51 protein-coding genes, 1 tRNA gene and 2 pseudogenes are annotated in these 57,071 nt (G+C 65.8%); 36 read left to right on the top strand and 18 right to left on the bottom strand.

The window, feature by feature from the left end; genetic code table 11:
- The first annotated feature begins 21 nt into the window (after positions 1–21).
- The 3 genes from GFY24_RS18545 (at position 22) to tnpB (ending at position 1,597) form a co-directional block, all read left to right on the top strand.
- Positions 22–93 (top strand) — tRNA-Val (locus GFY24_RS18545).
- A gap of 132 nt (positions 94–225) precedes the next feature.
- Positions 226–402, top strand: coding sequence for a helix-turn-helix domain-containing protein (locus tag GFY24_RS43350; protein ID WP_309231012.1), 177 nt, complete (start codon positions 226–228; stop codon positions 400–402).
- Positions 389–1,597, top strand: coding sequence for an IS607 family element RNA-guided endonuclease TnpB (tnpB, locus tag GFY24_RS18535; protein WP_153806342.1), 1,209 nt, complete (start codon positions 389–391; stop codon positions 1,595–1,597). The genes GFY24_RS43350 and tnpB overlap by 14 nt, the downstream gene beginning before the upstream one ends.
- Before the next feature lie 719 nt (positions 1,598–2,316).
- Here the strand turns inward: tnpB and GFY24_RS18530 are convergent.
- Both GFY24_RS18530 and GFY24_RS18525 read right to left on the bottom strand, forming a co-directional pair.
- Entirely contained in the window at positions 2,317–3,279 is a 963-nt protein-coding gene (locus tag GFY24_RS18530) for a nitronate monooxygenase family protein (RefSeq protein WP_153806341.1), read from the bottom strand.
- Positions 3,280–3,343: 64 nt separating this feature from the next.
- Entirely contained in the window at positions 3,344–4,906 is a 1,563-nt protein-coding gene (locus tag GFY24_RS18525) for a class I adenylate-forming enzyme family protein (protein WP_153806340.1), read from the bottom strand.
- Between the two features lie 103 nt (positions 4,907–5,009).
- Between GFY24_RS18525 and GFY24_RS18520 the strand changes: the two genes are divergently transcribed.
- The 7 genes from GFY24_RS18520 (at position 5,010) to GFY24_RS18490 (ending at position 14,072) form a co-directional block, all read left to right on the top strand.
- Entirely contained in the window at positions 5,010–6,197 is a 1,188-nt protein-coding gene (locus GFY24_RS18520) for a thiolase family protein (protein ID WP_153806339.1), read from the top strand.
- A gap of 48 nt (positions 6,198–6,245) precedes the next feature.
- Positions 6,246–7,163, top strand: a complete 918-nt coding sequence (locus GFY24_RS43345; RefSeq protein ID WP_309231011.1) for a winged helix-turn-helix transcriptional regulator — start codon at positions 6,246–6,248, stop codon at positions 7,161–7,163.
- A 229-nt stretch (positions 7,164–7,392) separates the two neighbouring features.
- Entirely contained in the window at positions 7,393–9,054 is a 1,662-nt protein-coding gene (locus tag GFY24_RS18510) for an aldehyde dehydrogenase family protein (RefSeq protein ID WP_194852922.1), read from the top strand.
- A 4-nt stretch (positions 9,055–9,058) separates the two neighbouring features.
- Positions 9,059–10,255, top strand: a complete 1,197-nt coding sequence (locus tag GFY24_RS18505) for a thiolase family protein (RefSeq protein WP_153806337.1) — start codon at positions 9,059–9,061, stop codon at positions 10,253–10,255.
- Between the two features lie 28 nt (positions 10,256–10,283).
- Positions 10,284–12,038 carry a class I adenylate-forming enzyme family protein gene (locus tag GFY24_RS18500; RefSeq protein ID WP_153806336.1) on the top strand — a complete coding sequence of 585 codons (1,755 nt, stop codon included), beginning with the start codon at positions 10,284–10,286 and terminating at the stop codon, positions 12,036–12,038.
- On the top strand, positions 12,035–12,490 hold the full coding sequence (locus GFY24_RS18495) for a PaaI family thioesterase (protein ID WP_153806335.1): 456 nt from the start codon (positions 12,035–12,037) through the stop codon (positions 12,488–12,490). Before GFY24_RS18500 ends, GFY24_RS18495 begins: the two co-directional genes overlap by 4 nt.
- Before the next feature lie 49 nt (positions 12,491–12,539).
- The gene (locus tag GFY24_RS18490; protein WP_153806334.1) at positions 12,540–14,072 is read left to right on the top strand and encodes a carotenoid oxygenase family protein; all 1,533 of its coding nucleotides are present in this window, start codon (positions 12,540–12,542) and stop codon (positions 14,070–14,072) included.
- Between the two features lie 754 nt (positions 14,073–14,826).
- Here GFY24_RS18490 and GFY24_RS18485 read toward each other — a convergent pair.
- The 5 genes and pseudogenes from GFY24_RS18485 to GFY24_RS18465 all read right to left on the bottom strand — a co-directional run.
- Positions 14,827–15,558: pseudogene (locus tag GFY24_RS18485) on the bottom strand (hypothetical protein); the annotation flags it as partial.
- A 282-nt stretch (positions 15,559–15,840) separates the two neighbouring features.
- A complete protein-coding gene (locus GFY24_RS18480; protein WP_153806333.1) occupies positions 15,841–17,073 on the bottom strand; it encodes an RNA polymerase sigma factor in 1,233 nt (410 codons plus the stop codon).
- 1 nt (position 17,074) lies between these two features.
- On the bottom strand, positions 17,075–17,416 hold the full coding sequence (locus tag GFY24_RS18475; RefSeq protein WP_153806332.1) for a YciI family protein: 342 nt from the start codon (positions 17,414–17,416) through the stop codon (positions 17,075–17,077).
- On the bottom strand, positions 17,413–18,012 hold the full coding sequence (locus tag GFY24_RS18470) for a dihydrofolate reductase family protein (RefSeq protein ID WP_153806331.1): 600 nt from the start codon (positions 18,010–18,012) through the stop codon (positions 17,413–17,415). Before GFY24_RS18470 ends, GFY24_RS18475 begins: the two co-directional genes overlap by 4 nt.
- A gap of 81 nt (positions 18,013–18,093) precedes the next feature.
- A complete protein-coding gene (locus tag GFY24_RS18465; RefSeq protein WP_153806330.1) occupies positions 18,094–18,300 on the bottom strand; it encodes a hypothetical protein in 207 nt (68 codons plus the stop codon).
- A 29-nt stretch (positions 18,301–18,329) separates the two neighbouring features.
- On the opposite strand from GFY24_RS18465, the gene GFY24_RS18460 reads away from it, so the two are divergent.
- On the top strand, positions 18,330–19,160 hold the full coding sequence (locus GFY24_RS18460) for a TIGR03619 family F420-dependent LLM class oxidoreductase (protein ID WP_153806329.1): 831 nt from the start codon (positions 18,330–18,332) through the stop codon (positions 19,158–19,160).
- 60 nt (positions 19,161–19,220) lie between these two features.
- On the opposite strand, the gene GFY24_RS18455 is transcribed toward GFY24_RS18460, so the two are convergent.
- Complete coding sequence (locus tag GFY24_RS18455) at positions 19,221–19,697, bottom strand: helix-turn-helix domain-containing protein (RefSeq protein ID WP_153806328.1); 477 nt, start codon at positions 19,695–19,697, stop codon at positions 19,221–19,223.
- A 60-nt stretch (positions 19,698–19,757) separates the two neighbouring features.
- Here GFY24_RS18455 and GFY24_RS18450 point away from each other — a divergent pair, with 60 nt between their 5' ends.
- From GFY24_RS18450 to GFY24_RS18435, 4 genes and pseudogenes are all read left to right on the top strand, one after another.
- Complete coding sequence (locus GFY24_RS18450; protein WP_153806327.1) at positions 19,758–20,285, top strand: SRPBCC domain-containing protein; 528 nt, start codon at positions 19,758–19,760, stop codon at positions 20,283–20,285.
- Between the two features lie 116 nt (positions 20,286–20,401).
- Positions 20,402–21,367 (top strand): LLM class F420-dependent oxidoreductase, encoded by a 966-nt coding sequence (locus GFY24_RS18445; protein ID WP_153806326.1) that lies wholly within the window; start codon positions 20,402–20,404, stop codon positions 21,365–21,367.
- A gap of 178 nt (positions 21,368–21,545) precedes the next feature.
- Entirely contained in the window at positions 21,546–22,880 is a 1,335-nt protein-coding gene (locus GFY24_RS18440; RefSeq protein WP_309231010.1) for a serine hydrolase domain-containing protein, read from the top strand.
- Positions 22,877–24,482, top strand: a pseudogene (locus GFY24_RS18435) (FAD-dependent monooxygenase). Before GFY24_RS18440 ends, GFY24_RS18435 begins: the two are co-directional and overlap by 4 nt.
- A gap of 57 nt (positions 24,483–24,539) precedes the next feature.
- Here the strand turns inward: GFY24_RS18435 and GFY24_RS18430 are convergent.
- The gene (locus GFY24_RS18430; RefSeq protein WP_153806324.1) at positions 24,540–25,274 is read right to left on the bottom strand and encodes a hypothetical protein; all 735 of its coding nucleotides are present in this window, start codon (positions 25,272–25,274) and stop codon (positions 24,540–24,542) included.
- A gap of 18 nt (positions 25,275–25,292) precedes the next feature.
- On the bottom strand, positions 25,293–26,024 hold the full coding sequence (locus GFY24_RS18425; protein ID WP_153806323.1) for a hypothetical protein: 732 nt from the start codon (positions 26,022–26,024) through the stop codon (positions 25,293–25,295).
- A 315-nt stretch (positions 26,025–26,339) separates the two neighbouring features.
- Between GFY24_RS18425 and GFY24_RS18420 the strand changes: the two genes are divergently transcribed.
- Positions 26,340–26,957: a TetR/AcrR family transcriptional regulator gene (locus GFY24_RS18420; protein WP_153806322.1), complete on the top strand. Its 618-nt coding sequence runs from the start codon at positions 26,340–26,342 to the stop codon at positions 26,955–26,957.
- 21 nt (positions 26,958–26,978) lie between these two features.
- On the opposite strand, the gene GFY24_RS18415 is transcribed toward GFY24_RS18420, so the two are convergent.
- Positions 26,979–27,779: a GTP-binding protein gene (locus GFY24_RS18415; RefSeq protein WP_309231009.1), complete on the bottom strand. Its 801-nt coding sequence runs from the start codon at positions 27,777–27,779 to the stop codon at positions 26,979–26,981.
- Between the two features lie 77 nt (positions 27,780–27,856).
- On the opposite strand from GFY24_RS18415, the gene GFY24_RS18410 reads away from it, so the two are divergent.
- Together GFY24_RS18410 and GFY24_RS18405 are read left to right on the top strand one after the other, a co-directional pair.
- On the top strand, positions 27,857–28,303 hold the full coding sequence (locus tag GFY24_RS18410; RefSeq protein WP_309231008.1) for an OB-fold domain-containing protein: 447 nt from the start codon (positions 27,857–27,859) through the stop codon (positions 28,301–28,303).
- Entirely contained in the window at positions 28,296–29,495 is a 1,200-nt protein-coding gene (locus GFY24_RS18405) for a lipid-transfer protein (protein ID WP_153806319.1), read from the top strand. Before GFY24_RS18410 ends, GFY24_RS18405 begins: the two co-directional genes overlap by 8 nt.
- Positions 29,496–30,345: 850 nt before the next feature.
- On the opposite strand, the gene GFY24_RS18400 is transcribed toward GFY24_RS18405, so the two are convergent.
- Genes GFY24_RS18400 through GFY24_RS18390 form a run of 3 tightly spaced genes read right to left on the bottom strand, consistent with a single transcriptional unit; the run spans position 30,346 to position 34,844 of the window.
- Complete coding sequence (locus tag GFY24_RS18400; protein ID WP_153806318.1) at positions 30,346–31,893, bottom strand: DUF707 domain-containing protein; 1,548 nt, start codon at positions 31,891–31,893, stop codon at positions 30,346–30,348.
- Between the two features lie 11 nt (positions 31,894–31,904).
- The gene (locus GFY24_RS18395) at positions 31,905–32,984 is read right to left on the bottom strand and encodes a glycosyltransferase (protein ID WP_153806317.1); all 1,080 of its coding nucleotides are present in this window, start codon (positions 32,982–32,984) and stop codon (positions 31,905–31,907) included.
- Positions 32,985–33,029: 45 nt separating this feature from the next.
- Positions 33,030–34,844 (bottom strand): hypothetical protein, encoded by a 1,815-nt coding sequence (locus tag GFY24_RS18390; RefSeq protein ID WP_153806316.1) that lies wholly within the window; start codon positions 34,842–34,844, stop codon positions 33,030–33,032.
- 281 nt (positions 34,845–35,125) lie between these two features.
- On the opposite strand from GFY24_RS18390, the gene GFY24_RS18385 reads away from it, so the two are divergent.
- The 14 genes from GFY24_RS18385 to GFY24_RS18320 all read left to right on the top strand — a co-directional run bounded on the left by GFY24_RS18385 (position 35,126) and on the right by GFY24_RS18320 (position 46,479).
- Positions 35,126–36,973 carry a hypothetical protein gene (locus GFY24_RS18385; RefSeq protein ID WP_153806315.1) on the top strand — a complete coding sequence of 616 codons (1,848 nt, stop codon included), beginning with the start codon at positions 35,126–35,128 and terminating at the stop codon, positions 36,971–36,973.
- A complete protein-coding gene (locus tag GFY24_RS18380; RefSeq protein WP_153806314.1) occupies positions 36,973–37,794 on the top strand; it encodes an ESX secretion-associated protein EspG in 822 nt (273 codons plus the stop codon). Before GFY24_RS18385 ends, GFY24_RS18380 begins: the two co-directional genes overlap by 1 nt.
- The gene (locus tag GFY24_RS18375; RefSeq protein WP_194852921.1) at positions 37,784–38,551 is read left to right on the top strand and encodes a YbaB/EbfC family nucleoid-associated protein; all 768 of its coding nucleotides are present in this window, start codon (positions 37,784–37,786) and stop codon (positions 38,549–38,551) included. The genes GFY24_RS18380 and GFY24_RS18375 overlap by 11 nt, the downstream gene beginning before the upstream one ends.
- 41 nt (positions 38,552–38,592) lie before the next feature.
- Positions 38,593–40,227 carry a hypothetical protein gene (locus GFY24_RS18370; protein ID WP_153806312.1) on the top strand — a complete coding sequence of 545 codons (1,635 nt, stop codon included), beginning with the start codon at positions 38,593–38,595 and terminating at the stop codon, positions 40,225–40,227.
- Positions 40,224–41,000 carry an ESX secretion-associated protein EspG gene (locus GFY24_RS18365; protein ID WP_153806311.1) on the top strand — a complete coding sequence of 259 codons (777 nt, stop codon included), beginning with the start codon at positions 40,224–40,226 and terminating at the stop codon, positions 40,998–41,000. The genes GFY24_RS18370 and GFY24_RS18365 overlap by 4 nt, the downstream gene beginning before the upstream one ends.
- Positions 40,993–41,442 (top strand): hypothetical protein, encoded by a 450-nt coding sequence (locus GFY24_RS18360; RefSeq protein ID WP_228566438.1) that lies wholly within the window; start codon positions 40,993–40,995, stop codon positions 41,440–41,442. Before GFY24_RS18365 ends, GFY24_RS18360 begins: the two co-directional genes overlap by 8 nt.
- Entirely contained in the window at positions 41,439–41,723 is a 285-nt protein-coding gene (locus GFY24_RS18355) for a YbaB/EbfC family nucleoid-associated protein (protein WP_309231007.1), read from the top strand. Before GFY24_RS18360 ends, GFY24_RS18355 begins: the two co-directional genes overlap by 4 nt.
- 189 nt (positions 41,724–41,912) lie before the next feature.
- Entirely contained in the window at positions 41,913–42,227 is a 315-nt protein-coding gene (locus GFY24_RS18350; protein WP_153806310.1) for a type VII secretion target, read from the top strand.
- Positions 42,228–42,229: 2 nt separating this feature from the next.
- The gene (locus tag GFY24_RS18345) at positions 42,230–43,540 is read left to right on the top strand and encodes a hypothetical protein (protein ID WP_153806309.1); all 1,311 of its coding nucleotides are present in this window, start codon (positions 42,230–42,232) and stop codon (positions 43,538–43,540) included.
- Positions 43,541–43,552: 12 nt separating this feature from the next.
- Entirely contained in the window at positions 43,553–43,858 is a 306-nt protein-coding gene (locus GFY24_RS18340) for a PE domain-containing protein (RefSeq protein ID WP_153806308.1), read from the top strand.
- A 35-nt stretch (positions 43,859–43,893) separates the two neighbouring features.
- Positions 43,894–44,919: a PPE domain-containing protein gene (locus GFY24_RS18335; RefSeq protein WP_153806307.1), complete on the top strand. Its 1,026-nt coding sequence runs from the start codon at positions 43,894–43,896 to the stop codon at positions 44,917–44,919.
- Between the two features lie 46 nt (positions 44,920–44,965).
- Positions 44,966–45,751 carry an ESX secretion-associated protein EspG gene (locus GFY24_RS18330; protein ID WP_153806306.1) on the top strand — a complete coding sequence of 262 codons (786 nt, stop codon included), beginning with the start codon at positions 44,966–44,968 and terminating at the stop codon, positions 45,749–45,751.
- 81 nt (positions 45,752–45,832) lie between these two features.
- Positions 45,833–46,150, top strand: coding sequence for a WXG100 family type VII secretion target (locus GFY24_RS18325; protein WP_153806305.1), 318 nt, complete (start codon positions 45,833–45,835; stop codon positions 46,148–46,150).
- A gap of 32 nt (positions 46,151–46,182) precedes the next feature.
- Positions 46,183–46,479: a hypothetical protein gene (locus GFY24_RS18320; protein ID WP_153806304.1), complete on the top strand. Its 297-nt coding sequence runs from the start codon at positions 46,183–46,185 to the stop codon at positions 46,477–46,479.
- A 64-nt stretch (positions 46,480–46,543) separates the two neighbouring features.
- Here GFY24_RS18320 and eccE read toward each other — a convergent pair whose 3' ends face one another.
- Positions 46,544–48,256: a type VII secretion protein EccE gene (eccE, locus tag GFY24_RS18315; protein ID WP_194852920.1), complete on the bottom strand. Its 1,713-nt coding sequence runs from the start codon at positions 48,254–48,256 to the stop codon at positions 46,544–46,546.
- A 142-nt stretch (positions 48,257–48,398) separates the two neighbouring features.
- On the opposite strand from eccE, the gene eccB reads away from it, so the two are divergent.
- From eccB to GFY24_RS18295, 4 genes are all read left to right on the top strand, one after another.
- The gene (gene eccB, locus GFY24_RS18310; RefSeq protein WP_309231006.1) at positions 48,399–49,808 is read left to right on the top strand and encodes a type VII secretion protein EccB; all 1,410 of its coding nucleotides are present in this window, start codon (positions 48,399–48,401) and stop codon (positions 49,806–49,808) included.
- 149 nt (positions 49,809–49,957) lie between these two features.
- The gene (locus GFY24_RS18305) at positions 49,958–51,028 is read left to right on the top strand and encodes a hypothetical protein (RefSeq protein ID WP_153806301.1); all 1,071 of its coding nucleotides are present in this window, start codon (positions 49,958–49,960) and stop codon (positions 51,026–51,028) included.
- Positions 51,025–51,516 carry a hypothetical protein gene (locus GFY24_RS18300; protein ID WP_153806300.1) on the top strand — a complete coding sequence of 164 codons (492 nt, stop codon included), beginning with the start codon at positions 51,025–51,027 and terminating at the stop codon, positions 51,514–51,516. Before GFY24_RS18305 ends, GFY24_RS18300 begins: the two co-directional genes overlap by 4 nt.
- Before the next feature lie 35 nt (positions 51,517–51,551).
- Entirely contained in the window at positions 51,552–51,911 is a 360-nt protein-coding gene (locus GFY24_RS18295; RefSeq protein ID WP_153806299.1) for a YbaB/EbfC family nucleoid-associated protein, read from the top strand.
- Between the two features lie 1,264 nt (positions 51,912–53,175).
- Here the strand turns inward: GFY24_RS18295 and GFY24_RS18290 are convergent.
- The 3 genes from GFY24_RS18290 to GFY24_RS18280 all read right to left on the bottom strand — a co-directional run bounded on the left by GFY24_RS18290 (position 53,176) and on the right by GFY24_RS18280 (position 56,937).
- A complete protein-coding gene (locus tag GFY24_RS18290) occupies positions 53,176–55,791 on the bottom strand; it encodes a hypothetical protein (RefSeq protein ID WP_153806298.1) in 2,616 nt (871 codons plus the stop codon).
- A 9-nt stretch (positions 55,792–55,800) separates the two neighbouring features.
- Positions 55,801–56,115, bottom strand: coding sequence for a hypothetical protein (locus GFY24_RS18285; RefSeq protein WP_153806297.1), 315 nt, complete (start codon positions 56,113–56,115; stop codon positions 55,801–55,803).
- Positions 56,116–56,193: 78 nt separating this feature from the next.
- Entirely contained in the window at positions 56,194–56,937 is a 744-nt protein-coding gene (locus tag GFY24_RS18280; RefSeq protein ID WP_153806296.1) for a MerR family transcriptional regulator, read from the bottom strand.
- Positions 56,938–57,071: the final 134 nt, after the last annotated feature.

Raw genomic sequence — 57,071 nt, 5'->3', positions numbered from 1 at the left:
CCCGGCTCACGCCGGAGTCTCGGGCGTATAGCTCAGTGGTAGAGCACTGGTTTTACACACCAGCGGTCCGCGGTTCGAAACCGCGTGCGCCCACCCTGAACCGGCAGGTACCAACAGGTACCTGCCGGTTTTCTTTGCGTTTTCACGCTCGTCATGACTGAGCCTCGGTAAAGTTCGAACAAGCATTCGATGACTGTCCGGTTCGGTTGATCAGACGGGGGTATTGTGGGCGTCGTGATTCAGGCCTATCGGTTTGCGCTCGATCCCACCTCCGTTCAGGATCAGGCGCTTCGGTCGCATTGTGGTGCTCAGCGGTTCGCTTATAACTGGGGGTTGCAGCGGATCCGGGCGAACCTGGAACAGCGGGGAGGCCGAGCGTTCTTACGGATTGACCGAGGATGAACTCACGCCGGCAGTGGGATGGCCGGCGTATGCCCTGCGCAAGGACTGGAATCAGGTGAAGGGTGTTGTCGCGCCGTGGTGGCCGGAGAACTCCAAGGAGGCGTACGCGTCGGGGTTCGTGAATCTGGATGCGGCGTTGCGGAATTGGGTCGAGTCTCGGGCGGAGACACGAGCTGGTGCGGCGATGCGGTTTCCTCGATTCAAGGAGAAGGGCAGAGCGATGTCCTGCCGATTCACGACGGGGGCAATCGGACTCGCGATTGATCGCCGCCACGTTCGTCTTCCTCGCCTCGGACTGGTGCGCTCGCATGAATCAACCCGCAAGCTTGCCCGGCATTTGGAACAGGGCAGCGCCCGGATTCGCTCGGCTACGGTATCGATGCGGGCGGGGCAGTGGTTCGTGTCCTTCTCTGTTGAGGTCAGCCGCGCCGATTCGGCACCGGTGCAACCAGATCGAGTGGTTGGGGTCGATCTCGGAGTGTCCTCGCTTGCTGTGCTCTCCGATGGCACGGTAGTGCCCAATCCTCGTCACCTCGATGCAGTGAAACGTCGGGTTCGTCGACTGCAGCGGCAAGCGGCACGTCGTCGTGGCAGGAACAGGCGGACCCGTTCGGAACCGTCGAATCGATGGCTTCGAACGCAGGCGCGCCTTGCTCGTGCACATGCTCGGGTCGCCAACGCTCGGCGCGATGCGTTGCACAAACTCACCACCGGGCTCGTGGACCGCTACGGCTCGATTGTGATCGAGGATCTGAATGTGGCTGGGATGCTGGCCAACCGGCGGCTGGCGCGTTCCATCGCGGATGCTGGTTGGGGCGAGTTCCGGCGTCAACTCGAATACAAGTCGGAGCGGAGAGGTACTCAACTCCATATAGTCGATCGCTGGTACCCGAGTTCCAAAACCTGTTCGGCATGTGGCGTGGTGAAAACCAAACTGCGCCTTAGCGATAGAACATTCCACTGCGATCGATGCGGCTTCTCGATCGATCGCGACCTGAATGCTGCACGCAATCTTGCGGCGTTGGCGCGAATGTCCTCGGCGAGTTGCGTCGGGACGAAAAACTCGCTCGCTGGAAACCCGCGTAAGTCCTTGCATTCACGGGCAACGGGTACTGCCACGAGAAGACCCACGTCTACGGACAAGGGTCAACGCAAGCGGAGCATTTCGCTTGCTCAGGATGGCTTCTCATCCTGAACGGTTCGAAACCCTCTGTGCCGCCGCTGGGATGTGTAACTATCGGTGCCGACGATCGAGTTTCGTGGAAGCGATCAGACCCTATATTCCGACCCTGTATCCGCAAACTCGCCGCCGAGTGGTCCGAGGCAGTGCCTCACCTGATCGGAGGCGGGCAGGCCAGCTGAAGCATTGCGTAGTGAGCGCTGACGCGAGATGCTTTAGCAAGTTTTCAAGGTTATTCGATCGTCGGGGACGCAATCCAAATCGACGAATACACTGTGGCGCAGTGTAAAACCGCCCTGCAAAAAACCAATCCCAATCGGCGGCGCTGTTGTCAGGAGGGGCTTTGGATCACTGGCGCCCACCTATTCTCATCCAAGCCTGGGTTTTCGTGTTTCAGCTGCGATCTTCGATGCGATTCGTTTTGGCGTTCGTGTAGCAAGCATTGTCAGCCGAGTATTCGCCTTGTGGAGGCATCGTCGGGATGCGCGCGCTGATGCATGTCAGTGGCGATCTGGCTGATCAGTAGGGGCTTGGCCCACCGGCCCGGACGCCCTGTCTGTGGCCAGGTCGACTGGCGGGGTCGGTGGACGCCGATGTAGGCCCTTGCCGGCCGCGACGAATCGTTGAGACGGCGATCTCACCGAACGGATCGTCGTGGTTCTGCTGCCGCAGATTCGGATCAACTCAACCGCTACCGCGCGCGGTGGCTCGTTGCGGGCGGTGCGGCGGCGAGGTCAACGTGCAGGGACGAAGAGCTGGGAGACTCGTTGCAGCGCGGTGCTGTATTCCTTGTCGATTCGGTCGACGATGGTGGGCACCGATTCGATGGCGCGGATCGTCTGCAGCCCCTGGCCGGCGGCCCATACATCCTTCCATCGTTTGATCGATGAGGTGCCGGAGGTGTAGTTCTTCGTTCCGGTCAGCGGCGGCAGATTGTCGGGGTCCAGGCCCTGGGCGCGGATGCTCGGTTTGAGCCAGGACGCCGGTGTGCCGGTGATCGCGGCACTCACGATCAGGTCGTCGGGTCCGTTGTCGACAATCATCTGCTTGTAGGCCGGGTCGGCCATGCTTTCCTGTGCGGCGAGGAAGCGGGTACCCATATAGACGAGATCAGCGCCTGCCGCGATCGCGCCCGCGACGCCGAAGCCGTCACTGATACCGCCGCCGATGATGACCAGTCCGTCGAAGAATTCGCGAACCGCGGAGGTGAAGGCAAAGGGGGAGAGGTGGCCGGTGTGTCCGCCCGCGCCGGCCGAGACACACGCCATGCCGTCGACACCGGCGTCGGCGGCCTTGCGAGCGAGCGTCATGTTGACGACATCGGCGATGACTATGCCGCCGTATCCCTTGACCACGTCCATGACCGGACGCGGTGAGCCGAGGGCGGTGATGACCACCGGGGGCTGGTATTCGGCGATGAGGCGCAGGTCGTCGGTCAGCCGAGCGTTTGTGCTGTGGGTCACGAGGTTTGCCGCCCATGGGGCAGGCGCGTTCGAACCGGTGCCTGCGCTGTCGAGCTGATCGGTGATCGACCCCATCCAGGAATCGAGATCCTCGGCCGTGCGGCAGTTCTGAGTGGGGAAGGAACCGATGATTCCGGCTCGGCACGCGGCGACCACGAGATCCGGTCCTGAGACGAGGAACATCGGTGCAGCGATTATCGGCAGGCGAAGTGCGGGGAGGGAAGTGTTTTTCATGGCTACTTACTCGTGGCGGGGAGGTGGGGTCGGACGGGTGATTTCCGCAGGCGCGCAGGCGGGGTCAGGAGGATGGTTCGACGGTGAGCGGTGACAAGATCCGGGCAACCGCGACGCGGTCGACCTTGCCCAGTGGTGTCAGTGGGAAGGCGTGCAGGCGGTGAACGGATTTGGGGCGTTTGTAGTCGGGGAGCAATAGCCGACTCTCGGCCAGGACCCGGTCCTCGTCGAGGGAGGTGTTCGGTGCGGCGGTGTATGCCACGAGGATGCGCTGACCCCACACCGGGTCGGGTAGGCCCACGGCCACAACATCGGTGAGGTCGGCAATCGCCCGCAGGGCTTGCTCCACCTCGAGCGGGTAGACGTTGTATCCGCCGGTGATGATCATGTCTTTGCCTCGTCCGGTGAGATGGATATAGCCATCGGCTGTCCGGAATCCGAGGTCGCCGGAGTAAAGGCGATCTCCCGCATGACTTTTGCCGAGGTCGGTGCGGCTGTCGGCATTGTGATAGCCGGGGCTGACGGCGGCACCGCGGATCACCAGTTCGCCCGTCTGTCCGTCGGGTACAGGGACGTGATCGGCCTGGAAGTCGATGTCCACCCCGGCGCAGGTCCGTCCGACCGAGCTCAGGATGTCGGTGTCCTCCCGCATCGCTCGATGGTGATCGGCGATATCCAGCACCGTCAGCGGCGGGATCGCCTCGACCATGCCGTAGTACTGTACGAGGTTCGGTGTGATCCGGTGGTAGGCCTGACGGATGTGTTTCACCGGCATGGGCGCACCGGCATAGGCCAGCATCCGCATCCGATGCATCGGCGCGAGTTCGGTGTCGTCGAATTCCAGGAGTTTGGCGATGACCGTGGGTACGAGCGCGGTGTGGGTCCCGCCGTAGCTGGCGATAGCGGCGAGCACATCCACCGGGCGCGCGTGGTCCAGTAGCACTTGGCGGCCGCCGGAAGCCAGAAATGGCAGGACGAACAATCCGCTGGTGTGGATGACCGGTCCGGCATGTATGAAGACCGGCGGCTCGGCACCCTCCATCGTGCCGGCGAGAACATGCACGAGCATCGCGTCGAGGGACGCGAGCCGGTTGGCATGGGTGCGCTGCGCGCCCTTGGGCACTCCCGTGGTGCCCGAGGAGTAGTGCAAGGCGCACAGCGAATCGGGATGAGGCTCTGGCCGCCGGGCGGGGAGCGGGGACGCGGTAGCCATGCTGTCGAGCGAATGGCCACCGTCATGGTCCTCCCCGGTGGTGATGAGGACGGGAATCGATGCTGTGGAAGCGAATTCGAGGGCGCCGGCGACGGTGGGGTCGAAGATCAGCACGGAAGGTCGGCAATCGTCGGCGATCCGCGTCCAGTCTCGTTCTCCGACACGAGGATTGAGCGCGACTCGCACAAACCCGCCGATCGTCAGCGCGAGGTCGACCTCGACCGAGGCCACCGCGTTGGGCAGCAGCACCAGAACAGTGCTGCCCGCGTCGATTCCGGTCGCTGCGAACCCGGCGGCGAGACGGTCTACCCGGTCGGACAATTCCGTGAAGCTCACACTCCTCGAGCTGTCTTGCACCGCGATGTTCGAGCCGTACTTCTCGGCGGCGGTGGATATGACGTTCGCGATCGACATAGGAACCCGACTCCTCCAATTCACTACAGTTATTGAAGTAGACTACGTCGGTGCCGGATTGCGCAAGAGCCCCCGGCGCCGCGGAGCGTAGAGGAGAACGCGAATGACCCGTTCGATCGTTGACGCACGGACAGCCTGGGTTGTCGACGCGGTGAGAACACCTTTCGGCGCGGTACGTGGCGCACTGTCACACATTCGCGCCGACGACCTTGCCGCAGTGCCGATCGTGAATCTGATGGAGCGACACCCGGAACTGGACCCGAACCGAATCGATGAGGTGGTGTGGGGAAACGCCAACGGTGCAGGTGAGGACAACCGAAACGTCGCCCGCATGGCCGCACTACTGGCGGGTCTGCCGAACTCGATTCCCGGTGTGACCGTCAATCGATTGTGCGGATCAGGTGCTGAGGCATTGCTGTCAGCGGCCCGTCGCGTCGCCGTAGGGGAGGCTGAAGTCGTCGTCGCGGGCGGCTCGGAGAGTATGAGTCGCGCCCCCTACGTGCTGCCGCCGATCGATTCGGCATTTCCTCGCCAGCTGGAGTTGACGGCGACCACCGTCGGTTGGCGCATGATCAATCCGCGCTTCCCCGCACCCTGGGTACAGTCACTGGGCCGTTCGGCGGAACTGGTCGCCGAGGGGAATGGCATCGGGCGGTTGGAGCAGGACGAGTGGGCGCTGCGCTCGCACGAGCTCGCCGCCAAGGCCTGGTCCGAGGGCGTGCATGATGGATTCGTCATCGGTCATGCGGGCCTCGGGTGCGACGAGTCCATTCGAGAGGTCGATGCCGCGATAATGGCCGGACTGCGGCCGGCGTTCTCGACGCACGGCAGCGTCACTGCGGGCAACTCGTCGCCGATCAACGATGGTGCCGTGGCAGCCCTGGTGGCCAGTGGTGCCGTGGTCGACGAGCTCGGGGTCGAACCGCTGGGGCGGATCCTCTCCTCGGCAGTGGTCGGGGTCGATCCGGACTTGTTCGCATTGGCCCCGGTCCCGGCGATACACAAGGCATTGGACCGCGCCGGACGCGGCCTGAACGAGGTCCGTGTCCTCGAACTGAACGAGGCCTTTGCCGCTGTGGTCCTCGCTTGCTCGCGGGAGCTGCCGCAGATCACCGCCGACCGGGTGAACCCGTTCGGGGGCGCAATCGCTCTTGGTCACCCGCTGGGTGCTTCGGCGGCTCGCGTCGTCATCGATTGCCTGCGTCACCTGCGGCGTCTCGGAGGTGGGATCGGTGTCGCGGCGGCTTGCATCGGTGTCGGACAGGGCATCGCTATTGTGTTGGAGGCCTGATCGGCGCAGGGCAATCGCAACAGCAATCAGGGAAGTGTGGGGGTGGTCGTGGCTGAGATCGCAGGTCCCACCCCGGCAACCAGCCCGGTAGCGCAAACTATCGATCTCCTCGGTGACCGGGTCACCGTCGCGGTGTTGCGTGACGCCTTCGTCGATCACGTCCGGCGTTTCAGTGAATGGATCGACCGGACCGGGGCACCGCCGGCGATTCTGACCTCTCGGCTGACTGCGCTGGTCGAGGCGGGACTGATGCGGCGATGCCCGCAGTCCGGCGGCTACGACCGGCACGATTACATGCTCACCGATCTCGGCTTGGCGACATGGGAATTCCTGGTCAGCGTCTGGTGCTGGCAACGTGAATGGGCTGCCGACGGCCTGCTGCAACCGGAACTGGTGCATGTGCAATGCGGGCATCGTGGCCCACCCGAGTTGATCTGTGGGCATTGCGATCGTGTAGTCAAGGCCCGCGACGTCCGAGTGCAGGTGAACCTCGAGTCGCTGGCGCTTGCGGGCAAGGGGAACTGGCGCAGATCGACGCGCAACGCACCCGCATTGAGCCGCGCCGATCTGCAGTTCACCGATGTAATGGAGGCGATCGGTGATCGTTGGAGCGTGTTGGTCGCCGGACTGGCACTCTCGGGCGTCCGGAGATTCGGCGAGTTTCAGTCGATCTTGAAGATCTCGCCGACCACGCTGACAGAGCGGCTGACCCGCCTTTCCGAAGTGCAGATGATTGCCCGCACAGCAGGCGGTCGCGAATACACGATGACCCCACGCGGCCGTGCGTTGTTCCCGATCTTCGCCTTCCAATTGGCCTGGACCCAGCAGGCTCATCCCGACGTCCCGGTCGAGGACCTGGGCCCGCGCCTGCATCATGACGAGTGCGGGAATTGGTTCCAACCCGCACTGCGTTGCCGCGGGTGCGACATGACGCTCGAGCGAACGTCGGTCACCTTCCACTCCTGAGCGCGCGGCTCCCACGCGACCCCACAGGTCGTGGGCGGGTGTTGACACTCTGCCCTCTCCGGCCGCGAGACGCTGGCCCCCTGATCGGCCGTTGACAATCTCGATGCCGCTTGGTTCACTTCAATAACAGTAGTGAATGGCAGTGGGCTGGACCTCGCATCCCGGACCCCGACGGACCACAGGTGCCGCTTGCCCAGTCGCATCACCCTTCGACAGGAACCGAAAGTTCATGTTCTTCGAAAAACATCTGGATCTGCTCAATGCCGCTGTGGAGGCAAATCGAACACGGACGGCGTGGACGGGCTTCACGCCGATCACTCCACCCGCTGCGGATCAAGCCGAAGATCTCGTGGGCGCCTATGACGGTGCCACCCTGCAATTGTCGACGCCGACCGCCGCCGCGACGATCATCGCCGAGGAAATCTCCCCGTACACCGGGAAGGCATTGAATGTCGCCTACGGTGCGCCTTCGGCCGAAGAAGCCTTGCAGGCAGCAGAATTCGCGGTCGTATCCCTGCGCGAGTCCTCGATACAGCAACGTGTCGGCGTGTGCCTCGAAGCGCTGACCCGTATCCATGAGCGAGGCGGGGAATTCGCCGCGGCCACCTCGCACACCACCGGGCAAAGTCTCACCATGGCCTGCAGCGGTAGCGGCACCAACGCACTCGATCGAGGGTTGGAAGGCGTCGCGATGGCATGGGCGGCTCTGAGCCGCATTCCGGGTGCCGTTACCTGGCAACAGACCTTCGGCAAGACACCGGTGACCCTGCGGAAGCGATTCCGGCCCCGATCGCTGGGTACCGCGCTGGTCATCGCGTGTGCCTCGTTTCCCGCATGGAACGCCTACCCGGCCATCCTGGTGAACCTGGTGACCGGGAACCCGGTCCTGGTCAAACCGCACCCCCGATCGGTGCTGGGCACCGCACTGGCGGTCGGTGTGATCCGGGATGTGCTGCGCGAGGCCGGCCTGCCCGCTGACTGCGTGCAGTTGGTCGTCGACACCGTCGAGGTCCCGATCGCCGCACGGCTGGCGACGGATCCGGCCACCCGGATCATCGATTTCACCGGCAGCCCCATCTTCGGGGACTGGCTCGTAAACAACGGTGGCAACGCCGTCGTTTACACCGAAACGGCGGGCGTCAACACGGTCGTCCTGGATTCCGTGCATGACCTGTCGGCCACGATCCGTACTTTGGCCGGCGGACTGTCACTGTTCAGCGGCCAGATGTGCACCACACCGCAGAACATCTACATTCCCGACGCGGGTGTGCATACCGACAACGGGCTGGTACCGCGTGCGGAGGTCATCGCAGCACTCACCACCGCGATCGATGATCTTGCCGGCGCGCCGCGCCGCGCCGGAGCCGTCTGTGGAGCACTGCAGTCGGACACGACACTGCAGTCTCTGCGGCAGCTGGCCGACAAGGCAGCGGCCGACGGCACTCTCGTGCGCCGGCCCACCCCGTACGAGCACCCGGATTATCCGCACGCTCGCGTGGCGACACCGATGCTGATTCGTCTCGACCCACGTCGCGCCGAACATCTGCCCGCCGGTGAGCAGTTCGGTCCGGTGGTGTTCCTCATCGACTGCGCCGATCGCGACGCCGCGGTGGCACACGCGACCGACAGCGTCCGGCGGTACGGCGCGATCAGCTCGTACCTGTACTGCACCGACGACACCGCCGTCGACTCCATCGCCGACGCGTATGCCGACGTGGGAGCCTCGCTGTCGGCCAACCTGGTCTCCTCGATGCCGATGCAGTACGCCGCCGCCTACAGCGATTACCACGTGACCGGATTGAATCCGGCCGGCAACGCCACTCTCACCGACGAATCCTTCATCGCCGGAAGATTCCGCGTCGTTCAGGACCGCCGACAGGTAGAGGGCTGAGACGATGAAACAGCTCGGTTCGGGAGTCTTCGTCTACGAGGCGATACGAACGCCGAAGGCGCGGGTGCGTCGCCACGGCGGCACGCTCGCCGATGTGCCCGCCTACGACCTGCTGGCACAGCTACTGCGGGAGCTCCAACGGCGTGGCCTCCCGGTCGCGGAAGTTGACGAGGTGATCGTCGGCACGAGTACCGCATTCGGTGACCAGGGCGGAAACGTCGCTCGATCAGCGGTGTTGTGGGCAGGGTGGCCCGATGAGATCAGCGCGGGCGTGGTGTCGCGTCTGTGCTGCTCCGGTCTGGACGCCATCGAGACCGGAGCGGCCAAGATCGCGGCGGGTAGCGCGGACCTCGTGGTGGTCGGCGGTGTCGAATCGATGTCCCGGGTGCCGATGATGTCCGACAACCCGGCGTTCGCTACCAGCAGCCTGCTCGGTGACCGGACGGGGTACGTCACCATCGGTGTCTCCGCGGACCTGACCGCGATGCAACACGGATTCACCCGGGCGGAGCTCGACGAAACCGCGGTCGGCTCGCATCGCCGCGCCCAGGCCGCGCCCCCGTCGGACTCGATCGTGCCGGTCTGTTCGGCGACCGAGACTTTGCTGAGCGTGGACGAGGGCCCTCGGTCCGATATCAGTGTCGAGGGGCTGGCCGAACTCCCCGCGTTGTTCGGCGAGGACCCTTCGTGGGAGCGCGTCGAACAGCGCCTACCCGGCACGACTCGCCCTGCCGTCGGGTTGCACACCGCAGCAACGGCACCCCAACTGGCGGACGGCGCCGCAGCGGCGGTGTTGGGAACACGTTCGGCGGCTTCGCTTTTCGGGCGAAAGCCCATTGCGGAAGTGGTCGGTGTCGCGCAAGCGGCAGTGCGATCGCCGCTGTTGACCGCGTCGGTCGTCGCCGCGCGCAAGGCTCTCGACAACGCGGGCATCCTGGCAAGCCGGCTCGACGTCATCGAAGCCAACGAGTCCTTCGCGGTCTCAGTGCTTTTGATGATTCGCGAGCTCGGACTCGACCCGGAGAAGGTGAACCCGGTCGGTGGATCGATGGCCACCGGGCACCCTCTGGGCGCGGGCGGCGGGGTGTTGCTGGTCAACGCCCTCGAACAACTGAGGCGTGTCGACGGCGAGTACGCCCTGATCGCTATCCCTGCCGCACTCGGCCTCGGCGCCGCGATCGTCATCCGGCGGCTGCGATGACGATCTGCTGCTCGAACCATCAAAGGAGATGGACGAATTGATTATCACGCCGGGTCGCGGTCCTGCTCACCACATACCCCCTTGCCACCCTCCGGAACGAGTTCACGACTACCTCGCCCAGGGTTGGTGGCGGCGCGACACCCTGTTGGACCTGTTCGACCGTAATGTCGCCACCCGCGGCGCCCACCGAGCTGTTACCGACCCCCCGAACCTCACCGACCTGTCCGGTCTGGCATCGGAATCGCTGACCTGGCTCGAGCTGGACAGCAAAGTCGACGACATCGCGGCCAAACTCCATACCGGGGGTGTACGAACCGGCGATGTCGTGGCTGTGCTGTTGCCCAACTCGGTCGTGCTCACCGCGACCTACTTCGCGCTGTGGCGCATCGGCGCGATCGCGGCCCCGATGCCCGCCTCCTACCGACGCCACGAGCTGAGCCGAATCGCCGCGTCCTGCGATGCCGTCGCCGTTGTCACCGCGACGGCGTTGCACGATCGCGTACCGCACGAAGAAGCGCTGTCGCTTGTCGACGAAATCGCTTCTCTGCGTTGGGTGTTCGCTTTCGGTGTAGTGACCGATTCGAAAGCCGTACCGCTGGACGGCAGACCCGCCGCACCCTCGGCGATCGAGGAGGTCCGCCGGCTGAACAGGCAACTTACGCGGACCGTGAATGATTGCATCACCATCTGCTGGACCAGCGGAACCGAGGCAGCGCCGAAGGGCGTTCCGCGATGTCATGGCGACTGGCTCGCCATCGGCCAAGCCACTCAGGACGGCCTGCGGACCACGTCGGAGTCGGTGATCCTGGCACCGTTCCCGATGGTCAACATGGCTGGATTCGCAACCTCGCTGTTGCCCTGGCTACTGAGCGGCAGCCACCTGGTGCAACACCAGCCCCTCGACCTGAAGGTCTACCTGGATCAGATCCAGCGCCACCGGGTAACTCATACGAGTATGCCGCCGGCGATCTTGAGCCTGCTGCTGCAGAATCCGTTGCTGCGCAGCGAGTTCGACCTGTCCTCACTGGAGCGGGTCGGGTCGGGCGGGGCGCCGCTTCCACCCAGCGTCGTGCGTGACTGGCAGCTCGAACTGGGCATCGAGGTGATGAACTTCTTCGGATCCAACGAGGGTGTGTGCCTGCTCGGTGTAGCCGCCGACACACCTGATCCGATGATGCGCGCGGAGTACCTGCCCAACTATGGCTCGACCGCCAGATCGTGGTCGACTCCGGTTGCTGAACGGACATCTGTACGTCTGGTCGATGTTGTCAGCGGGGCCGAGATCACGCAGGTGGGAGGGCGGGGAGAACTGCGAATCAAAGGCCCCACCATTTTCGCTGATTACCTACCTGGTACCGCCGCCAGCAGTCCCTTCGACGCCGAGGGCTACCTGCGAACCGGTGACGTTTTCGAGCTGTGCGGTGATTCGGGTGAATACTTGAAGTTCGTCGACCGCAGCAAGGAAATCATCATTCGCGGTGGGATGAACATCGCACCGGCGGAGATCGAGGGCCTGCTCATCGCCGATCCTTCGGTCGCCGATGTGGCGATCATCGGCTATGCCGACCCGATCCTCGGCGAGAAGTGCTGCGCTGTCGTGGTACCCGCACCCGGTTACGAAGTCACCCTCGCCGCCCTGGTGTCGAGCCTCCGTGCGAAAGACATCGCCTCGTTCAAGCTTCCCGAGAGATTGCTGATCGTTGATGACTTGCCCCGCAACCCGATGGGGAAACTACTGCGACGGGACCTTCGTCTGCTGGTCGCCGAGGACGGCCGGCGATGAACGAAGAACCGGCACCCGCCTCGAGGCAAACACCGACCGGTTCGGGTCCGGCGCTGGCCGAAGCGCTGACCTCGATGCTCGAGGGACGTCTACCTGGCAACCTCGGCATGACGGTGCTGCACGCCACGTCCGAGAAAGTGGTCGGGGAACTGCGCGTCCACGAAGGGCTGCTCGCGCCGAACGGGTACCTGCACGCCGCATCGGTTGTGGCGTTGGCCGACACCATGTGCGGGATCGGCACCCGTCTGGCGATGTCCGAGGACACTACCGGTTTCACGACTGCCGAACTCAAGACCAACTACCTCGGCACCGCTCGTTCAGGAGTCATTACCGCGACCGCCACACCTGTGCACATCGGTCGGCGGACCCAGGTGTGGGACGCCACGGTGTGCGCCGACAACGGCCGATCGATCGCCCTGTTCCGCTGCACACAGCTGATGTTTCAGCAGTGAACAGCCAGGTCCGCAACGTCGATCGTCGCGACAAAAGGAAGAGAAGAACATGACCACGTCACATTCCATCGCGGGCGCGGCTCCGATTGCCATTGCTCGACCGGTCGACGCGAGCCAGGAGAACCCCTACCTACTCGGCGTCTTCGCACCGGTGCGAGACGAGTTGACCCTCGACGACCTACCTGTGATCGGCGAGATCCCGAAGGATCTCAACGGCGTCTATCTTCGTAACGGGCCCAACCGCCAGTTCTCCGCACCCGGTCGTTTTCACCTGTTCGACGGCGATGGCATGATCCACGCTGCCCATTTCGAGAACGGCAAGGTCCGGTACCGCAACCGATATGTCCGTACCCAGGCTTTCGAGCAGGAGTCGGCAGCGGGCCGAGCCCTGTGGACCGGCCTGATGGAAAACCCGAAGGACAACCCCGGGGGCAACGGTCACGGACTGGGTATCAAAGACGCCGCCAATACCGACGTCATCTACCACCGCGGCCAGGTCCTCGCGACTTGGTACCTGTGTGGCACCCCTTACGGTGTTGATCCGTTGTCTCTGGAAACCCTTGGCGCACAAGACTTTCTCGGAACCTTCGCCGGGGACATGATGGCCCATCCGAAGGTCGACGAGGCGACGGGCGAACTTCTCTGGTTCGACTACGGGCCGGACCAGAATTTTCTGCGCTACGGCATCATCGGCGCCGACGGCACGCAGACACATCTGACTCGGATCGATCTGCCGGCGCCCCGCCTGCCACATGACATGGCGATCACCGCGAACTATTCGGTTCTCATGGACCTTCCGCTGGTCCAGGACCAAGAGGCTCGCCTGGCCGGGAAGTACCGGATCTACTACGACCGCGAACTCGTGTCACGGTTCGCGGTCATCCCCCGCCACGGGACGGGAGACCAGGTTCGATGGTTCGAGGCCAAGCCTTGCTACATCTATCACGTCGTCAATTCCTGGGAGGAAGGCGAAGAGATCGTGATGGATGTCTGCCGCGTCAAGAATCCCCAGCACCAGACAACTTTCGATCATCCTCTCGCCAGCATGCTGGCCTATATGCGGTTGGACGCGCAGCTCTACCGCTACCGGTTCAACCTGCGCACAGGAACCACCAGCGAGCAGCCTCTGGATGACGCGAATATCGAATTTCCCAGCGTCGACTCCCGCGTCATGGGGCAGCCACACCGCTATTCCTACAGCATGAGCCTGGGCAACGAACCCACCCTGCTCTTCGACGGTCTGGTGCGTTTCGACTCGACCACCGGAGCCAAGCAGGAGCACAAGTTCGGCCCTGGTAGGTGGGGAGCCGAAGCCCCCTTCGCTCCTCGGGACGGATCGACCGGCGAAACTGATGGCTACCTGGTGTGTTTCGTCAATGACGAGGCCGAATACCGCGGTGAGATCAATATTTTCGACGCCGCCGATCTCGAATCGGGCCCGTTGGCGCGAGTGCTGTTACCGCAGCGGGTCCCGTCCGGTTTCCATGCCTGCTGGGTACGTGGTGACCAGCTCGCGCAGGGCACTTCACCCCGACCGGATCATCCTGAATCAACCAGGTCGAGCGGTGGTTCGGATTCCTGACCGACCAGAAGATCCGCCGTGGCGCGCACACGAGTGCGGATCCACCGTTTACCTGGCACTCCCGATCAGCCTGGCGACGACGGGTCGGGTGCTGCGGCGTGGGTCAAACATCGGCCCAGCTGACTGAATGCATTCCGGCGCAGCCGGATTGGCAGCCTGTGCCGACGGCATCCACCGACTTGCTGTTATGGATGCCGCCCAACCAAGCACTCGGCGAGTCGGGTCGGGTCGGGTCTGACCCACACACACTGACCCTCGAGATTTGGCGTGTCGATGCGTCGAATCGGCTGTGCCTACTGTTTGGCGCAGGCGGTCAGGGACTGCCCGTTGAGGTAGAGCTGTTCGGCTAGGCCGATGTCGGTCTCGGTCATGGGTTGGTAGCGCCGTGGTGTGCCGTGTTTGGTGAGCTGTGCGAGGACTGCGTGTGACTGTCGTCCACCGCGGGAGTTCGAGCAGGCCCTCCGGGAAGCCCGGAGTCAGCAGCCCGCAGCAGCATGAGACATGAGTAGTCGGTAATCGGTCTCAACCAAAGCCGGGGCGGTCCAATCTGTCAGAATCCGGCGACCTTTAATTCCTTGCCGACCGCGGCTAATCCGTCGACTATTGACCGGCCGCCGAGTTGGGGCCAACCGGCGCCGGTGGTGCCACGGAGTTGGCCCCATATGTCGTGGATTCTGCCGTCGATATCGGGTGGGAGGGGGACTTGGGTCGGCCCCTCTGGGGGCGCGAAACCGGGGATTTGTAGTTGTCGGCCGATGGCGGCGAGGCCATCGACTATCGTTCGATTTCCCAGTTGGGGCCAGCCGTTTCCGCCGATTCCCATGAACTGGATCCATATTTCCGCGATTGGGTCCAGAACGTCTCCGCCGAGGCCGCATGCGGCTGCGAAATCATCCGGCGAAAGGCCGTCTGCCGAATTCATGTCGCAGTGGCCGAAAGGTGGTGCGCCCTCGGGTAATCCGCCGCCGAAGCCGCGGCCGTCGGTGTATTGGTGGGCGATTTGGCCGGGTAGGTTCGGGTTGCTGCCGTAACCTGCTCCGATGACTCGCAATCCCTCTGGGCGGTCGGGCCACATGCTGAAGAAGTCGCCGGAGTTGGCGTAGCCGATGACTCGCTTCACGCTGCCGAGCCAGTCGGCGAGGTTCCAGTATGAGCGGTTGATGCCGTCCGACTGATCTCCACCGGGGTTTCCACCCGATTCTACGTCGAGCATCGAAATCATCCTCGGGTGCGGGCCGCCGGCCTGCGTGACCATATCTTTGTGGGTATCAACGGATTCCAGCCAGTTCGGCCGCCAGTAGTAGTACACCGTGAAACAGGAGATCCGCCCGGTGTCTGCCGCATTTGCCGCCCAGCTGTAGTTGTCGAAGAAGCGCTCGTCTCGATGAGTCCCATCGTTCGACCGAAGGGAAAACAACCTGTATGGGTAGGAATCATCGACGGCGCGCTGATGCTCGGAAACGTCCGCGAAGAGCGCGTCTACCATTTCATTCTCCTTGTGGGAGACCACCGGCCGAATAGGCGAGTGGCACAAGCGAATTCACCCGATTCTTCAGTTATTCGGACACGGCTCCCCCTGCCCAGTCCCTGCCCTCCGGAACCCGAGTCTGATTACAGGAAGGGGTTTTGGTTGCATTCACGGCGATGGCGAGCTGAACACCGTCAATGCTAGGTCATGTGTGCCGGTAGTTTGCCCCGATCGGCGGTGATTGTCAGGAGGACACCTGCCTCGCCGGTGATGTCCAATCCGCAGGTCCAGTCTCTAAATTCAGGTAGGGCTCGCGACCGCGTCGCGCTGGGCGAGTAGGAAATTGCGTTCGGCTTGATTGTGGGTGCGGGTGATGGCGGCGTCGTAGGCTTGCGCGGCTTCCGCGCTCTTGCCGAGTCGGCGGAGCAGGTCTGCGCGGATGGCGTGGAAGAGGTAGTACTGCTGGAGGTTCAGGGCGTCTACCGCGTCGAGCGCGGATTGCGGGCCGTGTACTTCGGCCAGGGCTACGGCGCGGTTGAGCGAGATGATCGGGCTGGGGGACAGGGTCTCGAGTTGGTCGTACAGGTGCAGGATCTGCTGCCAGTCGGTTTCGGCGGGATTGGTGGCGTCGGCGTGGACCGCGTTGATCGCGGCTTGCAGTTGGTATGGGCCGGGCTGGTTGCGGTGCAGACATTTTCGGACCAGGGCTTGGCCCTCCTCGATCAGTGTCCGATTCCAGAGGGTGCGGTCCTGTTTCGGTAGTGGAATCAATGATCCGTCGGAGGTCGTGCGTGTGGTGCGGCGAGATTCGGTGAGCAGCATCAGTGCCAGCAGGCCCCATACCTCCGGCTCGTCGGGCAGGATCTCGGCGAGTACGCGGGCCAGGCGAATACCTTCGGTGCACAGGTCGGCGCGGACCAGGTTTTCCCCGGATGCCGCCGTGTGACCTTCGGTGAAGATCAGGTACAGCACGGCGAGTGCGGAATTCAATCGGGCGGGTAGCTCGGCGGCGGACGGCACGCGGTATGGGATCCGGGCATCGCGGATTTTGTTCTTGGCGCGCGTGATGCGTTGCGCCATAGTCGATTCCGGGACGAGGAAGGTGTGCGCCAGCTCTGTCGTGGACAGTCCGCCCAGCAATCGCAGCGTGAGTGCCACCTGGGTCGGGCGAGCCAGCGCGGGGTGGCAGCAGGTGAAGATCAGGCGCAGTCGGTCGTCGTAGACCGCGTCCGCTTCGACCGGTTCGTCGCGTTCGTGCAGGAGTGCGGCCTGTGCGTATTTGTCGCGCCCCGCGGCATCGCGTCGCAGCCGGTCCACGGCTCGATTTCGGGCGGTGGTGATGATCCAGCCGGGTGGGCTCGGCGGTAGTCCTTCGACGGGCCAGCGCCGGATCGCGGTGGTGAATGCGTCCTGTACCGCGTCTTCGGCGATATCCACATCACCGAAGGCGCGGATCAGGCTGGCGACGGCGCGACCGTAGTGTTCGGTGAATACGGTCTCGATGGTCGCGATATCGACTGTGGCGGAACCCATTTCAGCCGTCCTGTAGTGGTCGCACCTCGATCGGCAGCGTGACGACGCGGGCCAGTCGCCGGCCCCATTCCAATGCTTGGTCGAGATCGTCCGCCCGGATGACGGTGAATCCACCGATGTGTTCCTTGCCCTCGGCATACGGACCGTCGGTGACCAAGACATCGGAGCCGTCGGCTCGCAGCACGGTGGCGCTGCTCGGCGCGTGCAGCCCGGCCGCGAACACCCATGCTCCGGCGGCCCGCATTTCGTCGTTGAGCGTCTCCAGATCGTGCATGATCTCGGCCAGATTGTCCGGTGGATCGGTGTCGTCGGGCTGATAGATGCTGAGTAGATACTGTTTCATCGCGGCTCCTCCGTCATGCGCCGATACGTGGCGATGATGACACCGGTTGTCGTCGTGACGCTGTCGGCCGGCCGTAGCTCGCCGAGTTCGACGCCGTCGAACAGTCGTTGTCCCGTCCCCAGGGTCAGTGGATGGATTTGCAGCAGGTACTCATCGATCATGCCCGCGCGCATCAGCGAGCGCAGCAGCGCACCGCTGCCCAATACGACCAGGTCCAGATCCGGCCGCGCGCGCCGTAGTTCCCGCACGGTTGTCACGGCGTCACCGGAAAGCAGTGTCGACTGCTGCCATGGCAACGGTTCGGCGAGCGTGCGGGACGCCACGAATTTCTCGGTCTTGTCCAGTACCTCGGTGAACGGATTGTCTTGTTGCTGCGGCCAATACGAGAAAAAGTCTTGGTAGGTCCGGCGGCCCAACAGCAATGCCCGGTCGTGCGAGGCCATGTGCTCGCCGATGATCCGGCCCTGCGTCGGGTCGGCGTACGGGATCGCCCACCCGCCGTACTCGAATCCGCCCCGAGTGTCCTCATCGGCCCGCCCCGGCGCCTGCATGACTCCGTCCAGGGTGAGGCTGACTACCGCGACAATGCTGCCCATGTTCGCTCCTTCCGTGGATCCCGGCACAGCGCCGGGCTCACCCCCTATACGAATGGCCATCGTCGTTTTCGACATCGAAGGTCAGGGATTGCGAGCGCGCCGCTGCCAGGGTGCCAGCAGCGGCGTGCAGGCGCGGTGGACGTCGTCGACGGCTTGTTCGGGGGTGATCTCGGCGGCGGTGGCCCAGGTGAGGATGCCGTAGACCGCCTGTTCGACCAGTCGGGCCAGGCGGCGGTCCTCGGCGGTGTCGCGCTGCAGGCCGGCGATGTCGAGGATGCGCTGGTCCATGGCGAAGGGCGGGTTGTTTAAATCCTGGCATGCGCATCGGTTTGTCGACCCCGATTGTCACCGCGGTTCCCGGTCTCACCTCCGCGTGGGAAAGCACCGCCGGACCCGACGAGTTGAGTCGGGTGGCGGGCTGTGCGGACGAGCTGGGTTTCGACCACCTTACCTGCTCCGAGCATGTGGCCGTTCCCGCCGAAGTGGTGGGCACACGCGGTGGCACCTACTGGGATCCATTGGCCACCTTGGCTTTTCTGGCTGCCCGCACCCGCGACATCCGGTTGGTCACCGCGGTGCTGGTGCTGCCGTACCACCATCCGCTGGAGATCGCGAAGCGGTACGGCACCCTCGACCGGCTCAGCGGCGGGCGCGTGGTGCTCGGTGTCGGCGTCGGTTCGCTGCGCGAGGAGTTCGAGCTGCTGGACGCACGTTGGGCCGACCGCGGCGCGGTCACCGACGCGCGCATGCGCGAATTACGTTCCGCCTGGGGACAATCCGAGGTTTCGGGCATGGTGGTGTCGCCGACCGCGACCGGTACCGGCGTTCCGCTCTGGGTCGGCGGCCGGACCATGCGGTCGCTGCGTCGTGCCGTCGAATTGGGCGACGGCTGGATGCCGTTCGGCCTGACCATCGAACAACTCACGAACCTGCTCGAACGTGTCGACCTGCCCGAGGGCTTCGATGTCGTGCTGTCCACCGGTCACGCCCTCGACCCGCTGGGTGACCCACGCGCCACCGCGAAAGCGTTGCGCCGCTTGGCCGTTGCCGGTGCCACCATCGCGAGTTGCCGCGTCGCCGCCACCTCCGCCGCGCACTACTGCGACCAACTGGCCGCACTGCGCATCATCGAAAGGGACGAGTCATGACGGCGGATCCCATATCAAACCAGCGGTAGAGGTGCGGGGCCCGGGGTTGTAGCTCGTGTGTCAGCGACGCTGCCGGATGTAGTCGGGGGGCATACCCGGTCCGATGGTGGCTTGGATTTCGGTGGGGTTGTGTACTTGACCGCAGTGTTCGCACACCACGTGCTGGGTGATGCCGCCGCCGCACACCGAGTGGGTGTAGAGGATGGGTGGTTCGGTTGCGGTCACCCACTGGTCGCCCCATTCGGTGAGTGCGACCAGTGCGGGTGCGAGTGCCCGGCCCTTGTCGGTCAGTAGGTACTGGTATACGTCGGGTTGCTCGGATTGCTTGTGGCGCACCATGATTCCGGCTTCTACGAAGCCGTCCAGGCGGGATTTGAGGATATTGGTCGCGATGCCCAGGCTGCGCTGGAAGTCGGTGTAGCGGGTCGACCCCGCGAACAGCGCGTCGCGCACGATCAGCAGGCTCCAGCGTTCGCCGATCAGTTCCAGGGCGCGCGCGATCGAGCACACCTGTGCGTCGTAGGTCTTCCCAAGCATGCCGACAAGCCTAGCGCGATCGCTTGCATCATGAAAGCTCGTCTGTTTAAGATCGCTTGCATGATGCAAGTAGATACGGATCGCAATTTCACCACCTCCTTTTCGGTCGACCGGAGTCCCCGTGAGGCGTACGACGCGATCGTCGATGTCAGCGGTTGGTGGTCCGAAGACGCCGAAGGTGTCACCGACCAGGTCGGCGGTGAGTTCGTGCACCGGTACCAGGATGTGCACCGCTGCACGATCCGTGTCACCGAACTGGTGCCCGGCCGCAAAGTCGCGTGGCTGGTCCTGGACAACTACTTCAACTTCATCGAAGACCAGGCCGAATGGACGGGGACCGAGATCGTCTTCGATATCTTCGAGAAGAACGGCGGCGCCGAAGTCCGCTTCACCCACGTGGGTCTGGTTCGGGAGTACGAGTGCTACGAGGTGTGCTCCAACGCGTGGGGTGGCTACCTCGGCGGCAGCCTGCGGAATCTGATCAATACCGGTGTGGGACAGCCCAATCCGAAGCTCGACGGGGATGCCCCGGCCCATCAGAACACCGCCACCGCGCTGCGCGCCGATCGCGCGCCCCAGGCTTCCTGAGCAATATCGGCGGGCCGCCGCCGAGGCAAGGATTCGGTTGCGGCCCTGAGTGTTTCGAGCAAGTCGCCGCCACCCGATCGGCATCGATCGGTCACATATTGAGGACCTCACACACCATGAAATTCAGTATTTTTCTGTCGACCGGTGCCGCTCGCGAGTTCGCGGGCATTCCCGATCCGAGCGAGGCATATGAGCGGATGGTGGAGATCGCTGCACTCGCCGACCGGGTCGGATATGAGTCGCTGCTGGTTCCCGATCATCTGGTGACGATCCCGCCCTCCCGCGACACGCTGTTCGAGTCGTGGTCTGTGCTGTGCGGTCTGGCGGGGGAGACCTCCCGGATTCGGCTCGGACATCTGGTGGCCGCCAACGGTTTTCGCCAGCCCGCGCTCGCCGCGAAGATGGCCTCGACCGTCGATGTGATCTCACGTGGCCGTCTCACCTTCGGAATCGGGGCCGGGTGGTGGGAGCCCGACTTCACCCAATACGGGTTCGAGTTCGGCACCGCCGCCGACCGTTTGCGCATGCTCGATGAGGCGGCGCAGATCATTCTGAGCATGTGGACGCAGGAGGAAACCACCTTCAACGGTGACCACTACCGGATCACCGGCGCGATCAATGAACCGAAAGGTGTTCAGCGCCCACATATTCCACTGCTCATCGCCGGCGGTGGCGAGAAGGTAACCCTCCGCCTCGTCGCCAAATACGCCGACGCTTGCAACATAATCGCCTCTCCCGAAGACGCCCGCCACAAATTCGCCGTACTCGCCCAACACTGCGCCGACCTCGGCCGCGACCCCGACACCATCACCCGGACCCTCCAAACCCCCGCCATAATCGCCGACACCGACCAGCAGGCATTAGCCCTCATCCCGCCCGCCCTCGATGCCGCGATCCCCTTCGACTTCCGCACCCACGGCCTGATCGGCTCACCTGAAACCATCGCCGCTCGCATCGCCGCATTCGAGGCCGCCGGTGTCGAAGAACTGGTCATCTACTTCGCCGACGCCACCAGCCTCGAACAGGTCGCCTGGTTCGCCGACCAGTTCCTCACCGAATCATCCACCGCCACAATGAAGTAACAGGAGCGACGTGGTACTCCGCCGACCCGTGGCTCCGCAGTTTCCGGAATAGACCGGACCGTCGAACCCTGGATAAGTCGGTACGGGCGTAACGGCCATTCCTGCCGCGGTACATAAGTTTGCTGGTCGATTCCTGATCGAAGGTTTGCCGCCCGGGGTTAAAGTTGGCCTGCTCTGCATGACCACGTTTCCAGCACTCGCTGAACGGAGAGTTATGGGATATCGGACGGGTATCGCGGTGTTGGTTACGACCTTGGGGTTGGTCGTTGCAGGGTGTAGTGGTTCATCGGACTCCGGGATTGGGGGGACGAGCTCGTCGGGTGGGGTGCGGGGGGAGCCTGCTTATGCGGCTGCGCTCCGGCCGGTGATTACGCAGCTCATGAAGGACAATGTGATTCCTGGGGCGGTGGTGGTGGTGAAGTCGCCGATGCGGGGGGATTGGACTGAGACGTTCGGGACCAGGGCTCTGGGGACGACCGAACCTATGGTGGTGGATGACTACTTTCGGATCGCCAGTAATACCAAGACCATGACGGCTACCGTTATTCTGCAGTTGGTGCAGGAGGGGAAGTTGGCGCTGGAGGATCCGGTTGCCAAGTACTTGCCGGATGTGCCTAATGGAGAGAATATCTCGATTGCTCAGCTCGCTGAAATGCGCAGTGGGCTATACAGTTACACGGCTGATCGGGAATTCAACGCGTCGTTGGACAATGATCCGAACAGGGTGTGGACGCCGGAGGAGTTGCTGGCGATCGCGTTCGCGCATCCGGCGCAGTTTCCGCCGGGGGAGCGGTTCGATTACTGCAATACCAACTTCGTTCTGCTCGGGCTGGTGATCGAGAAGATTACGAAGCTGTCGGCGGCGGAGAATTTTCAGAAGCGGATCTTCGAACCGCTTGCGCTGAAACACACTTCGCTGCCTGCCGCGTCGGATGCTTCGATACCCGATCCGCATCCACGGGGGTATGCGTTTGGTACCAATGTGTCCACCATCGATACGTTCGCGCTGCCGCCGGCGGAGCAGGCCGCGGCTCTGGCGGGCACTTTGGAACCCACGGACGCGACCGATGAGAGTCCGTCGTGGACTTGGACCGCGGGTGGGGCGATTTCGACGGTCGACGATATGGTCACCTATGTGAAGGCGGTCGTCGGGGGCGGGTTGCTGGACGCGAAGACGCAGCTGGTCCGGATGGACAGTATTCAGGCGATCGATCCGGCCAAGCCCGAGGTCGCCGGATATGGTCTCGGCATTGTCCGATTCGGTCAGCATCTCTTCGGACATGACGGGCAGATACCGGGGTTCATGACCTTCATGGGCCATGACCCCGACTCGGATCTCACGATTGTGGTCGCCACGAATCTCGCGACCGTGCCCGCGGGTGAGGGTTCAGCGCTGGTGCTGGTCAAAGGTATGTTACCGACGTTCTACGGTGCCTTCGCGGTGCCAGGTGACCCCGCGAACCCCGGTGTGAAGGCCTCACCCAGCAGTGCTCCGGCCACCACGGGCAGATGACCGACGTAATCGTCGCGGGCGCAGGGCCGACCGGTCTCACCACCGCGATCGAGTTGCGCCGCCGCGGAGTGGCCTGCCGGATTGTGGATCCGCTGCTCGAACCCCCGCAATACGCGAAAGCCGTTGGCATTCAACCTCGTACGCTCGAAGTGTTCGAGGGAATGGGTGTGCTGTGTCAGGTGCTGGACGCGGCGATCCAGCTGCGCGGCCAAATTCTCTACGTCAATGGTGCTGCGGCCGGGCGGCTCGACCTGTCCCTGCCGTCGGATGTGCCATTCGAATTCGTCGGTTTACCGCAGTACGAGACCGAGCGGATTCTGCGAGACCGGTTGACCGCATTGGGGACCACGATCGAACGCGGTACCCGATTGGACCGGTTCGAACAGGATGGCGACGGCGTCCGCGCGGTATTGGCAAGTGCGGAGGGTGAGGAGACGGTCCGGGCTCGCTATCTCGTCGGCTGCGATGGCGCGCACAGCATTGTCCGCAAGGGGCTCGGGCTGACCTTCGAGGGTGCGGCGTTCGCCGAGCAGTACATGCTCGGCGATGTCGAGGTGGATTGGTCGCTGCCGCCCGGGTACGGCGTCCGTTCGACGCATCAAATCGACGGTGTCACAGACGATTTGCTCGTATGCATCCCGCTGCCGGGCAGGCACCGCTACCGCGTCTCGATGCTGGTGCCCGCCGACCTCACGAGCGCTCCGGCGGCGACCGGCGACAGTATCGAGCACGGTTTCGAATCCGGGCGGCGACCGGAACTCTCGCATCTGCAGGCCGTGCTGGACCGGCTCGCACCCGAGCCCGCGCACGCCTCGAATCTGCGGTGGTCGTCGATCTTCCGGGTCAGTCACCGGATTGTCGATTCCTACAGTCGCGGTGCGGTTTTCGTCGCCGGCGATGCCGCGCACATTCATCCGCCGACCGGTGCGCCGGGGCATGAATACCGGGATCCAGGACGCGCACAATCTCGCCTGGAAGCTCGCGCTCGCCGTCGAAGGTGTGGCGGCCACCGGCCTCCTGGCCAGTTACGACGCCGAGCGCAGACCCGTTGGCGAAGAGGTGGTCGGCCGGACCGTGCGCAGTGCCCGCGAGGGCATCGGCGCGGATTCGACGGACCCGAATTATGTGATCCGCCGCGAAGCCCAGTTGCTGATCGATTACGACGCAAGCCCGATCGTCGCGGGGACAAGCGACCAGCCGAGGCCGGGCACCCGTGCACCCGATGCCCGTGGCCTCACTCGTGACGCCGTCACCTTCGACCTGCGGTTGTTCTCATTGCTCGGCCGGATCGACCACACGCTCCTGTTCTACGCGGGCGAATCCACCACCGCCGCCGACCAGCGCGACTGGGAGCAACTCGCCGCCGCAGCGTTCGCCGCCGCATACGATCATCTCGATGTGTATCTCATAGCCGATCCGAAAGCCGATGTCGCCGAGACGATTTCGCCGATCATCCGCGATACCGCGGGCGATTTCGCCCGCGCCTATCACGCACGGCAGGGCTCGATATTCGTCATCCGCCCCGACGGTTATCTCGGATTCGCCCAGCACGCACCGCGCGAACCCGATGTCGTCGAATACCTGAGATCGACGTTCGGCTGACGCCGTCCAGGGCCCACCTTCACGAAGGTGGGCCCTGTTTCGAATTACGTCCGGCTGCTAGCCCGATGCGCTGCTGGCGGACCCCGAATTCAGGGTGCTGTGCGGCAGGCGCAGGGTGGCGTCGGGAGCGCCGGTGCCGTTGTTCGGATCCACGCCGTTCTCATGGGCGTACGCGCTTTCGCCGGGCGCCGCCTGAACGGTGGTGATGTATTTCCACAATCCGTCGACGAGGGCACTGCCACCGCCGACGAGCGTGCCGAGCAGGCTACCGCCGGCGGCGAACGCGCCGATTGCCGCCGGTGCCGTAGCCAGGCAGGCCGGGCCGACCACCAGACAGGATCCGAGCCCGATCACGGCGCCGACCAGCGCGCCCAGGATTGCCCCGCCGAGGCCGCCCAGCAGCGGTCCGATGGTCATTTTGGAGGCGAGGTCAGTGGCGGCGAGCTGATCCTCCATCGGGGAGGCCACCGCGCGAATGCCGGTGTCGGGGGTGAGGATCAGCGTGCGACCGTCGGCGGAGATGTGTTGCGCGATGGTTCGGCGCTGTCCGTCGAGCAGGAAGGCGAGGGGTACGTCGAGGAGTCGCTGTCCGTCGGTCGCGTTGATTGCCACCGACGCACCGTCGGCGTCGAGTGCGAAGGTGGCGTGCTCGAGGGTGGTGACCACCGAATCGGAGACGACGGCGGCACGGTAGCTCACCTCTTCGTGTGGTTCGGCGCTCGCTGACGCCGCGGCCACCGTGACGGCGGTTGCGCACAGTGCGGCGGCGAAAGCTGTTCTGGGACCGTTCATTTCGGCAAGTACTCCGGTCTAGTTCGGCGCGGCGGCGGAGGCGGCGTCGGCCGCCGGAATCCCGGGCCTGCCCTGAAGATTCGGTGCGTACTTGCTCGTTCCCGCGGCCGAATTCAGCGTTGTCACATACTGATACAGCGCGTATGCGGTGGTGGGCCCGCCGCCGACGACCATTCCGACCAGGCCGCCGACACCGCCGACCAGGGCGACGATCGGCAGTACCGCCACGACACAGCCGATGCTGATCGCGATGCAGGCGGCTCCGGTGATGGCGAGTCCGACGCCCACGCCGAGGGCGCCGCCGATGGCGGTTCCGATCAGGCTGCCGACGGAGGTGCCGATGCTGATCGCGTTGATGAGGTCGTTCATGGCCAGCTGGTCTTCCAGCGGCGAGGCGACCGGTTGCAGCGCGGTCCGGTCGACGGCCTGGACCTGCGGAGTCAGGCGCAGTTCGTGGCCGTCCGCGGAGATTTGCTGGTCGACCGGCACACGCTGGCCGTCGATGGTGAAGCTCAGCGGTAGCGAGTCCAGCACCTGGCCCGCGGTATTGCGGATGGCGATCGACGCGGGATCTGCCGAGGCATCGAAAGTGCCGTTGTCGAGGGTGGTGATGACCGTGCCCTCGCTCAGGGTGGCGTGGTATCCGACCTGCGGCGCGGCCGGTTCGGGGGTCGCTCCCGCCGTGGTGGCGCTGATGATGGCGCCCGTCGCGGCGATGGCCGCGGTCAGAGTGGTCCGACGAATGTTCATGTGGTTCCTAATCATTGCGATCAGCCGCTGGCATGGCTAGCAGCGGCGAGTCGCGCACAGCCGGACTCGTGACGTTTTCGGGCGTGACGAAATAGAGCCGGACCCTGCTCGAACGAGGCGAGTAGGGGGGCTCCGGTGGCTCGGAGTGTGCTCGACGTCACGAACGTACCGCGTACTCGCTCGGTGTGCTCGCTAAACTGTGAAACTTATTAGAAGTTTCGAGTTCATGCAGGTGGGGAAGGGATTTCACACTCCATCCACTCGCCAACTAGGCTGCGGGAGACGACTGAACCGACGATCAGGAGATCGAACACAATGGCGCGGACCCGCGACGCCGAAGTGACCGGGCCCGCCAGCCGCGCCCGCATTATCGGGGCGGCGATCACCCTGTTCGCCGCGAACGGCTATCCCGGAACCTCTTTGATCGCGGTCGCCCGCGCGGCCGGGATTTCACAGTCCGGTCTGCTGCATCATTTCCCCGACAAGGAAGTGCTGCTGACCGGTGTGCTCGCCGAAATGGACCGCCAGACACTGGAATCGGTCGATGCCGATCGGGAGTACGAAGGCCCGGCACTGGTGCGGGCATTCGATATCATCGAGGCGATCGTCGCTCGGAATCAGCAGAACCGGGAACTGATCAAGCTCGTACACGTCGGCATCTTCAATACCGACAATGCGCCCGAAGCCGCCCGGGTGTGGGCGCAGGAACGCCTGCACAGAATGCGTACAGACCTGTCCGGCCTGATCGAACAAGCGGTCAGCGCCGGCGAAGCGCGGGCCGACGTCGATCCCGCCGCATTGGCCTCGGTCATTATCGCCACGATCTCCGGTCTGGAGGAGCAGTGGCTCATCGACGATTCGTTCGATATGGTCTCGGCCATTCGCGGCCTGACCGACATCCTGCGCCGAGATCTGCTGAGCAGCAGCCCATAGCGATTCACCATGACTACCGCGCTAATAGTCGAGGGCGTGTTCCGGCTGGCAGACATCCATCGGGGATGGCAGATATCGGACGATGGCGTCGAGCACCGAGATGTCGCCGCCGCTGGGTGGTGTGCGGCAGAGGATCGGCACTATATCGCCGATGCGAGTCAGTGAGCGAATGCGCTGGTGCAGTTGTTCGAGTGGGATATCGCGTAGGGCTTGGAAGGCATTGGAGTCGGGGGTGTCCTGCTCCATTACCGTTTTCACGAGCATCTGGTAGCGCTGTTCGGCGAGTTTCCAATGGGGGCCGTAGATTTCGACGGCCAGGGATTCCAGGGCCCACATGGGCAGCAGGTCGATTACGCCTTCGAAGCCGGCGCCGCTGCCGATGGGAATTTGCAGGGTGAGGGGTACCGCGCCGCGGATGCCGGCGATGGTGCGGACGCAGCGGTCGAAGTCGGCGCCGGGGTGATCGAGTCCGTCGATCAGGCAGAGGCGGGCGACCTGATGGTCGTCGGCAATGCGCAGGATCGTTTCGAGTTGCGGGGCGCGCGGGGTGGCGGCGTGTACGACCGCGATGACGCCATCGGCGACTCGGATCGCGCGTTCGAGGTCGAGAACGGGCGCGTGGCTGGATAGTTCGGCGACGCGGATGGTGTGCTCGACCCGGCTCGCGGACCAGCGGATGACGGATTCCGGGCCGCAGCTGCGGTGCAGGCGGTGGACCACGCGTTTCGTCTCGTCGGGCTCGCCGATAATGGTGACATTGCGGATCGACTGCGGGTCAATAGCTTTGGTGCCCATTGCGTTGCGGTACTCCTCGGTCCGCACCCACGGTACCTCCGGGCGGGTGGCGCTGTGACGGATTTCGGCTCCAAAGTAGAACGTGTTCCTATACCGTCGGGGTTGTGCAGAAAGAACAACGCCCCGCCGTGGCCGACTGGTTCACTGCGGATGACGGTGTGGTGCGTCTTCAGGGAAGTCGCTGTAATGATTGCGGCACACCGTATTTCCCCAAGAACACCCTCGCCTGTCGTAATCCGCAGTGCACGGGTACGCACGACGGCTCCGAGCTGGTCGAATACCTGTTTTCCACGCGTGGCCGGATCTGGTCGTACGCCGATGCCCGGTACAAGCCGCCCGCGCCGTACGTCTCGCCGGATCCGTTCGTGCCGTATGTCGTCGCGGCGGTCGAGCTCGAGGTCGAGCAGATGGTGATTCTCGGACAGGTCGTGCGCGGCCTCACCGTCGATGACCTGGCCGTCGGCATGCCGGTCGAATTGACCTCCGGTGTGCTGTACGAGGACGACGAAGCGGAGCACACGGTGTGGATGTGGAGGCCGGTCAATGACTGATACGAATCGCGATATCGCCGTCCTCGGCGCGGGCATGCACCCGTGGGGTAAGTGGGGACGCAATTTCGTCGAATACGGGCTGGTCGCGGCGCGGGCCGCGCTCGCCGACGCGGGTGTGGACCATCGCGATGTCGGATACATCGCGGGCGCGGACACCATTCGCAACGGCTACCCCGGGTTCGTCGCGGGCGCGACTTTCGCGCAGGCGCTGGGCTGGTCGGGTGCGCGGATCTCCAGCAGTTACGCCGCGTGTGCGTCCGGTGCGCAGGCCATCGCCAATGCTCGCGCCCAGATCTTGGCGGGGCTGACCGATGTAGCGCTGGTGGTCGGCGCGGATACCACCCCGAAGGGCTTCTTCCAGCCCGTCGGTGGTGAGCGCCGCGATGATCCGGATTGGCTGCGCTTCCATCTGCTCGGTGCCACCAATCCCATCTACTTCGCGCTGTATGCGCGCCGCCGGATGGCCTTGCACGGTGCCACCCTCGACGATTTCGCCGCGGTGAAGGTGAAGAACGCGCGGCACGGGCTGAACAACCCGAATGCCCGCTACCGCAAAGAGGTTTCGGCCGAGGAGATCGCCGCCTCGGCCATCGTCTCGGATCCGCTGCGGCTGCTCGATATCTGCGCGACCAGTGACGGCGGTGCCGCGCTGGTACTGACGTCGATGGAGTACGCGCGCAAACACGGTATCGCCGACCCGGTCCGGATCAGCGCGCTGTCGACGGTGACCCCGACCTTCCCGAAGACCGTGGTCGATCTGCCCGATTTCTCGACGGACTCCTCGGTGGCCGTCGAGCCGCAGCCGCGTACCTTCCGCTCCGCCATCGCGCATGCCGCGTACGAAGAGGCCGGAATCGGCCCCGAGGACCTGTCCTTCGCGGAGGTCTACGACCTGTCCACCGCACTGGAATTGGACTGGTACGAGGACATCGGACTCTGCGAAGTCGGCGGTGCCGAAGAGCTGTTGCGCAGTGGCGCAACAACATTGGGTGGCCGCGTACCGGTCAACCCCAGTGGCGGTCTGGCCTGCTTCGGTGAGGCCATCCCCGCCCAGGCCATCGCCCAGATCTGCGAACTCACCTGGCAGCTGCGCGGCCAGGCCGACGGCCGCCAGGTCGAGAACGCCCGCGCCGGTATCGCCGTGAATCAGGGCCTCTTCGGCCACGGTTCGGCAACCATCGTCACCCGCTGAATCGGCGGACCATCGAGCTTCACCCCTCCGAAAACCCAGGCCGTGCCTGGGTTTTCGGGTATCGGCCCCGATCTCGGCAGTGATACTTGCGTGCATGCGAAACGGGTAGGGCATGTTTCCGATATCGAAGGCAAGATGCGAGATGGTTCGAGGTGTCGGAGGGTCCGTATGGGTGTCGAGTCGAAGACTGTGCGCGTATGACTCTCGGTGTCGCCGAAGGGGGTTCAGCGCTCCTGAGGTGAGCCCTGCTCTGTCGGTGGCGGCGCAGTACCCGGAATCGGTCATTGCCCAGGGCAATTGGTGTCGCCGCTGAAAGGTGATCCAGTCTTGGGTGAGTGGCTCGCCGGCCGGCTTGCGCCTACTGCCGGTGTAAAGGTTCGCGTCGAGCAGGATGTCCGCGCGCGGTGCACGTTTATGTGTGAGTTGGATGGCTGCTGCGCAATCTACGTGGCGCTGTCTTCGCTAGCGCCGGCCACTACTTGCCGAGTACACGATTCCAACGTCATGCGTGTTCGCCAAGGACGCTGCTGATTCAACCTGGCCGCATTCGGCTTGAACGAGCAGATCCGTCCGGAGCCGCGGCAGGCTGCGGGTCGAAATACGACGTGCTGGGCCTTCGTCGGACTTGGCCATGACGCCACCACACTCTCAGGTCCCCAAGCGAACCATCGGTTCCATTGTGCAGCATCTGAGCAGTCTGAGATGTGCTGTTGGCCAACAGAGTTGGCTTCACGGCCATCGGACTCGTTCGAGAGCTGGTTGCTGCACGATCTCCGATCATGCTGGGCGGCAATATGATTCGGAGTGCCCAGGGTTAGCGGCAAGGGCTGGGCGTGCGGTGCCGACTATTTCATGGCGGGGGGAGGGAGCGGAGGGGGTCGGCTCGGAAGAGTTCGCCTGTGCTGATCAGGTGGTCGATGATGGCGGGGGTGGGGATGGCGGCTTGGAAGCAGGGGCGGGCGCCTTCGAGGGTGCTGTGCGCTACGGCTACCTGGAGGAGTCCTCGGGAGTGCTGGGCGAATTGGCGGGCGGTGGGGCCTGCGGTGCGGGCTACCCGGTCGGCGCGGGTCAGCCAGGATTCGAAGCTGGCGTAGGGGTAGTGCAGGACCACCGGGGCGGTTACCGCGCCGCTCGCGCCGGTGAAGCCGGTGAAGGTGTGGCGGTCCAGGGGGGCGACGGTGCCGGTCAGGCGGACGGCGCTGCGGACGGCGGGGGTGTCCAGGAAGGGGGAGCGGCCGCTGGTGCGGAATACGGTGCAGGCCGAGAACGGGTTGGTCACCGGGTGTGCCGACGGGACCGCTTCGTGGGCGATGAAGGTTACCTGGCCGGCTCCGGGGATTTGCCAGCGGCGGCGGCCGTCGTCGTAGAAGAGTTCATCGGGGCTCAGGGGGAGTAACCATGCCATGTCGGCGGCGCGCGCGGCGGTGACGGCGACCGCGATATTGGCGATCTCCTGCTCGGTGGAGTCGACCGGCTGCTCGGCGGTCGGGGTGCTGTCACACAGGAGTACGGGGTGGTCGGCGGTGAGGTCTTCGATCGCGGCCCGGACGGCGGGGTCGGCGGCGAAGGCGATAATGAGATCGGCTCGGGCGCAATGGTATTCGAACCAGGAGGCGGTGTCGGGGCGGAGCTCGTCGATGGTTACGCAGATGGCGGTCGGCTCGGCCGCGGGGGATCGGGTGGTCGCGCCGACGCCCCGGTGGACCGCGGTGGTGAGGTCGTAGATTTCATGCTCGAGCAGGTAGTCGCGGTACTCGAGGACGGGGTCCACGCCGGCGGCTCGGGCCGCTGTCAGGTTGGGGCCGCCCACCGGTCTGGTGTGCCGGACCGTGACCGCGTCGATAATGGCCAGGGCCCCGGTGTGCGGGGCGAAACGCGGCCAATGGAAGTCCAGACCCCAACCGGTTTGCGATTTGCCGAAGGTGGGCAGGCAGCGGGTGAGGAAGTCGCGGCTGAAGCAGGGGGCCATGATTTCCACGAAATTGGTGTAGCGCAGCTCGAAACGGCGATCCACCAACGTGATCTCGTGGGTGAAGAAGCTGTCCTCGGTGAGGGCGGGCTGGGCGAGGGACAGCCGGTAGCGGGCGGTGCGGTCGAACAGCTCGTTGATGGCGGCGGTGTCGGTGGCCAGGTCGTCGTCGGGGAGCCAGACATAGTCGTAGCGGTCGATCACCTCGGCCAGGTCCACCGTGAGAACATGTTGCAGCGCAGGCCATTTCGGGCCTTTGCGGTCCAGGCGGGTCACATCGCCGGTGCGATAGCGCATCGGATCGTCGCCGAAATAGCTGACCACGAAATCCCAGTTCCGCGGCTGCGGTCCGGCAAGCCACTGCTCGTGCAGGGACGAGTCGCCCGCGCGCAGCACCACCAGATTCCGGCGCACCGGTTCTGTCGGCATGGCCGGCCGCCTTACGCCGCGTACCAACCCTCGCCCCAAAGGGTTTGGAGGCGTTCGAAATACGCCTCGTACTGGGGGCCGACTACATCGGTGGAGAACTTGCCGATCGCGTAATCGCGGATCGCCTGATAGTCGAGCTTGTCGACCGAGTCCGCGGCATCGCAGAATTCGCGCAGATTACGGCAGCGGAAGCCCTGCACCCCCTGCTGGACGGTTTCGGTGAAGACACCCCAGTCGGTGGTGATCACCGGCGTGCCGCAGAGCATCGCCTCGGCATGCACACCACCGAACGGCTCCAGATACAGCGACGGCACGAAAACCCCACGGGCACGGGACATCAGCTCACCCCGGCGGACATGATCCACCACGCCCACGTACTCGACCACATCGGAATCCGGGACCTGTCCGGCACCCGCGACCACCAGCTTCACACCGAGCCGCGTACACGTGTCGATGGCGATCTGGATACCCTTCGCCTCGACCAGGCGGCCGATGAAGAGGAAGTAGTCGTCCTTCTCGGCGGAGAACGGAAAGTCCTCCACCTCATAGTAATTCGGGATCACGGCGTCGAAGAACCGGCCGCGCGCGCTCATCACCCCGGGCACCGTGGTGCGCGAACCGTAGACCGCGTGCATCCACGCATAACTCTCGAAGACCCGATAGTTGGAGAACACCCCGCTGTAGCCGATGCCGAACTCGACCGTCATCAACTCCGGAAACGTGTCCGCGATCGACTTCTGACAGCTGCCGCCCAGCACGCCGATGAAATCGCGGTCCTGTTTGCGCTTGGCGATCTCGGTGACCGCACGCTCATTGGTCGTCAGCCAGTGCGGGTCGTAGGGGTTCCAGGTGAGATTGTTGAGTTCCTTGTAAAGGTCGTTGCCGCCGAACCATTCGGCCTGCTCCGCCTTCGTGGCGATGGTGACGAATTCGGTGCAGGCCGCGTCGTTCTCCTCGCCCCCGTACAGGAAGACCTCGTGACCCAAACCCATCATCATGTCCGCGAAGCGCCGGTTCTTCTGGGTGTACGCGCACGGCTGATAGTGCTTGGTGGTCTGCGTGTTGGGCAGGTTGACGACGTGAAAACGCATGGGAGGGTTCACATTCGGCTCGAAGGGTCGGGATGCGGCGCTGGCTCAGCGGTCGATGATGGGCCGGACCGACAGCGGATCCTCGCCGACGGCTTCGTCCAGATGCTCCTTGCCGTCCAGGTAGGCGGCGCGTTTGCGCTCCTTCTGCTGGCCGGCCTGGGCGCCACCCATACCGCCGCCCATCGGCATACCGCCCATCATGCCGCCCATGGGCATACCGGAGGTGACGGCCGGGCCCGCGCGGCCACCGGCCGGATCGGTCTGCGGCGGCATACCGGCGCCGGGTGCACCCGCACGGGGAAACAGCTTGTCGTCCAAGGGATTCGGTAACCCGGAGGGGCCGGCGCCGCCACCACCCGCGCCGCCGCCGACGCCGGCCGGGTCCATATTGAATCCGAACGGGCCGGACGCGCCCCACGGACCGCTGGCCAGCCAGGGGCCGGTGGTATCCCACGGACCGGAGACGCTCAGCGGGCCGGTCGGCATTCCGGAACTCAACTGCTGCAACATATTCGCCAATGTCGACAGCGGTCCGGACGTGCCACTCAGCGCATCGGCTGGGCCGGTCGGAGCCGAATGGAAGGCCAGCGGATCGACCGGGCCGGTAGGCGAGGACGAGAACGGATTGCCGTGCGGCATGCTCGCGGAGGGTTTGGTCGGACCGCCGCCACCACCGCTACTGCTGCCCTCGCCGCCACCGCTGCCGCTGCCGCTGCTGCCGCCGCCATCGCCGCTGCCTCCTCCGGTTCCGTCGCCGCTGCCTCCGCCGCCGTTTCCGCCGCTGCCACCACCACTGCCTCCGCTGCTACCGCCTCCGCTCGGGCCGCTGGTGCTCGGGTCGGTGAATGCGGGAACCATCCCGGCCAGGATCGCGAGCCCGTCGACATAGCCTTTCGCGCCGCCGCCTTCGTGACCGTCCCACCAGGTTCGGACGGCGGCCAGGTCCTTGTCCGCAGCCCAGCCGTTGACCTTCTTGATGGAATCGTCGTCATTGAATGTCATCTGGCTGTACCGCGGCAGATGGCTGTAGCAATAGAGACCGAAGTCGCCGGTATCGGCCAGCACCGTCGACACCGCCAGGATTGCCTTCTGCAGGTCTTTTCCCGCGGCAATGTAGTTGTCGAGATATTTGACCGCGTTCTCGGCGCCCGCACCCTGCCAATTCTGATTCTTGAAGACGGCCCGGTTATTCGTTCGGAACGACTCTACCGCCTCGCCCCAGATCGACCCGATCTGATGCCAGGTCCCGGCCAAATCCCAGATGAAACCGTCGGCCCGCTCGAACATGTCGGCGATATTCGCGAAATCCTTCAATACGAAATAGCTGCCACTTTCGATGGTCGGCCCGATCGCGTCCTTGGCACGCGGGTCGAAGCCGGCTCCCGACCCGCCCCCGCCGCTGAATGTGCCGTTCATCCACTCGCCGCCGGAGATCCGGTGCGATTGCGCCATCGCACCGGTCGCACCGCCGAATTCGTTCGCACCCGGCGTGGTGAAGGTGACGGCACTCTGGCCGTCGGCGGCGCTGTACTGTTTATCCGCGTTGATGAACGTATTGGCCATATCGGTGATGATCGCCTGATGATTCTTCAGGACGTCGACGAGGTCGATCGTCGAATTATCATGAATCTTCTGAAGCAGCATCCGCATACTGGCCAGGACCGTGGTCTGGTTGTGGTTGTTGTACCGCCAGAACCCGTCGTTCGCCAGGTCGATGAATCGCGCCCATTTCAGGTCTTCGATCACCTTGATGAGACCCAGGACGACTGCCACCAGGTCCTCACACTGTTTGTTGAGCGCGCGCAGCGAATCGCTGTCGACATTGAGGAGTTTCAGTTTCCCGTCCCGGGCGCTGTTCAACAGACCAGGCCAGCCGGTTCGGTCGTTACCGGTCGCTCCCGACTCCATCGTTCACCCACCGCTCTTCCGCTCGCTGCCTGATACCTAAGCACGCCGGAATTCATTTCTCGACTTCGGAGCATTCGCACCGACGATTGGTCACCAACGGTTCACCATCGAGGGTCGCCGTCCGTGAACGGAGGGTGTACGGGCCCTTCGGCCATTGTCGCGGCGGATGCTTGTTCGGCACGGGGGTGCTAGAAACGGCGAGGCGGCGCAGTGGAGTTGAGGGTAGGAGCACGATGGCAGCGACCGGTAGTGATCAGACCGGCTGGCCCGGTCTGTTGAACAACGCCCGGGACGGGAAGCTGAAGCTCCTCAATGTGGATAGTGCATCCCTGCAGGCGCTCAACGGACAATGCGAACAGCTGGCGGGGACCGTCCTGGGTCTTATCAAGGTGATCAAAGACCTGAACTGGGAGCGGTTCATCAATCTGGCCAATGACGGGTTCTGGCGGTACAACAACCACAATCAGACCACCGTCCTGGCCAGTATGCGAATGCTGTTACAGAAGATTCACGATAATTCGACCATCGACCTCGTCGACGCGCTGCAAGGCCATCAGAAGATCATCACCGATATGGCCAATACGTTCATCAACGCGGATAAACAGTACAGCACCGCGGACGGCGGCAGCGCCCTCACCTTCACCATGCCGGGTGCGACGGAATTCGGCGGCCCGACCGGTGCGATGGCGCAGTCGCACCGGATCTCCGGGGGCGAGTGGATGAACGGCACATTCAATGGCGGGGGTGGGTCCGGCGCGGGGTTCGACTCCCGTGCCAAGGACGCGATCGGGCCGACCATCGAAAGTGGCAGCTATTTCGTGCTGAAAGATTTCGCGAATATCGCCGACATGTTCGAGCGGGCCGACGGTTTCATCTGGGATTTGGCCGGGACCTGGCATCAGATCGGATCGATCTGGGGCGGGGCGGTCGACACGTTCAGGAGCAATAACCAGGCCATTTTCAAGAAGCAGAACTGGGAAGGCGCCGGCGCGGAGAGCGCTGTCAAATCCCTCGAAAACTACATTACTTCGGCGATCGACCTGCAGAAGGCGATTCTGGCGGTGTCGACGGTGCTGGCCGATACCGGCGACTTCGGTCTCTATTGCTACGGCCATCTGCCTAGGTACAGCCAGATGACATTCAATGACGACGATTCCATCAAGAAGGTCAATGGCTGGGCCGCGGACAAGGACCTGGCCGCGGTACGAACCTGGTGGGACGGTCATGAGGGTGGCGGCGCCAAGGGCTACGTCGACGGGATCACGATTCTGGCCGGGATGGTTCCCGCTTTCACCGACCCCAGCACCGTCGGCCCTAGTGGCGGCGGTGGTACGGGAGGAGGTACCGGAGGCGGCACCGGTGGGGGTACCGGCGGAGACGGACACGGCGGCGGCACCGGCGGGAGCGGTGGTGGCACCGGCGGTGGTGGCAGCGGTGGCGGTGGCGAAGGCAGCGGCGGTGGGGAAGGCAGCGGCGGCAGCAGCGGTGGCAGCAGTGGCGGTGGCGAGGGTAGCGGCAGTGGCGGCAGTGGCGGGGGCGGCCACGGCGGTGGTAGCGGTGGTAGCGGATCCTCGGGCCATCCCGGGCACGGCACCGGCCCCACCGGTCCGAGCGGGATCGGCGGCAGTGGTGGCAGTGGCGGCACCGGGGGACTCTCCGCGTCGGAGGTGCTCAGCCTCTTCTCCGAAGTGCTGCAACTCATTTCGTCGGGTATCCCGACGCTGGTGCAGCTCGGCAACCAGCTTGCCGCCCAGCTCGGTCCCGGATTGCAGGCCCTGGCCAAGTCGGTCGAAGACGGTTCCAAGACCGTGAAGCAGGCGATGGACGACGCCACCGAGCACATTGTGGAGGAGTTGCGCGAGATCGAGGAAGGGTTGCTGCCCCCGGGTGCGACCGGCCCGGTCGAACTGTCGTTCGCGCTGCTGCCGGGCGGTGTGCCGGAGGAGCCGATCGTGGCCGGGCGGGCCGGAATTGGTCAATCGGAGTCCTTCGAGGACTTCACCACCGCGGGATTCAACGGCAAGCCCGCCGGTGCGACATTGCCGGGCGCGACCGGCGTCGGAGTGGAGGGTGAGCAGTAGTGGAACGCACCTGGCGGCTGAGTGGTCTGGAGTACCTGGTGATGCGGGAGCGGCTCGTCGGCCGCAGGAACAACTGGCCGTTCGCCTTTCGCTCCGATATTCGCGGGTTCTATGACTTCCAGTTCAAGAAGGCGCGGGTGTGGGGTGAGCTGCAGGCCGGGTGGGACCCCGAATTGGCGGAGACACTGGTGAAATCGCTGCAGGCCGATGTTCGACTGGTCGTGCACGCCGAGGATCGCCGGCTGCCGGCTGCGCTCGCCGAGCGAAAGGTCATGGTGGGCAAGCGGTTCGGTGATCGTGCCGTGCTGATCCAGGGATTTCACACCGATACGGTGGACAGTCACGACGAACTAGAGATCACCGAATGCGCGGCGTCCGCACTGGCCCGGCTGATAGTCGAGCGATTGCCGCCGACGGAGGCCGGGACCGAACCTCGGGTGGAGTTGCTGAGCCCCGGCGAGCAGCACTTCGATCACTATCACGGTCGTAGCTCGCTCTACGACGATGACGAAGGCGATGTCGACACCCGGAGCCTGCGCTGGCAGGCGGCGGCGAAGGGAATGGTCGGCAGCATCCTGATCACCCAGGGCCACTCCAGCTTCGGGCCGCGCGGACAGGTCACCAAGGGGATCTTCTGGGAGGACCATCCCGGGGACGGCCGCTACGTCATCGATCTCGAACCGCCGATGGCCGCCGTCGCGACCGATGCCGACGGGCTGTGCAAGCTCATCGACCGGCAGTGCGGTGAGGTGCTGCTGGTGCGGGAGGACGAATCCCGCCGCGGCGTCGCCCGGGAGAGCGTGTACGACGATGGCCGGTAACGGATCCAATGAGCGGCTGAAAACCGAAGTGGCACAGGTGCTCGACGATGTGCACCAGCTCATCAACGGGTTCGCCGATGCCCGGCGGCGGTACGGGGCGTTGACGGCTACGGCCTCGGTCGAGCGGGAGCGGATTATCGTGACCGTCGATGCCTCCGGGGCGGTGACCGCAGTCGACTTCGCCGAGAATGTGGACGATCTCGGCTACACCCTGATCGCGCGCGGTACCGTGCGGGCCGCCCAGCAGGCGGCGAGTGAGGTGAAACTCCGGGCCGATGAACTGCTGGCACCGCTGCGGGCCGCACAGGCGCGACTGCCCGTGCTCGCGGATCTGATCCCGGGGATGCCGCGCGAGCCGCAGGTCGCACCGCCCCCGCCGGCCCTGTTGACCCCGCCCGGCGAGCGGGACGCCGGCCTCGCGCCCGAGCCGGCCTGCGACGACCCGGCCGCGGAGATCGTGCGGCTGCAGGATCGGCGGGCCGAGCTCTACGGCACAGGCGCCGCCGAGGGCCGCCGCGTGCTCGCCGCGGTGAACGCGGATGGCGTCCTCATCGACCTCAAATTCTCTTCCGGCATAGGCGATCTCGACTTCGACGAGATCGCCGACGCGGTGACGGCGGCATCGAGGGCGGCGGTGGCGGAGGTGGCGCGGATGGTCACCGCGTTGTTCGCCCCGCTGCTGCGCACGGACGCCGCATATCCGGGACCGGCCGCGACACTGGCCGGTATCGAGCAGCTTCGCGACCAATTGCGCTGACCCGCAGCGGTATTCATCTTTTCAGCAGGTGGGAGTCCGATATGGCAGTCGACCCGAACGTCTCCGACAACACGGCCTGGGCGACCCTGCCCGGAAACGGGGAGCTGATGCTCTCGGCGGGCATCGCCGAGAAGTGCGCCCGGTACGTCGAGGATATGTTGAATGTCGTTGTCGGCGTCCATACCTGGGTGCAGCAGAACGCCGCACTGGCCAGTCCGGTCATTGCCACGCCACTGGTCTCGGCGGACCTGCTGCGCACCGTGTACCTCGTGAAGATCGGCACCGAGTTCATGGAGCGCATGGACAGGCACCGCAACATTCTCGTCGATATGGGCAACACCTTCGTCGCGGCCGGCAAGCGCTACGAGCTCACCGAGCACACCTCGGCGGTGAGCTTCGACGGCATCTCCTTCGACAACCCGGTCGGCACGCCGCCCAGTGGCGCGCCGAAACCCGTTGCCATACCCACACATCCGCGCAAACCGAAGTCGGGTACACAGTTCGACGGCTATTCGTTCGGGCCGGAAATGGGCTCACAACTCGGCTGGCAGACGCTGTATCTGGTCGGCAATTCGATCGAGTCACAGGCCGTCGCCAATGCGGGCGGCGTCTGGTACTGGCTCTCGCAGACCCTCGACACCGGGTTCGAAACCCTGCGATCGACGATTTCGTCGGCCTCGGGAGAGTGGATCGGACAGGGCGCGCAATCGGCGATCCTGGCCACCAACCAGTACGCGGGCGCCTCGCAGCAGCTCACCGGCGATATGAACCTGCTCGGTGACTCGCTTGTCTACACCTCGGGCTGGCTCCAGCAGACCAAGAACGGTATGCCGCAGACCCCCGACGCGCCGCCCGCCACCACGCCCGAGCAACAGGCGCAGAACCAGAGTGATCTCATCGAGTACCAGGACAACTTCCAGACCTACTACTCCGAGAATTACACCCACGTCACCACTCATATCGTGGCGCTGCCGCAGCCGGACCAAGTGACGAGCCCGGCGGACGATGCCGGGGACCCACCGGGAGATGTGCCGGCCCAGCCCTTCACGGACGGTGACACCCCGCCGGACGGCGGCCCGTCGCCCGACAATACGGGCGGCGACTCACACAACCCGCCCTCGGACAACGGCGGCGACGGCGGTGGCGGCGGGGGTGACACGAACCCCGGCGGGCACTCGCCGTCGAACGGGGAAACGCCGTCGAACGGCAATACCCCGCCGGGTTCGCAACAGCCCGGCAGCTCCGAACCGCAGTCCGGCACACCGAGATTGCCGACCTCGACCGAGAACAACCCGGCGCTGACCGATCTGTCGACCAAACCGACGGAGGGGGTACCGGCCATCCTCGGCGCCGTGCCGCCCAATCTCACCGCCGGTGCCGGTCCGCTCGGCGGTAAGGGCGGCTTCGGCGGCCGGGGTGGGCTCCCCAGCCTGCTCGCGCAGCGGCCGGAGGCGAAGCTGTTCCCCCGCGCCACCCTCCCGCCGCAGGCCGAGATGTTCGGCCGGGCCGGGCCGGGTACCGGGCGCGGATCGGGCTTTCCGATGGGCGGCGTACCGGGCCAGGTGCGCGAGGAGGGCAAGGAGAAGAAGAAGTCCGAGTATCTCAACTCCGACGAGTATCTGGATGAGGCGCTCGGCGGGCCGGGACGCGGTGTCAAACCGGTGCTGGATAGATGAGTCGCACCTGGGATCTCACCGATGTCGAACTGATCGTGTTGTGGGACAAGCTGTTCGGTGACCGGCTGCCGGCTCCGCTGTTCGCGCTGTATCGCGGTGCGAATACCGAGGATTGGCTGCGCTCGGCCGCCGCGGCCTGGACCGGGGTCCGGGAAGACGGTGAACTGCACGCTGCTCTCGGCCGGGTCGCTCGCGCCGAGGTTCGGGTGGCGGTTCACGCCGTCGACCCCCGCGATCCGGACGACGCCGGCGGTCCGATTCGGATACTCGGTGGCCGGCAGGGTGCGGTGGCCACGCTGATCCGCCAGCTTCCCGGTGAAACCATTTGGCACAGTGGCGGATACGTGGTCAGTACCGGTGATGCGGACCGGCTCGCCGGAGCGGTCGCGGGGGCGCTGCCCGCCCGGGATCCGGGGCGGCTCCCGGACACGCCGCTGCTGACCGCGGCGGGCGACAGCGCGGACCACCACTACGGCCGGTCCCCGGCGGATGCGGACTATCTGGACGCCGAACGCCGCAGCGCGGCCTGGCTCGCGCGCCCGGCCGAACTACTGGGTGTTGTCGAAACCTGTATGGGCAGTTCTATTTTCGGACCTCGCGGGGTGAACCCATATCGGGTGGTCTGGCGTGATCTGGTCGATGACGGTCGGTACGCCGTCACCGCCGCCGCCGTGCCCGTCGCGACCGCGGTGGACCGCCCGCGACTCGCGGCCATGATCACCGCCGATATCACCAAAGTGTTGCAGACCATGGAGGACGAGCGTTGTGCCTGAGCCCCGGACAATCCACGAGCACCCGGTCTACCAGGGCGTCGACCCGGAACCGGAGCTCACCATCGACGCCGGAAACGCCGCGTCACAGGATGATTCGTCGTTCGAGACCTATTCGATCGGCGAAGCGTCGCTGCGCGGCGGTGAAATCGTGGTGACCGCAACCGATTCCGGCCTGCCGCTCACGGTGCGGGTCTCCTCCGGCCAATTGCGCCGCGATCCCGATGCGCTCGGAGCCGACCTGCTGCGACTGTGCCGACTGGCGGCCGCCCGCGCCGGGCTGCGCCGCCGGGCCTACCTGAGCGAGCTCGGACTCTCGGACGAGGCCATGGCCCGACTGGGTCTGCCCACACCCGCGGCGGTCGAACAGGCCGAACTCGCGGACGAGGCCGAACGCGAATATGAGCCACGCAGCTGGCTCGAACAGGACGGAGACAAGTGGTGAGCCAATTCGACGCCTTGGAGGCCGCTGCCCGAACGCAATTGGGCCGGATACAACAGCTCAGCACCGATCTGGACGCCATCCAGGTCGAGCACTCCGACGACGACGCGACGGTCACCGTATCCGTCGACGGCGCCGCCCGACTGGTGGATCTGCATCTGTCCGAAGGCATTTCGCGGATGTCGCCCGCGGAGTTCGAGCGCGCCGTGGTGCACACGGCCGCCGCCGCCGCGCGTAACGCGCTCGCGCGGCGCGGCACGCTGATCGAGGAATTCAACGGATAGGTGAACGGAAAGCTCTGCGGCGCCGCGCAATCGGCTCGCGTGCCACGCTGACCAGCGCCATCGTCCGCCAGGTGAACAACAGGAGCTGCCGAATCGCGCAGCACTTGCGGACCGCGACCCGCTCATTACCTTTCACGGTGAACCGTGCAGGTATCCAGTTCGCAGAACAGCCCCTAGGAGGGTGCCGCGATGAACGTTCTCAATGTGCAGCCGCAGACATTCCGGCAATACGGCGAAATTTCCGAGGGCATGGCGGCCATCATCGCCGTCGCCGGAGCCGTCGATCAGGCCGCGAGCATCGCCGCCGCGGTACCGGTCTTCGGATTGATCGGCCAGGACTTCCTGGCCAGCTTCGCCTACGCCCAGGCCAATCACGTTGCGGCGCTGACGGATTTGGTCGACACCTTCACCACGACCGCGATGACCTCCCGGGTGGCGGCCCTGTCCTACGAGCAGACCGAGCGCAACAGCGTGGAGACCTTCATGTCGCCGGCGAACCTCTGACCATGAACACCGCCGAAACCCTCGCGGCGCCACTGCATCCCACCGTGCTGGACGCGCTGGCCAACACTCCGGTGGCACCGCTGCTCGGACAGCCGGTCGAGCAGATCCTGGCCGGTATCGGCCTGCCCGCACTACCGCAACTCCCGGCGCTCCCGCCGCTGCCCGGCCTCCCGGTGCTCCCGCCACTGGATCTGGCCGCGCTGGCCAAACCGATCACCGATCTCTTCAGCGGCTTCGGCGATGGGAATCTGAACGCCACCGGCGGCCTCAATCCCCAGACGGTGCTGCAGAACGCGGTCAAGGCCGTCGAGAGCGCGATGCAGTTCGCCTCCCAGGGCATCGCTCTGTTGCAGACCATGCAGAGCACCGGTGCGCGGGCGGCCGCGTCCAGCGCGGCCGATACCCAGCTCACCTCGGCGGCCATCTCCACCCAGGCCGCGGATATGCACCTCACCATGGGCGGAGCCGCGGGCAGCGTGGCCCTCGGTTACGCCCAATTGGCTACGGTGGCAGCGCGATTCGCGCTCACCACGGCGGCGCTGGGGCCGACCCTGGTCACCCCGCCCGGGCAGGCCGCACTGCTCGCCTCCGCGGTGGAGGCGGGGACCGAGGCGGTCACCATCACCACCAAGACCAAGGCGGAGCTGGCCGGGCACTCGGCGAAGATGGCCAAGACCGGCGAACGCGTCCCGTCCCGGCCGCGGACCAAGGGCAAAATCGCACCGGTGACGGCGGCGCAGCACGTGCTGGCCGGGCAGAACCCGGCTCCGAAGCCCGCCAAGACCAACTCGGCCACTTCCAGCCAAGCGGAGTTGCAACAACTGATCTCACAGTTGCAACAGGTGGTGCAGCCGTTGCTGACCGCCGCGAAGCAAGCCGGACAACACCTTTCGGCAAATCCCGTGACCACACCGGCGCCGGTGGATACGCACCCTTTGCCGGTGCTGACCGCCCCCGTCCTCGCGGTGAGCCCGCCCGGCGGATCGTTCGGCGGCGGTGCGGCCACCGATCCGGCCTCCGCGCAGCTCGGCCGCTGGCAGGCCGCGAATATCGCCGGATCGATGACCGGCTCGATCAAGATCGTCGAGGCGCCCACCGCCTTCACCACGGTGACCGAAGAGGCGCTGCCGCCGATGACTCCGGGCGCCGGTGCGGTCGCCGACGGTCGCGCCCGCGGGACCGGGGCCACCCCCGAAGCCCTGGTCGATGCCCGCAACGGTGACGAACTCGTCGGCGGCGAACTCGACGAAATGACGACACCGGTCATCGGCGGTTCGGTGACCGCCGGCCCCGACACCCCGTTCCACCTGTAGAGGAGAAATCCCATGAGTCGCATCGCATTCGATCATGAGCTGGCCCGGCAGGCGGCCGGTCGGCTCGACGCACTGGCCGACGGCCTGGAGAGCGGACTGCGCGATTCGTCCGCCGCGCTGAGCCCGGCCGCGGCCGCGCTGGATCCGGTGTCGCGCCGGACCTCGCAGAGCATCGAGGAGGTCGGCGTGTCGTTCCGGCAGTCCTATCTGGGCGGCGCGGTCGAACTGCGCAAGATCGCGGCCAACCTGCGCTCGCACGCCGATCTGCACGAAGGCGCGGACGGCGACGCCGTCGCGGCCTTCCAACCCCTGATGTAGCAGCGCGGGCGCCTACCGAGACGAGGATCGACACGATGGTCGAAGTGCCGCAGGCCGGTTTCACCGGCACGGTCTGGGACGCGGTTCCCGTCGAGCAGCTCACCCACGAGCTGACGACCGGACCGGGCATCGGCCCGATGGCCGATGCCGGACTGGCCTACACCGCGCTGGCCGCCGGTCTGGGCGCGGCGGCCGCCGAATATCGCGCGATCCTGGCCGTCGTCGGCAATGCCTGGGGATCGCACTCCAACGAGGACGGTCTGGCACAGCTCGGACAGCTGGCCGACTGGCTGGACGAGATCACCACGGCCGCCCAGCACAATGCCGGCGCCGCCGCACAACAGGCGGTCTCCTATGAGATCGCGCAGCTCGCCATGCCGCACCTGACCGAGGTGACCCAGGCCCTGCACACCGCCGAGGACATGATCCGCGGCAGCCTGCTCGGCGCACCACTGGCCGGGCTGCTCGATACCGCCGAGGATCAGCTCGACCAACTGCGTGAGCATGCCGCCCAGGTGATGCGCACCTATGAGGCGGCCAGCGAGAAGCTGGCCGTCCCATGGCAACAGGATCCGGCTCCGGCGGTCTCCGCGGGCGCGGCGCTGCTCGCCGAGCAGGCCCCGACCCTGCCCGGCGCCGGGTCCGAGGGTCCGCCCTCGAATGCGCAGGCGGTACAACAGCCGACACTGCAGCCGGCGCAACCGATCGATCTGTCGGCGCTGCATATCGCCCCGCCGAACCCGACCGTGATGGTCAGCGGCGAACAACTGGTGCTGACACCGGTTTTGCCGACCATCGGGGCCATCGCGCCGGGACCGGTGGCCGCGCCGCTCGTGACGGCGGCACCGGTGTCGGCGGCACCGCCGATACTGCCGCCGGCCACCACCGAATTACGTTCGCCGCCGCCGCTTTCCGCCGCGCGGGCGCTTTCCGCCGCGGCCGGAGAGGTCGGCGACCGGATTGTGGTCGACGCCGGATTCGCCACCGCGCCGGCGGTATTGGGCGGTGCGAACAACCGGGCGGTACCCGTTCCGGACGCCGCCGCGGTGCCGGACCGATGAGCGACGGTCACCATCCGCCGAAAATCGTTGCAGGGCAGGAGTTTCGATGACGACATTGACCAGCGACGCCGTGCTCGCCGTGGCCCATGCGCTCGGCGTGCAGACCTTCCCGGCAGTGCTCGCGTTGCGCCCGGGGCAGATTCGGCACGAACGACTGGTCGCCGCTCGCGCCGCCGTGCTGCCGGACCTGTACGAGCGTGGCGTGCTCGACGACGACGGGAACGTGCTCGACGACGATCTGGCGGCCGCGTTGTCGGTGCTGGCTCGCCCGGAACGCCAACTGGTGCTGCGAATCCGGCGTGGTGACGCGCTGCATCGGGTCTGCCTGGCGCGCCGTGGACTCGACCATGCCGTGGCGATCCGGGTCGGGGACGAACTCGACGTGCACACGGTGTGGGGCGACGAGGATCCCGAGGCGCTGGCCCGGCCGCTGCTGGCCGCGCTCGGGTCCTGCCCGCCCGCCGATATCCCGGTGCTCACCGCCGCGACGGCCGAACTGCAACGCCGGTTCGACGCCGCCGACGCCGGTCACAGCTCCGTCGCCTACTCCCTGGGTATGGCCGAAGCGGACGCGGTAACCCTGGGATCGGCTCTGCGGCAATGGAAGTCGTTCGCCGAGCTGGTCTGTTACGCGCACCGCGACGGCCGGTCCGAACGTTCGCCCGCGACCGCCGCCGTATACGACACGGCGGTGGGCCGCATTATCGGCGGCGGCAGCGTGGCCGCCGACGGACAGGCCTGGACCACCCTCGCCCCGGGCAGTGACCGCCGATTCGCGCATGTGATCGCCGCGCAGATCGAGTCACTGCGCGAAGGTCGTTGGATGCCGTAACCGCATCGCCCATGAATTTCCCCATCGTCCGGAGTCGCATCTCCGGCAATTTCACACATCCATTGTTCGAGAGGTTATCCCATGGCCGGTTCAAATGCGCTTCACCTTGATTTCGCGACTTTTCAGAAGTACGCGAACGACTATGCCGCCGTTATCCCGCCCATCAACAAGTCCGTCGACAATCTGGGCACCTCGGTCGAGCAGGCGAAGGCCGGCTGGGCGGGCGACGCGAATAACGCGTTCACGCGTTTCGCCACCGAGCTGGAAGAAAAGATCCGCAAGGTGAACCAGGATCTGGGACTCGTCTCCGATGCGCTGAATACCGGTGAGAAGACGGTGGCGAACTCGGATAACGAGAGCATGTCCGGATTCACCTCCCTGGCCAGCACCTACAGCTAGTCACCACCCATATTCGAGAACGGACATTCACCATGCTTTACGACCCGACCACCGTCAACAACCTGATCGCCGATCTGACCCAGTACCACACCACCATCTCCTCCGAGCGGGAGAACGCCATGAACGCGGCGAACAAACTGCTCGCCGAGGCGTGGCAGAGCGGTAACGACGGCGGCGGCGCCGGTGCCTTCAAGCAGAAGCACACCACCCTGATGACCGACCTGGACGACCTGCTCCGCACCCTGGCCACCGGCAAGCAGCATGTGCAGGATGCGCTCGACAAGGCCATGCAGACCGACCACAAGGTTGCCAACGACTTCACCTGGTAGCCCCGTTGAAATCACTGTGGGCCCGTCGCCATTCGGCGCCGGGCCCACAGTCGTGCGCTCGCGACTACGCCGGTTGCAGCACGGGCGCGGCCACCGGTTCCGGATCGTTCACGTAGCCGAACTCCTCCTGGGTCGACACCACCTGGACCGCCAATTCCTCGCCCGCGGTACGGATGAACACCTCACCGGTACCGCCCGGGGATTCGATCAGCGCCACATCGGCGTCGGCGATCGCGCCCGGCGATTCGGCGGGGGAGCGCAGATGCACGGCCGTTGCCTCGGACACCTGGCCGGCGGACGCGACGCCGTCATAGACGATCATGGTGGCCGAGGCGGTGTGCTGCGCCCCGCCGCCCGACGACGAAATCGACAGTGCCGCAGGGGAATCGACCGCCGACACCAGGCGGGTCCAGGCCGCCGGACGGGTGCTGTGCACGATCACCTGGGCACCGCCCGCGATCGACCGCAGCACCATCAACTGGGCGATATGCAGGCTGCCCACGATCTCCACCCGCCGCACGGCCGGGCCGAACAACGGTACGGCGACACCGAGTCCGGCGGCGGTCGCGCCGATCACCTGACCGCCACCGTCGGCGGGCACGGTGAATCCGGCCAGCGCGGCGGGCGTTCCGCAGGCGGCGGCCGACGGCTCCAGCTGCCCGCCGTCGAGCAGCACCCGCCGCTGGCGACCGCGTAGCAGCCGCAATCCCAGTTCCGCCGGTGTCTTCTCGGGATCGTGCTGACCCGCCCCCGCGATGTCATGCCGCACCAGCGCGGTCAGCGCCACCGCGTCCCCGGGCCGGCCGGGCGTCTCCGCTTCGATGATCGGCGTCATCCGCAAGCGCAGCAGGGTGGACAGGCCCGGCAGCGACCACACCGTCGCCAGCACCTCGGAGTCCAGCCGCTCCGGCCGGACCGCGTAACCGGCCAGCTCGATGCCACCGGAATCCAGCGAATGCCAATTCTCGGTCCAGCGGCCCGGCTCGGTGTCGTGCAATTCGGCCGCCTCCGCGGCCGCCAGTTCGGCGGCGGTCAGCACCGATACCCGCACCTCGCGTGTGACCAGGCGCGCGGCGACCCGGCGGGTGGCGACCAGTGCCGTCCGAATCATGCCCGGCTCGCCGCCGCCGCGATTGTCGATGGCCTCGGAGTTGTCCAGCGGATCGAAACGCAGTACCAGCCAGACATTTCGGGTCGCCGCGGCGGGGAGCGGTCCGAGCAGCTCCTCGTAGATTCGCACCACATTGTCCGGGCCCCGGGTGCGGACACCGAGGGTGACGATATCGACCGCGGCCAGCCGAATATCGAACTGGGACAGGCAGCGTGCCACCTCCGCGAGCGAGATGGCCGCGCCCGTTCGAATCTCCGCCGCGCCGAGCAGGGTCGGCGTCACCTCGGTCCGGTCCACCCGCAGCATGGTGATCAGATGATCGCCGTCCCAGCGCATTCCGCAGCGCGCGCCCGCGGATTGCGGAATCGGAACATCGAAGGGTTCATTGCGCGGCGGACTACCAGTATCGCGCCGATTCCGCCACCACAGGGCGAGGCGCATTCCGAGAATTTGCCAAATATTTGTCTGCTGCGTTCGGATGGTGCCCAGCGCCGCGAGGCATAGACCGATAGCGCATGCCAGCCATAGCGCTCCGTGTAATCCGATCGTCAGAGTTCCGGCGGCGGCGCCCAGCGCGGCCGCGGGCAGCACAATGGACAACGGCATACGCCGGAACAATCCGTGTGCGTTCGGACGCAGGGGTGGAATCGGGGTTAATTCACTCATTCGGTTCAACTCCATTCAGCACTTCTCGCATACGTTTTCAGCCAATTCAGCGCTCACCCCCACATTGCGGTAGCCTCCCACACGCCAGCCGAATTTGCGTGTTCGTGCGCACGGTGTTCATGCGCATGGTGGAGGAGTTGAAGTGCCGGCACAGTTGACGACCCGGGCGCAGGTCAATGGTTACAGATTTCTGCTGCAGCGATTCGAGCACGCGCTCGTGCGGCGTGATGTGCGCATGCTGCACGATCCCATGCGCATCCAATTCCGTTCGCTGATCACCGGATTGGTGCTGGCGGTATTGGCCACCGGAGGTTGTGCGGTGCTGGCGTACCTGCATCCGCAGGGGCAGGTCGGCGATGCCAAGATCGTGATGGGCGCCGACAGCGGCGCGCTGTACGCGGTGGTGGACAAGACCCTGCATCCGGTGCTGAACCTGGCCTCGGCGCGGTTGATCACCGGGAGCAGCGAATCGCCCACCTCGGTCGAGGATGCCAAACTGACGGCCTCGCCGCGCGGTCCATTGCTGGGAATTCCCGGCGCACCGGCGGCGCTGCCGGGTCCGGCGCAGTCCGGCGAGTCCGCGTGGACGCTCTGTGACGATGTCACCTCGGGGCTGAAAACGACTGTGCTGGACGGCATTCCGGAGCTCGCCCCGCAGATCCACGCGGCCGGCACCGGCGATGCGCTGCTGGTCGCCAAAGACGATGCGACCTACCTGGTCTATGACGGTAAGCATGCCCGCATCGATATGGGCAGCGCGCCGATCGTCTCCGCCCTCGAGATTCAGGCCATGCGCCCGCGGCAGATCGGGATCGGACTGCTGAACGCCACGGTCGCCGCCCCCGACCTCGCCGTGCCGCTGATTCCGAACCTGGGCGCGCCCAGTGCCGTGCGCGGCGGCGGCATCGCCGTCGGTTCGGTGGTCCGGATCGAGGGGCTCTCCGCCCAGACACCGTTCGTGGTGCTCGCCGATGGGTTGCAGAAGATCTCGGAGTTCACCGCGCAGGTGCTGCGCTCGGCGAATTCGATGGGGCTGACCGCGATTCCGGTGCTGTCCCCGGACGCGATCATGGGTGTACCGATGGTGCACACCCTCCCGGTGGACGAGTTCCCTGTCGGTCACCCCGCCATCGTGATGCCCGATGTCGGCCCGGTGGCATGTGCTGCCTGGGCGCGCAACGGTCATGACCAGGTGGCGCGGCTGCGGCTGCTGATCGGTATGCGACTGCCGCTGGCCACCGGTGTCCAGCCGATGACGCTGGTCGCCTCGACCGCCGCCGCCTCGGCGTACATCCCCGCTGCCACAGGGGAATTCGTGCAGGTGACCGGGGTCGAGCCGGACAGTACCCGGCGCGACGGGCTGTGGTACGTCACCGATACCGGGGTCCGATTCGGTATTCCCGACGCCGCGACCGCCGCCATGCTCGGCCTGACTGAACCGAAGCTCGCACCCTGGCAGATCGTCGGCCAGTTGCCGTCGGGGCCCATGCTGGATCGGTCCTCGGCGCTGATCGCCCGCGATGTGGTCCACGCCGACGGGGGCGGCCAGTAGCCCGGCCGGTGTGCAGAATTCACCGTCCCGGCCGATCGGCCCGTGCGGCATGTTCACCGGCGGTTCACCGAATCGCCTGCGGTAGCGCATATCCCGGCCGAATCGGGTGAGGTGGATGCGGAATTCGCGAATACCGAAAGGGAGGGCTGATGCCGCGGTTGGTGGGCAAGCTGGGCGACGACGCGGTTGTCGTCGCTATCGGCGGGGCGTGTGTGATGGTCGAGGCCCGCACGCTGGACGCGGCGGGGCATTGTGCGACAGCGCCTTCCGCGCTGCGCCCGGGTTTGGTGAGCGAGGCGGCGGTCGAGCCCGGATTCGCCGCGGTCGACGAGCCGATGCCGGACGGCCTGCTTTCGGCGGCGCAGATAACGGCGATTCTCGAATGGGAGGTCGGATTCGTCGAGGGCGTGCCAGGTGACACCGCGCGGCCCGGGCTCAGCGCCGCGGAGGCCGAACTGTATCTGCGCTACCGCCCCGACACCGGCGATCAGTATCCGAACGGTCTCGCGGTACAGGCGGTGGACCGTCCGTTCTCCCTCGACCGCATGGTCGTACCCCCGGCGGACTCGGGGCCGACCGATCCGGCGGAGCTCGCCGAACCCCTGCTGATCGTTCAGCTGTGCGCGTCCATGATCTACGTGGACGATCTCTCCGGCGCCGAGATCGTCGCCGACGCGGCGGAGGACCTGATCGACCGGATGAGCTACGCCGCCACCGTCCAGGAGTTCTATCCAGCACTGGCACAGGCGGTTTCGACCCGAACCGTGCCCGACGCGGCGGTCGACCTGGCCGACGGCTTCGAGGCGGCGCAGATTCTGGACTTTCTCGACCGGCTGGTGGCCGAGCTGGACCGGCGGCGGCCCTGGCCGGACCCCGCACTGGTCTCGGTGGACCCGGCGGTATGGCCGTCCATGGGGGCGAGCCGGCCGATCGGCTGGGTGGACATTGCCATCACGGATCTGGAGTGGGCGGTCAAGGCCCCCTTCGGCGATATCGCCGCCGACGATCTGGCACTACTCGTATTACGAATGCGCGGTGGGCAATTGGTGGCGTTGCTCGGTGAGGAGGATCCGAATCCGGAACGATTCCTGGTACTGCTCCCGGATCTCGGTGCGCAGCAGGATGCCGGATCGGTGATCGCCTATCTGGAGCGGTACGCGGGATTGACCGTCGAGTCCGACGGACTCGAACAAGCCCTCGCGGAGGTGGCGGCACAGTGATACGACCCGAGAATCAGCGTGCCGCATCGGACGCCACCGATCTCGTCGATTCGCTGCGGCAGGCGCTCGGCGGGCTGGCCGCCGCCCGGGGTGCGCGCGATGCGCTGACCGCGTCCGCGTCGGTGGAGCACGGTCGAATCACCGTGGTGGTCAACGCATCCGGGTCCATTGTGCGGACCGAGTACGCCGACGGTATCGAGGACCTGAGCTACGGGCAGATCGCTCGCGCCACCCTGCGGGCCGCGCAGGCCGCGGCGGCGGAGGCCGATCGGAAGAAGCGAGAGTTGGCCGCCCCGTTCACCTCCATGCGGGCCGAACTGCCGCTCCCGGAGGAGATGTTCGAAGAACTCGCCGCACTGCGCGCGCAACTGCCCACTGCGGTACCCGCGCCGCTCACCCCGCCCTCGGAGCGTTCGGAATCCGTCGGACCGGAATACGGCGACGTGGTGGAACGCCGTGGTGACGGTCACCGGTTCCTGGACCGCTGACGCCGCGAATCACGTTCCAGGAAAGGAACTTCCGCATGATGGACGACGAATTCAGTGCCGCCGTGGACAATTTCCACGCCAAGATCGCCGAAGTGGCACGCCTGCAGGCGGAATGCGCGCAACTGATGGCAACCGGGACGGCCGAACGGCGGCGGGTGCGAGTCACCGTGAATGCCGACGGTATTGCCATCGATATCAAGTTCGCCGCCGATATCGGCGATCTGAGCTACGACGAGATCGCCGCCGCGGTCAGCGCGGCGTCCCGCGCCGCGGTGCTCGAGGTCGCCGAACGCAGGAAACAGCTGATGGCCCCGGCCGGTATCGGCACGACCGCCGCCCCGAAGCTGAATGACATTCTCGCGGCGGTCGATTCGCTGCGCGACCAACTCCGCTGAGCGCGCTCAGCGGGTGAGGCCCGCGACCGCGAGCTGGGTCCAGGCCCCCGCGATATCGGTGTCCTCGTCGGTGTCGAAGGCGGCCGTCACCATATCGTGTGTGACCCAACCGGATTCGACGGCCGCCATCAGATCGGTCACCGCCGCACGGGACGCGGACTCGCCCAGGACACCGCAGACGATGTCGGTCACCGTCGCCGGTGTCCACAGTCCCGGGATGGCCGCGCCGACCGCGGTCGGCGCGGGGGACTGCCCGCACGACCAGGCCGTACCGTCCCACCAGTAGCAGAACGACAGCTGCCCCGTGCGCGCGCGATGGTTCAGGGCCGGGATATCGAGCCAATCCGGGACGCCCGCGTAGAACTTCGGTAGCGGCAGACCGTCGTTGTAGGCGGTCTCGAGTTCCGGGGCGTTCCACACTCCGCCCGACAGCACCGCCCGTCCGCCGGGGAGCAGCGCAAGTGTCGAGCCGCCGCCATTGGTGGCCTCGAATACCGCGGCGGAGCCCAGAATTCGCGGTCCCCACTCGGTACGGATGGCCACCGCCGCGGCCGCCACCAGCGCCCACCGCGCCCAGGCCGTGGCCGGTTCGAGGAAGGCGGCCGGGGTCGCGGGCGGGTGGCGGTCGAGCCGGGCGCGGGTGAGCACATCCGGCAGGTGGTGCCGGTCGTCGTCCACGGCCAGCCGCGCGGCCAGCCATACGGGCAGCCGCGCGCGCGGGAACTGCTCGAGGTCGGCCCGATACGCGGCGGCGGGCAGCAGTCGGGCCGGTGGGAAAGGCCGGTCGCCGTAACCGTATTCGCATTCGGTCCCACCCGCGTGATCGTGCGCGATGGTGACATGCCACCACGCGTCGGTCTCCGGCGCGACGGTCACCAGGCGTAGTGCCCGAGCCAATTCCGCTGCCGCCGAAGGCACTTCGACCAGCAGCGGCTCGTCTTCGCCGACCAGGAATACGGCATCGGCGGTTACCGCGGCCACGGTGACCGAGAAGGCCACCCGCAGCTGCCGCCACCGCACCGGGGCTGACGGCAACAACAGTTCGACGATTTCGGTGGCGATCGCGCCCGCCGCGCGCTGCGGATCGGACCTGTCGCCTGCCGAGCTGTCGTCTGGCGCGTTGCCGTCCGTCGCGCTGTCACCTGCCGCACTGTCGGCCTTCGCGGATCCGGCTGTCTCCGTGCGGAATTCGGAGGTCAAGGTGAATGCGAGATCCGGAACATCCTCGGCCTGCGGCCAGGTGGTCGCGGTGGGCGGTACGGGATCACGGGTTGGGTGGGTGTGGGGGATGGCCGGGACGGGGGTGTCCGTGATGTGGCGGGTGCCCGGGGTGCGGAGGACGTCCGTGGTGTGGGGGATGGCCGGGGTGGACGGGTTCGGGTTCGGGCTTTTGTGGCTGTTCAATGATTCCCCCTGTCAGCCAGAAGTTTTCGTCGGGCGGTGGCAGTGCGGTGAACTGGTCCGGCATACCGTGTTCCAGCGGGCGTTTGCGGGGTTTGGGCTTACCGCTCATATACCCGCCGTCGAGCAGTGTGCGTTCGGTGCGGAGGCTGTTGTCGAGCTGGGCCAGTTCGGTGCGCAGCCGGTTCTCGGTGATTCCGGATTTCAGCAGCAGCGCATCGTGTTCGGACCGGAGCTGCTCGAAATGGGTTCGGCGCTGCTGGATTTCGCCCTGGAGGTGTTCGAGCTCGTCGGACCTCGGGCTCGGCGGGCGTGCCGCGGGGTCACCGGCGCGGTCTTGCGCGGGGTGCGGTCGATCGAGCTCGGACTGTCGACGATCGCGGGCGGCGGCGGCCGCGCGGCCCGCACCGTCCAGCTCGTCGAGCGCCTTCCCCGCGGCTGTGATCGCTCGATCCTGTGCGCCCGCAGCGCTTTCCAGTCTGCTACGGGTCATACCCAGCTCGTGGTCGGTGAGTGCGAGCCGCGCCGCCCGGTTCTCGATATCGCGTTCCTGGGCCCGCACCGTCTGTTCGAGCTCGGTGACTCGCGCCTGTGCTCCGGGGCGCTGCTCCGGGGTCGCCTGTCCATGCTCGGTGCGCGCGGTGGCCAGCTCGGCCCGGGTGGCTTCGCGCGCGGTCTTGGCCGCGCCCAAGGCTTCCCGCTCCGCGGTCTGATGCTCATTGAGTGTGCTCAGCCCCCGCCGGTCCGCGCGGGTATAGGTCCGCGCGGTGTCCTCGTGCGCGCTACGCAGTCGTTCGATGTGGTCGTCGGCCGCGGCGAGTTTGCCGCGGATCGTGGCCGCGCTCGGTTCGGGGGTTTCGGGTGGCGGGGTGTGCTCGGCCGGGCCGGGGCGGGCCGGTGCTTCGGCGTGTTCGTTCGTCAGCCTGGCCTGCACGTGCGCGCGCATGGCGGTGTCCGCCGCGACCGCGGCCTCCAGGCGTTCCCGGGTCGGGTTGACGGCGGCGGCGCGGGCCTCCGGGTCCGGTAGCGCGGCCGCTCGGGCCCGCGCCCGGGCGTGGTCCAGTTCGGCGTTCAGTACGCCGCGCCGGGTGCCGGTGAGATCGCGGACCAGGGCGCGCTGCTCGTCGAGGTGGGCATTGCGGAAGGCCCTGGGGTGCTGCGGTCCCTCGTCCGAGCCTCCGCCGGAGCGGGCGGCGACGCGGTCCAGAGTGCGGGCGTCGCGGTACTCGGGCGCGTCCCGCTGCCGGATCTGCTCGAGCAGGTCGGCCGAGGATTTGAGCGGTCGCGGCGGACCGGTGGGTTCCGGCGCGGGCCCGAATTCGACCTCGGTCCGGTGGGTGACCGTGCGGTCGAATCTGGTCGCCGCGGGTTCCCGGCCGAGCATGCCGATAGAGCCGCGCTGCATACCCATGAGTGAATTGCTGGAGACCGCGCCGATCAGCCCGATTCTCGGATCGAAAGTGCCGGTGAACAATTCGGCGATACCGCCGCCGACGAGCGTGCTGACCACGGTCGGAACTGTTCCGGAGAGGACGCCGAGCCCGGCCCCCCAGACGCCCGCGGTCGGATCCTTACCCCATCCGGTCAGCAGCTTTCCGCCGTATTTCGACAGAGTCGTCGCGACCAGCGCACCGGCGTACCAGCCGCCGGTGGAGGCGGCGATCGACATACCGATCTCCAGTCCGTCGAGCCCGTCCCGATGGCCTTTCCCGATTTGAATCTCCTGCACCGCGATATCGAGTCCGCCGGCCCAGATGGTGTTGTTGACGGCCTTCTCGATGAGGAATTTGACGGTATCCGCGGGCAGTTCCGCGAGGGCGAGCGCGGTGGTTTCCCGGAATCCCGCATCGATGAGCATATTGGTCAATTCCGGTGTGGCTCTCGAGACGAGAGCGGTCGCGGGCTGTGCGATCACCCGGGAAATCCGTCCGGGTTCATCCGCCAGGCGCGGGAGATACCGGAACATGTCGGCCAGGTGTTCGCCGATGAGCGGAATCTCCGCGATCGCGTCCAGGGCGCGATTGGTGATCCGGTACAGGCTCGCCCGGGTCGCGCCGATGGCAGCGGCTTCCACGGCCGGGGCGGTCGGCGGCCACAACCAGGCACCCGCGAGCTGCGCGGCCAGCATGGTGACCGACAGGATGATCATGAGCTTGGTTTCTTCGATGGTGGTCGCCGCGTGCCGGGTGGAGGTGCCGATATCCCGGTAGTCCGCGGCCAGCCGTGCGATCGAATTATCGCCGGCGACGAGCCTGTCGAGTTCGGCGGCGATATTGTCACGGCCCGCACCGGATTCGTATCCGGCGAGCGCGAGTGATTCCGCGGTGCGCACGACCGGAACCACTTGCCGCTCTATGTCATTCGCGGCCTCGAGCCAGCACTGTGCCATGGCGAACATGCGGTCTTCATCGCCGTCCGGCCACGCCTGCCCGACTATGTAGGTCAGGAAACGCAGATCCGGCGGCCACTGCAGTGACATGACGTCGGATCAGAAGGAGGTCGCGTTGCCGAATTCGGTTTTCTTGGCACTGTTCGACGCGTCGATCAGTCCGGTACCGAATTGCCGCAATGCCGCCGACATGTCACGCCCGCCCTTCAGCAGATTACTGCGGGAGTTGTAGTAGCCGCTCTTTCCGTCGGCGAACTGCCTGCCGTACGAATCCTCGCCCCAGGTTTCGGATCCATTCGCGCCGATGGCGGAGGAGAGTTTGGCCATGATGGTTTCGAATGCGGCTTCGGCGGTGAGTAGTTCGTCGCCGCCGGCCCGCACATCACTCGGCGTGATGATGATTCTTTCCGTCATACCGCTCGCCTCATACGACGTATATCTACCATGTTCCGATGGCGTATACCGAGGTTTCGTGGAGGATTTACGCGGGTGTTACCCGCCGTCGGGGAAGACGTCGGTGAGCTCCCGGCCCACCACCGAACCGAGATACCGTTCCACGAAGCGGTCGATCACCCCGGCCGCCACCCGGCCCGGACGGGTGCGCGCGGCGGCCAATCCCGTGGTCAGCTCGTCGATATCGCCCGCGGTGCGATCCGAACGCCGGAACGACCGGACCGTGGTGCGCAGGAAGATATCGGTGAACTGCCGCGCGATGTGATCGCAGTCGATGCGCAGCTGTTCGATCTCGTCGAGCGCGCGCTCGGTCGGCATCCCGGCGCCGGTCAGTTCGTCGAAGACCTCGACCAGCATAGGATCGGTTGCCCGGTAGGTGTTTTGGTCCACGGGTTCGTACAGTCCGGCCGTGACCGCGCGGGACAGGCCGCCGGGAATCTCGCGGAACCGCTCGGCGAGATCGGCGGCGGTGACGGATCCGTCTGTCGCGGGCTCGGATCGGGGCGGTGCGGTGCCGGTGGCGACGCCGAGTACATCGGCGAGATCCTCACCGCGGTCCCAGGCCTCGAGCAGTCCGCGTACCCCGTTCAGGGTGATGCCGCGCTCGAGCAGGCGTTCCACGATGCGCACCCGGTTCAGGTGTTCCGCGCCGTAGAAGCCGGTGCGGCCCTTCATCTTCGGCGGCGGCAGCAGGCCGCGCTCGTTGTAGTCGCGCAGTGTCCGCACCGTCATACCCGCCTGCGCGGCCAGGTCGTTGATCGTCAGCTCCGCATCCACTGCCATGCCTCCAGGAAACCACAGGTGAACAGTTTCTCGATCTCGGCGGCTTGCGGTATCCCCGTGGCGAGGCCGCTGATTCAATCGCCACACCATCGACGCCGGGAGTTTCCCGCAAGTTACGTTCTCGGTCAACCGTT

It is taken from the genome of Nocardia sp. SYP-A9097, assembly GCF_009649815.1.
GTDB lineage: Bacteria > Actinomycetota > Actinomycetes > Mycobacteriales > Mycobacteriaceae > Nocardia.
Note: the sequence above shows the minus strand (reverse complement) of the source record. Positions and strands in the feature narration are given on the sequence as shown.

Bases quoted from the DNA above. Each gene is read 5' to 3' on its own strand.
- GFY24_RS18395 (WP_153806317.1), bottom strand. From the start codon at position 32,984: ATGCGTTTTCACGTCGTCAACCTGCCCAACACGCAGACCACCAAGCAC.
- GFY24_RS18430 (WP_153806324.1), bottom strand. From the start codon at position 25,274: ATGAACGGTCCCAGAACAGCTTTCGCCGCCGCACTGTGCGCAACCGCC.
- GFY24_RS18325 (WP_153806305.1), top strand. From the start codon at position 45,833: ATGGCCGGTTCAAATGCGCTTCACCTTGATTTCGCGACTTTTCAGAAG.
- GFY24_RS18375 (WP_194852921.1), top strand. From the start codon at position 37,784: ATGGCCGGTAACGGATCCAATGAGCGGCTGAAAACCGAAGTGGCACAG.
- GFY24_RS18370 (WP_153806312.1), top strand. From the start codon at position 38,593: ATGGCAGTCGACCCGAACGTCTCCGACAACACGGCCTGGGCGACCCTG.
- GFY24_RS18425 (WP_153806323.1), bottom strand. From the start codon at position 26,024: ATGAACATTCGTCGGACCACTCTGACCGCGGCCATCGCCGCGACGGGC.
- GFY24_RS18280 (WP_153806296.1), bottom strand. From the start codon at position 56,937: ATGGCAGTGGATGCGGAGCTGACGATCAACGACCTGGCCGCGCAGGCG.
- GFY24_RS18450 (WP_153806327.1), top strand. From the start codon at position 19,758: ATGATGCAAGTAGATACGGATCGCAATTTCACCACCTCCTTTTCGGTC.
- GFY24_RS18420 (WP_153806322.1), top strand. From the start codon at position 26,340: ATGGCGCGGACCCGCGACGCCGAAGTGACCGGGCCCGCCAGCCGCGCC.
- GFY24_RS18460 (WP_153806329.1), top strand. From the start codon at position 18,330: ATGCGCATCGGTTTGTCGACCCCGATTGTCACCGCGGTTCCCGGTCTC.
- GFY24_RS18440 (WP_309231010.1), top strand. From the start codon at position 21,546: ATGACCACGTTTCCAGCACTCGCTGAACGGAGAGTTATGGGATATCGG.
- GFY24_RS18455 (WP_153806328.1), bottom strand. From the start codon at position 19,697: ATGCTTGGGAAGACCTACGACGCACAGGTGTGCTCGATCGCGCGCGCC.
- GFY24_RS18350 (WP_153806310.1), top strand. From the start codon at position 41,913: ATGAACGTTCTCAATGTGCAGCCGCAGACATTCCGGCAATACGGCGAA.
- eccE (WP_194852920.1), bottom strand. From the start codon at position 48,256: ATGAGTGAATTAACCCCGATTCCACCCCTGCGTCCGAACGCACACGGA.
- GFY24_RS18520 (WP_153806339.1), top strand. From the start codon at position 5,010: ATGACCCGTTCGATCGTTGACGCACGGACAGCCTGGGTTGTCGACGCG.
- GFY24_RS18495 (WP_153806335.1), top strand. From the start codon at position 12,035: ATGAACGAAGAACCGGCACCCGCCTCGAGGCAAACACCGACCGGTTCG.
- GFY24_RS18500 (WP_153806336.1), top strand. From the start codon at position 10,284: ATGGACGAATTGATTATCACGCCGGGTCGCGGTCCTGCTCACCACATA.
- GFY24_RS18305 (WP_153806301.1), top strand. From the start codon at position 49,958: ATGCCGCGGTTGGTGGGCAAGCTGGGCGACGACGCGGTTGTCGTCGCT.
- GFY24_RS18465 (WP_153806330.1), bottom strand. From the start codon at position 18,300: ATGGACCAGCGCATCCTCGACATCGCCGGCCTGCAGCGCGACACCGCC.
- GFY24_RS18475 (WP_153806332.1), bottom strand. From the start codon at position 17,416: ATGAAACAGTATCTACTCAGCATCTATCAGCCCGACGACACCGATCCA.
- GFY24_RS18295 (WP_153806299.1), top strand. From the start codon at position 51,552: ATGATGGACGACGAATTCAGTGCCGCCGTGGACAATTTCCACGCCAAG.
- GFY24_RS18345 (WP_153806309.1), top strand. From the start codon at position 42,230: ATGAACACCGCCGAAACCCTCGCGGCGCCACTGCATCCCACCGTGCTG.
- GFY24_RS18525 (WP_153806340.1), bottom strand. From the start codon at position 4,906: ATGTCGATCGCGAACGTCATATCCACCGCCGCCGAGAAGTACGGCTCG.
- GFY24_RS18405 (WP_153806319.1), top strand. From the start codon at position 28,296: ATGACTGATACGAATCGCGATATCGCCGTCCTCGGCGCGGGCATGCAC.
- GFY24_RS18510 (WP_194852922.1), top strand. From the start codon at position 7,393: ATGTTCTTCGAAAAACATCTGGATCTGCTCAATGCCGCTGTGGAGGCA.
- GFY24_RS18480 (WP_153806333.1), bottom strand. From the start codon at position 17,073: ATGGGTTCCGCCACAGTCGATATCGCGACCATCGAGACCGTATTCACC.
- GFY24_RS18505 (WP_153806337.1), top strand. From the start codon at position 9,059: ATGAAACAGCTCGGTTCGGGAGTCTTCGTCTACGAGGCGATACGAACG.
- GFY24_RS18340 (WP_153806308.1), top strand. From the start codon at position 43,553: ATGAGTCGCATCGCATTCGATCATGAGCTGGCCCGGCAGGCGGCCGGT.
- GFY24_RS18320 (WP_153806304.1), top strand. From the start codon at position 46,183: ATGCTTTACGACCCGACCACCGTCAACAACCTGATCGCCGATCTGACC.
- GFY24_RS18490 (WP_153806334.1), top strand. From the start codon at position 12,540: ATGACCACGTCACATTCCATCGCGGGCGCGGCTCCGATTGCCATTGCT.
- GFY24_RS18330 (WP_153806306.1), top strand. From the start codon at position 44,966: ATGACGACATTGACCAGCGACGCCGTGCTCGCCGTGGCCCATGCGCTC.
- GFY24_RS18385 (WP_153806315.1), top strand. From the start codon at position 35,126: ATGGCAGCGACCGGTAGTGATCAGACCGGCTGGCCCGGTCTGTTGAAC.
- GFY24_RS18290 (WP_153806298.1), bottom strand. From the start codon at position 55,791: ATGTCACTGCAGTGGCCGCCGGATCTGCGTTTCCTGACCTACATAGTC.
- GFY24_RS18365 (WP_153806311.1), top strand. From the start codon at position 40,224: ATGAGTCGCACCTGGGATCTCACCGATGTCGAACTGATCGTGTTGTGG.
- GFY24_RS18445 (WP_153806326.1), top strand. From the start codon at position 20,402: ATGAAATTCAGTATTTTTCTGTCGACCGGTGCCGCTCGCGAGTTCGCG.
- GFY24_RS18470 (WP_153806331.1), bottom strand. From the start codon at position 18,012: ATGGGCAGCATTGTCGCGGTAGTCAGCCTCACCCTGGACGGAGTCATG.
- GFY24_RS18400 (WP_153806318.1), bottom strand. From the start codon at position 31,893: ATGCCGACAGAACCGGTGCGCCGGAATCTGGTGGTGCTGCGCGCGGGC.
- GFY24_RS18335 (WP_153806307.1), top strand. From the start codon at position 43,894: ATGGTCGAAGTGCCGCAGGCCGGTTTCACCGGCACGGTCTGGGACGCG.
- GFY24_RS18530 (WP_153806341.1), bottom strand. From the start codon at position 3,279: ATGAAAAACACTTCCCTCCCCGCACTTCGCCTGCCGATAATCGCTGCA.
- GFY24_RS18285 (WP_153806297.1), bottom strand. From the start codon at position 56,115: ATGACGGAAAGAATCATCATCACGCCGAGTGATGTGCGGGCCGGCGGC.